Here is a 57,671-nt window from a genome sequence, read left to right as displayed (position 1 = left end):
CACGTCAGGATTGATGGAGAGATAATCCATCGAATAGTCCTGCCCACCGGACTTCTCACCATTGCCGACGACGGTCAGAGACTTCTCGTCATAGATCCAGCGCCGATCCAAACCGGTCGGCTGCTGCGGTGCGTACGGGGTCGGAAGGTATTGCTGATCGAATTTGTCAGTGACGGTGACGTCGATGCGCTCTTCGCTGTAGTTCTTCTCCCGCGGGAGTCCCTGAGGCCAGGGCAATCCCTCGTCCGCGATCGCGAATGGGTCGAGGGGGAACGGTGTCGGAGCCCATGATTGGCCGTCGAAGGAGTTGATCGAGGTCAGCCTGATCGGCTGCCCTTCGGACTCTGTGGTGGTGTAGTCGAAGAGGGGCGAATCGTCACGGTCACCGAGATCGGCACGCAGGTCGAGGAACGGGTTCGTGACAGTCAGGTCGCCCTTATCGTTTGCCGCACGGTCCGGCAGCGTCGGAACCTCAGGCAGCAGCACCGGAGCTCCGATGCCGATTGCGACCGCCACGGCACCGGCCACGGTCGCGGTCACGCCGCCGCGCCACTTCGCTGACGGGAAATATGGGCTGAGGATGAGGATGAGGAAGGCTGCCAGGATGGCGACGACGTGCCACCACTGCACCTGGACGGGAGCGAAGAAGACCGGGATCATCCACAGCACCAAGAGCAGAACACCGCTGACTTTGGGGGCTCTGAGGTCGGAGACGAGCCCGTCGATGAGGATGGTGATCAACGTGAACGCGATCGTCAGCATCGTGGTGAAGCCAGGTGTGCTGGGAGCTGGGGGAGTCGTTGCGTAGAGATCGCTGACTCCCGAGGACAGGAGGTCGATCACGGTGGTGAACGAAGCGCCGGTGGGCACGACGCCGAGCAGCAGCGTGCTCGGCGCACACAGCAAGAGAACTGCGATCACGCCCACGACGCACTGAGCGATGACAGCAGCTCCGGTGGCCCGAAGGACCGGGACGCTGCGGAAGATTGCGCCGACGACGACGATCAGGAGGATCGAAATGAGGACGGAGGGCAGCCACGCGAAGTCGGAGAAGACGGCGGAGAGTCCGATTGCGGCCAAGACCATGGCCACGAACACGGCACCGGCCTCGAGCCATGCCGGGGAGCTCCTCTCCGGGCGGTCCTGTGTATCGGGGTTCATCGCTTCACCCGCTTCGAATCGAATGCGGTCCATGATTCGGGCAGATCCTCGCTCAGTCCCACCATCGTCAAGTCAGCGATGTCGTCGAGGCTGCGGACGGTCACCGGAACGCGTCGAGAGAACTGGGCTGCCAGCTCTTTTCCGCGAGCGGCGTCGACGGCGCAGATGACGATGTGGTTGGGGTTGTCATGAGAGGGCAGTTGCATTTTGCCGGCCTCGACGAGGGCGGTGAGCAAACGCAGTCTGTCGATATCGCGCTTTCCTTTGAACCTGATCTGATGGCCGGGGGCGACGACGAAGACCTCATAGTCTGCCCGCAGGAAAGCTGTTCCAGCGGCAGCGGCAGCGGCCAGGAGGAACTCGATCTCCAACGCGTCAGGATGGCCCTCCTCTTCGCCCTTGAGGTCGACGACGATGAGTGCGTAGAGCGTCTCTTCGTCAGCTTCGTGTCGGACCATGAGTTCACCGGACTTCGCGGTGCTTGGCCAATGGACATGTCGGAGATCGTCTCCGGGGACGTATTCACGTGTATGGAAGTCCCGAGCTGTGTGGCCGGCACGTACCTTGCCGTCGTCCAACCGGGCCGGTCTGATCGCCGAGTCGGTGGGTATCCGCGCGGGAAGGATCGGAACCGAGACCGCTACAGGGTACCCGGCGATGACCTTCTTCTTCCGCGTCACCAGGCCGAAAGGACCAGAGACGGTGATCAGCACGGTTTCAACGCCGCTGAGACCACGACGGTTGGGAGTGAACGACGTCAGGACGGTCTGAGAGGCGCCGTGAGCCAGAGGAGGAACTTCTCCGACAGTGGAGTCACCGAACCCTTCGCCGGCCACGAAGCTGATGGTCGAGGACGGAATGGCTAGGCGCCCGGTGTTCGTCACCAGGGCTTCTACCTCAACCTCTTTGCCCTCATGGGCAAGCGGGTAGCGGTCTCTGGACTGAGGCAGTGCCACCGTGGGCAGTCCCGTACGCAGGGTGATCGAGACACGGCGCGTGCCCCAGGTGATCAGCAGCGCCGAGAGGATGACCAGTGCCAGAAGCAGAATCCCAGCAGGCAACAGCCCGGGGAGCGCAAACCGATAGGCGGTGATGATCAGTGCGACTCCGGCGAGGACGAAGATGATTCCTGAGGTGCTCAGACGCATGTGGTCACTGAACCGTCGAAATGGGCACTCGGGCCAGGAGCCGGCCGATCAGTTCTGCCGCCAGCTCGGAATCGTCACCATCGCGCGGGATGATCCGGTGAGCCAGGATGTAGGGAGCAAGAGCCTGAATGTCGTCCGGGGTCACGAAGGTTCGTCCCGACAGCGCGGCGCGAGCCTTAGCTGCCCGGAGGAGGTGAACGCCACCTCGCGGGGAGCAGCCGAGGAGGATGGCCTCGTCGTTGCGGCTGGCGTGGAGGATGGAGACGATGTATTCGCGCAGCTCTCGGGTTGCACTGACATGTCGGACGATTCCCCGGGCCTGATTGATCTGCTCGAGACTGGTCACCGGAGTCGCGCTGGAGAGCGGATCGTGTTCGATCTGGTTGTCGAGCAGGTCGATCTCGTCAGCAGTGGCGGGGTAGCCCAGGGAGATGCGAGTCATGAAGCGATCTCGCTGCGCCTCCGGAAGCGCGTACGTGCCTTCCATGTCGATCGGGTTCTGAGTGGCGACGACGATGAATGGCGAGGGCATCTGGTAAGTCTCACCGTCAATGGTGGCCTGACCCTCAGCCATGCACTCAAGCATCGCGGACTGAGTCTTGGGGGAGGCGCGGTTGATCTCATCGGCGATGACGATGTTGGCGAACACCGGCCCCTGCCGGAACTCGAAGTGCCTGGTCTCCTGATTGAACAGGTTCACACCGACGACGTCGGTCGGCAGCAGGTCGGGAGTGAACTGGATGCGCCTCACCGAACCATCGACGACCTTTCCCATGGCTCGTGCCAACAGAGTCTTTCCGACTCCGGGCACGTCCTCAAGGAGAACATGGCCCCCGGCGAGGAGCGCTACGAGTGACAGCCCGACTGCCTCGTCCTTGCCCTCGAGGACGGCATTCATCGCTGTGCGTGCCCGTGTGGTCAGTTGCTGAACCCATTCGATGTGCTCGGCACCGATCACGGAATTGGTCTGAGTACCTTCTTGGCTGATCGACATGCTCCCATTGTCCCCTATCCCGTCTCCTGCATCCACATAGGCATCGCCCGACCTTTTAGGCCGTTATCGATCAGCTTCCCCGCCTGCGTCCGAGCGGCCGAGTGATTCCGGCGCCCCTCCTGCAGAACCGGGCATTCAGAACCGGGTACTTAGGGGCCGAGCAGCAACGTGCCGGCCTTGCCGTGCACGCGACCCCCACATCCGACGCCACTTTGCTCCCCACCGTCTTCCACGCAGCACTCCCCACTTCACTCCCCACTTTGCTCCACCCGCGGTCTCCACTTTCCTCCCCACTTTCCTCCCCGAGTGGCCGCACACATCGGTTTTCCGCGCGAAATCAGGGACCTGGACCCCTGTTGGGTCCTGCGGTGGTCGGGCGATCAGGGCTGCGAAGCATCGGAATACGAGCCTCACAGACCATCTTCGACGCGCCGTTCGGAAATTTTCCCCACTTTCCTCCACCTATCTGACCTGGGGTTATATAGGTCAAATAGGTGTCGGACTAGTGAAGTACTAGATTGCGTGGAGGGAAGTGGAGTACTGTGGTTCCTATCGGAGCCAATTGGGTTTCGAAAGGGGTGAGACGACATGTTCTTGGGCACTCATTTGCAGAAGCTCGACGACAAAGGTCGCCTCATCCTGCCCGCAAAGTTCCGGGAGGAGCTTTCGCCCGGTCTCGTATTGACCCGTGGACAGGAGAACTGCCTCACCCTGTTCCCCACCACGGAGTTCGAAGCCGAGCACGAGCGAATCCAGAACGCGCCGAAGACGAATAAGGAAGCTCGCGATTACCAGCGTGTCTTCCTGTCGGCGGCTTTTGCGGATCAGCCGGACAAACAGGGACGCATCACGGTCCCGAACATATTGCGGCAGTACGCATCACTTGATCGGGAAGTTGCAGTGATCGGCATGGGCAACCGCGTCGAGATCTGGGATTCGCCGACATGGGATAACTACCTGGTCGGCGCTCAGCAGGCATTCGCTGAACGTGAGAACGAGGTGATCCCCGGAGTGATCTGATTCTGCTCGGGTTTGATCCTTGCCCGCCGTGTTCGAGTTTCGGGGAACTTCCCCGTTTCCGAAGCTCGGCAGTCCTGACACACTTCCCCGGTGCCAGGGCCACGGCGGACAAGGTTCTGGCTCCAGCAGTTCACCCCCCACGACGACCACCCACGAAGGACTCACCTATGAACGATCAGCATGTACCGGTGCTCCTGGAGCGCGTGGTCGAGCTCATCGGGGTCGGAGTCCAGGCCGCCAGGGACAACGGACACCCACCGATCGTCGTGGACGGAACCCTGGGAATGGGCGGGCACTCGGAAGCCATCCTCACCGCTTTCCCCGATGTCCACCTCATCGGCGTCGATCGCGACACCCAAGCCATCGACATCGCCACGAAGCGACTCGCTCCCTACTCTGACCGCATCGACATCGTCCATGCCGTCGACGACGAGATTCCAGAGATCCTTGACGACCTCGGCGTCGATCACATCAGCGCCGTCCTGCTCGACCTCGGAGTATCGTCCCTGCAGCTCGACGAGGACGAACGAGGATTCTCCTACTCCCGGCCCGCACCCTTGGACATGAGGATGGATCGAACCCAGACCCTCACCGCCGCCGAGGTGCTGGCCACCTATTCCGAAACTGAACTGCGTCGCATCCTCCGTGAGTACGGCGAAGAGAAGATGGCGGGGCGGATCGCGAAGATCATCGTCACCGACCGTGAGGAAACCCCGTGGGAGACCTCGCAGCAGCTTGCGGCGATGTTGGGGCGGGTGCTTCCTCAGACGAAGAAGAAGTCACACCCGGCGAAGCGGACTTTCCAGGCGCTGCGCATCGAGGTCAACGATGAGCTCGGTGTGCTGCGGACGGCGCTGCCAGCGGCATTGCAGGCGCTGCACATCGGGGGAGTGGCGGTCATCGAGTCGTACCAGTCCCTCGAGGACACGATCGTGAAGAAGATCTTCCGCACCGCAACCACCACCTCGGCGCCGCCGGACATGCCGGTGGTTCCTGAGGAGCTCCAACCGTGGTTGACCGAAATCATTCGCGGGGCCGAACAGGCCGACAGTGACGAAGCAGACAACAACCCTCGCGCCAAGAGCGTGCGACTGCGTGCAGTACAGAAGATCAGGGAGGCAAGATCGTGAGGAACGCTCAAGCGGCCGTCCGCCAACCCCGCGTCACCGAACGGACGCGGCGCCTCGAAGAGTCCGTCAGCAGGCCAGGTCCACCGCGGCTCAAACTGCTGAAGTTCGAGCTGCCGAAAGCCAGGGTCCCGTTCTCGATGCTGTGTGTGGCGATCCTCGTGGCCACCCTCGTCGCAGTTCTTCTGCTCAACATCTTCATCTCCCACACCTCGTATCAGATCGACCAGCTGAACTCCGAGAAGGAACAGCTGGCCGAGCAGAAGGATCGACTGGTCGAAGACAATTCGTACCGCGAATCTCCGCAGAACATCTCGATCGCGGCCGAGGAACTCGGACTGGTCCGAGACTCCTCGCCCGAGTTCCTCGATGCGAAGACCGGGAAGATCATCGATGCGCCCCCGATCGACGTCAGCGGAGAAAAGAAGCCGACAGTTGTCCCCGGCCCGCGTGCCAATACCCGCGAAGACCTCCGTCCCAATCTACGATCGGATGAGAAGCTGCCAGTAGTCGGTGGCAGCCCCAGCAAGGACATCGCGCCACCGGCTCAGGACGCTCCGAAATAAGGCGAGTCCGACAGCCGCACGCCGACCAGCAAGGACCAAGGACAGTGCAATGGGCCCACGAGCCACTCGGGTGAAGAACAAAGGCGGACGAGGCAAGCCCAACCTGCGCATGCGGATGGCACTGATCGCTGCTCTGTCCATCCTCGTTCTCCTCGTCACCTCGGGACGACTGATCTCGATCCAGGGCATGGATTCGATGAAGCTGGCCGAGAAGGCACTGTCCAACCGTCTCGTCACCAAGACCCTTCCTGCCGCACGAGGTCAGATCCTGGCCTCGGACGGCACGGTCCTCGCTGACAGCGTCTCCAGGTATCAGGTCGTCGTAGACCAGCAGAACGTGGCCCAGTACAAAGTCGACGGAAAACTCGTCGGTGCCTGGGGAGCTGCAGAAGCCCTGGCCAAACCGCTCGACACCGACCCGGGGCTGCTGTACCCGAAGCTCGTCGGTGACAAACGCTGGAACCCTGTGGCCAAGGAGCTCACCTCCGAGACCTGGCGTGCCGTGAAGAAACTGAACATCCTCGGCATCTCCGCCGAAGAATATGCCGTACGTTCCTACCCCTCAGGCGCCGTGGCCGGGAACCTGGTGGGCTTCCTCAGCTCCGACGGCCAGCCCCAGGCGGGCCTGGAGATGGCCTACGACAAGCAGCTGAGCGGACGCGACGGTCAACAGCAGTACGAACGTGGTGCCCGGGGTGAGATCATCCCTCTCGGCGAAAACAACACACGAAATGCAGTCGATGGCGAAGGTCTGCAGACGACGATCGATCCGGCGCTGCAGTACTACGCCCAGCAGGCGGCCGAAGAACAGCGGAAGAAGCACGAGGCCGAATCGGCCTCGATCGTCATCAAGGACATCAAAACCGGCAAGGTGATCACCGCCGCAGACGCACCCAGCGTGGATCCCAACTCACCGGGCAAGGTCGGCGGCACCGACCGCGGATCGCGCATCTTCACCGACGTCTTCGAGCCCGGCTCGACCGCCAAGATGGTCACAGCTGCCGCGCTGCTCGATCAGGGACTCGTCACTCCAGAACAGGAATTCACCGTTCCGGACAAATGGAAGGCACCCAACGGAGAAGAGTTCCGGGACTCGCACCCACACCCTGATGAGAAGCTCACCTTCGCGGGGATCCTGGCCCAGTCTTCGAACACCGGAACCATTCTGGCCGGAAACAAGCTCAACGAAGAGCAGCGCTACGGCTACATGAAGAAGTTCGGCTTTGGATCGACCACGGGCATCGGCTTCCCCGCCGAGACGGCCGGCATCCTCCATCCCTACAAGGAGTGGGACGGGCGCACCAAGTACACGGTGATGTTCGGTCAGGGCGTGGCCGCGAATGCCCTTCAGACCACCGACGTCATTGCGACCATCGCCAACGGCGGAGTCCACATCCCCTCGACGCTCATCGACGGAACGGTCTCACCCTCAGGCAAGACGATCCCGAGCCCGGCTGAGGAACCTCAGCGCGTCATCAGCAAGAAAGCCGCTGACCAGACCCTGTCTATGCTCGAAGGCGTCGTCGCCGAAGGCACCGGAAAGTCGGCGCAGGTCTCCGGCTACAGGGTGGCCGGAAAGACAGGCACCGCGCAGGCGCCGGCTGCGGAAGGCGGCGGCTACGACGGCTACACTGCATCGTTCGTCGGTGTCCTTCCCGCCGAGGATCCGCAGATCGCGATCTCCGTGACGTTGCAGCGGCCCCGAAACGGCTATTACGGTGGAAGCGCCGCCGCACCAGTCTTCTCCGACGTCGCCGGCTTCACCATGCGCCACCTCAAGATCCCACCGTCGACCGCAGATCCCCAGCTACCTGCTCGAGAATGGAAATAATGCGTATCTCACAGCTGCTGCCGGCAGCACCCGGAACCATCCACGGAAATCCCGACCGCGAAGTCGGGGGAGTCTCCCATGATTCGCGCACGGTAGCGCCGGAACAGCTCTATGCCGCGCTGCCTGGAGCGAACGTCCACGGCGCGAAATTCGCCCCCGACCTCATCGCACGCGGGATCACTGCGATCCTCACCGATGCGACCGGCTGGGACATGATCACCGAAAACGTCGACCCGCAGTCCCTCGCCGAGGTGACCGGGCTGATCGTGGAGCACCCGCGGTCAGTTCTGGGCTACGTTTCGGCCGCTGTGTACGGCACCTCGGGCAGCCCTCAGCTGATCGGTGTGACCGGTACCAACGGGAAGACGACGACCACCTACCTTGTGGACGGAATGCTTGAGGCTCTCGGACATCGCACAGGTGTCATCGGCACCGTGGCGACGCTGATCGCCGGCGTGACCGAGCCGAGCGTGCGCACGACTCCGGAAGCCCCTGAGCTGCATGCCCTGTTCGCGAAGATGCGCTCCGCTGATGTCGATACCTGCGCGATGGAGGTGTCCTCACATGCGCTGAGTCAGCATCGGGTCGACGGCGCCCACTTCGTTGTCTCAGGTTTCACGAACCTCTCGCAGGACCACCTCGACTTCCACAACTCGATGGACGAATACTTCGGAGTCAAGGCCGAACTGTTCACCCGAGCCTTCTCCGACACTGCTGTCATCGTCGTGGAAGACAAGTGGGGCGAGAAGATGGTGGAGGCGGCACAGGTGCCGGTGCGCACGCTGGGACGCGACGATCGCAGTGAATGGAGGATCGAGCACACTCCAGGAGAATCCGACTTCATCCTCCACCTCGGCGGAACCGGAGAAGACGGACCTGAGGATGACGGGATCGCACTGCGATCCCCGCTGCCGGGCGATTTCAACGTCACGAACACCGCACTGGCCGCAGCCATGCTGCTGGAAGCTGGAATCTCAGCCACAGATCTCAACGCCATCGGTCGGACCTTCACCGCCTCGGTCCCCGGACGCATGGAGATCATCGACGTCAGCGGCCCACGTGCCGAGGGCCAATCGCATCCCGAGCATCTGCCGCGTGCAATCGTCGACTACTCACACACTCCCGATGCGATCGAGAAGGCACTGCAGTCGCTGCACGCCGACAGTGATGAACTCGTCATCGTCTTCGGCGCCGGCGGCGATCGTGACAGGGGAAAGCGATTCGGAATGGGGCAAGCGGCCGCTCGGGGAGCCGACGTAATCGTGCTCACCGACGACAATCCGCGCACCGAGGATCCGGAATCGATCAGAGCCGCCATCAAAGAGGGCATTGAGGCGGAGATCTCAACCGGAGGCGTACGTGTGAAGAAAGTCATTGAAGTGGCCGAACGAGGCGCCGCCATCGACGAAGCCATCGCCGCTGCCGGAGCCTCCACAACCGTGCTGATCGCAGGGAAGGGACACGAAACCGGACAGTCCGCCGGTGGGACAGTAACCGACTTCGACGACCGTTCAAGGACACGCTCGGCGCTGCGAGCGCGACTTGACGGTGTACAAACAGGTAAAGTTCACAGTTGATATGAAGCGACTGAGTGCAGCCGAAATAGCAACCGCCGTCTCCGGCGAGTTGTACGGCGTAGACCCCGAGACCAAATTGTCCGCCGGAGTGGTAACCGATTCGAGAGAAGTCGGACCCGGCGATATCTACGTTGCCCGCCGAGGTGAGTCCTTCGACGGCATCGAATTCGCAGCAGCAGCCGTGGAGGCAGGCGCAGCGCTGATTATCGGCGAATCCGTTCCCACCCTCGACGATGCGACCCTGCCGACCGTCCTCGTCTCCGATGCCACCGAAGCACTTGGCCAGCTGGCCAAGTGCAACATCGAGGCACTGCGTGAGGTCGGAGAGATCACGGTCATCGCGATCACCGGTTCGGTCGGCAAAACCACTGTGAAGGACCTCGCCGCCGATCTGCTCGCCGGTGAAGCCGAGACCGTGTGGCCGCCCAACTCATACAACAATGAGGTCGGAGTGCCGTTGACGGCACTGCGGGCGGGGGAGTCCACCCGCTTCCTGGTCCTGGAGATGGGTGCCCGTTCCATCGGCAACCTCGCCTACCTCACCAGCCTCGTTCGCCCCGACATTGCTGTCGAACTCGCTGTCGGCACCGCTCACTCGGGCGTCTTCGGCTCGATCGAGAACACAGCACGTGCCAAGGCCGAGCTCGTCGAATCCCTCACCGCGGGATCCGTCGCGATCCTCAACGCCGACGATTCTCGAGTCGCAGGGATGCGCGAGGTGCTCTCGCCCGAGGTCGACACCCTGTGGTTCTCACAGCGGGAATCACTGCCTGAATGGGTCGCGGAGGAGGACTCCGTTGTTCGCGGAACCGGAGTCACGACCGACGCTTCCGGGCACGCAGCCTTCTCACTGGACTTGCCTGGCGAGGAGCCACAGGACGTCCGACTGGCTCTGATCGGCGAACACCATGTGGGCAATGCCCTCGCCTCCGCAGCCATCGCCCATGCCTGCGGGGTGGGAGTGAAGTCCATCGTGACCACACTCTCAACCTCCTCTGCTGCGAGCCGTTGGCGCATGGAGCTCATCGACTCCCCGTCCGGCGTGACCGTGCTCAACGACGCCTATAACGCGAACCCCGAATCGATGCGCGCTTCTCTGAAGACGCTGGCATCGATGGGTCGCGGCGACGAAGACAGCCGACCACGTCGGACATTCGCCGTTCTCGGCGAAATGTTGGAGCTCGGCGACGAATCGATCTCCGCCCACTCCGACATCGGCGAACTCGTCGTGCGACTGAACATCACTCGCACCATCGTCGTCGGTGAGGGAGCAAAACCCATTTTCAACGCCGCGAACCTCGAAGGTTCATGGGGTAACGAAGCGGCTTGGGTTCCGACCGCAGCCGAAGCGAAGGACCTGCTGAGTGCGGAATTGGCACCCGGGGACATCGTCTTGTTCAAGTCCTCCAGAGATGCTGGTCTGCGCTATCTCGGAGATGAAATCGCCGGTGTCTCGGGGGCCCAATGATTGCCGTACTGCTTGCCGCCTGCCTGGCACTGATCCTGTCGCTGGTCGGCACACCGCTGTTCATCCGCGTCCTGGTCAAACGAGGCTACGGCCAGTTCGTCCGTGATGATGGACCGACGTCTCACGCCACGAAGCGCGGCACACCGACCATGGGCGGCGTCGTCATCATCGGTGCTGCCATCCTCGCCTACCTGCTCGGGCACCTGTTCACCGGTTCCGTGCCCACCGCGTCCGGTCTCCTCGTTCTCTGGCTGGCCGCAGGGCTCGGCGTGGTCGGCTTCCTCGACGACTTCATCAAGATCAGGAAGCAGCGTTCCCTCGGCCTGCGACCGGTGCCCAAGCTCCTCGGTCAGGGCTTCGTCGGGATCTCCTTCGCGGTTTTGGCACTGCAGTTCCCGAACTCCTTCGGTGAGACTCCGGCGTCGACGAAGGTGTCCTTCATCCGTGACACCAACCTCGACCTGGCCTTCGGCTCCGCAGTGCTGGGTCTCATCCTGTTCGTCATCTGGGCCAACCTCATCGTCACCGCAGTCTCCAACGCGGTGAACCTGACCGACGGACTCGACGGATTGGCCGCCGGTGCTTCTGTGGTCGTCTTCGCCGCCTATGTCGTCATCGGCACATGGCAGTCGACCCAGAACTGCAACCTGATGACAGACGCGACCAACGCCTGCTATTACATGCGCGATCCCCGTGACCTCGCAATGGTCGCAGGAGCGATGGCGGCAGCCTGCTTCGGCTTCCTCTGGTTCAACACCTCACCCGCGAAGATCTTCATGGGCGACACCGGTTCCCTGGCCATCGGCGGCGCAATCGCCGGTCTCGCGATCATGTCCCGGACCGAGCTCCTGCTCGTCGTCCTCGGAGGTCTCTTCGTCATCATCACCCTGTCCGTGATCATCCAGGTGATCTCGTTCAAGACCACCGGCAAACGTGTCTTCCGGATGGCTCCGCTCCAACATCACTTCGAACTCAAGGGGTGGGCCGAAGTCACGATCGTAGTGCGCTTCTGGATCATCGCCGCGCTCTTCGTCGTCGCCGCAATCTGTCTCTTCTACGCCGAATGGGTGTCTCGCGTTGGCTGAGAATCCTGTGACTGACTATCCCAACGCCGAGGCGATCCCGGCGGCACTCGTGGGCCCGAGCTCGTCCTTGGACGGGCTGTCGATCCTGGTCACCGGTCTCGGTGTGACAGGGTTCCCCGCAGCGGTTCATCTCGGTGAGCGGGGTGCCGACGTGATCGTCGTCGACGGTGATGATCAGGCGGATGTCAGCGAGAAGGCTCAGATCCTCGAGGTCTTCGACGTCGATATCCGCCGCGGAGCGGAGCATGTTACGCACCTGCCCGAGCAGCCGCTCGATCTGGTCGTCACGTCTCCTGGTTGGCGTCCCGATCATTCGCTGCTCGTGGCTGCCGCCGAGGCTGGCGTACCCGTCATCGGCGAGGTCGAATTGGCATGGCGGATCCGTGGCACCAACGATGCCAAATGGCTGGCCATCACCGGCACCAATGGCAAGACGACGACCACGACGATGCTCGAATCTATGCTCCTGGCCGATGGGCTCAAGGCCAAGGCCTGCGGCAACATCGGTGCACCGCTCCTCGAAGCCGTGCTCGAACCAGGACTCGAAGTGCTGGCGATCGAACTCTCAAGCTTCCAGCTGCACTGGCAGTATTCACTGAGCGCCGATGCCGCCGCTGTGCTCAACATCGCCCCCGATCATCTGGATTGGCACGGCAGCGCCGACGCCTACGAGGCCGACAAGGCCAAGATCTATCACCAGGCCAAGACCGCGTGCATCTACAACGTCGCCGACGAGGTGACCCTGCACATGGTCGAAGAGGCTGACGTAGTCGAGGGCGCCAAGGCCATCGGCTTCACCACAGGCATCCCACGGCCGGGAGAGCTGGGTGTCGTCGAGGACATGCTGGTCGACCGTGCCTTCATTACGCAGCGTTACTCCTCGGCCGCCGAGCTCGCCTCGGTCGACGACGTGGCCGCGGCCACGGGAGTTGCTGGCCGTGCACCGGCGGACCACCAAGTCTCGAATGCACTCGCCGCCGCCGCTCTGGCCCGTAGCATCGGTGTTCCTGGTCAGGCGATCTCCCAAGGCCTGAAGAACCATTCGCTCGGTGCTCACCGCATGGTCACCGTAGCTGAAAGCAATGGTGTCAGCTGGGTTGATGATTCGAAGGCGACGAACACGCACGCGGCAAACGCCTCACTCGGCAGTTTCGACTCGATAGTCTGGATCGCCGGGGGACTGCCCAAGGGGGCAGACTTCACGTCGCTGTTCGCCGATCACGGCCACCGACTCCGAGCACTCGTACTCATCGGGGCAGACGACGCTGCCTTCCGCGAAGCCATTGCCGCGACAGTTCCAGATCTCGAAGTGATTCGGATAGAACCTGCACTCGCAGTGGATTCCGGCGTCCCTCGCCGTCGCGGTGAAGCAGTGGTCGCTGCCGCAGTCGAAGCCGCTGCAGGCATTGCCCAGGCCGGAGATGCCGTACTGCTGGCACCCGCAGCAGCAAGCATGGACCAGTTCCTCAATTACAACACTCGGGGTGAACTCTTCACTCAGGCTGTCCACGCTCACCTGGGGAACTGACATGGGTCGGCAGGCAAGTGCGAAATCTCAGTCACGCCGTCGTCCCAGCTCGAGCAGGTCGGCCGAGCCGGCTGTGGCCCGAGCAGGAGACACGAAGGCCGCAGCTAAGAAGGCCGCCACAAAGCCGAACCCAACAAAGCCGACCGCAGCGAAGTCGAGTGCAACAAAACCGAACACAGCGAAGCCGAGCGCAAAGTCGCCCGCCATGAAGAAGTCGCCGACCGCCAAGAAGTCGACAACCTCACACCATGTCGGGGCGAAGGCTGTTGCCGGTAAATCAGCCGGTTCGAAGACCGCCGCTGTTAAGAACCGGACCGCAGCGAAGAAGACCATCAGCGCGCACAAGACCGCCAGTGCGCAGAAGACCACCGGCACGGAAAAAGCCTCCGGCACTCATGATCAGCCGCGAGCAGGAAGCACACGGGCCGCGCTGTCCTGGGCGCGTCGTGAATTCGCTCGCGTCTCTGCCTACCCGCTTACGACCTACTATCTGATTCTGGTCTCAGTCCTCGCCCTGACGTCACTTGGTCTCGTCATGGTCCTCTCCGCGTCCTCGATCACCTCCTATGACGGGGGCGAAGGATCATCTTTCGCCTACTTCAATAAGCAGGCGGGCTTCGTCACGATGGGTATCGTCCTTATGCTCGCGGCCTCGTTCTTCCCGCTGCATTGGTGGCGCAAGTTGGCATGGCCCGCGCTGCTGCTCGGCGTTTTCATGCAGGCTGCTGTGTTCCTCCCGGGTGTCGGCAAGTCGACGAAGGGCAACGCCAACTGGATCCAATTCGGAGGGTTCCAGCTCCAGCCTTCAGAGTTTCTCAAGATTGCGCTGGCCGTTTGGCTGGGTGCCGTGCTGGCCAGCAAATACGGAAAGATGACCACCTTCGGGCACGCGATGATGCCGGTCGTCCCCGGCATCATCCTCGCAGTGGGTCTCGTCGTCGGCGGCAATGACCTCGGCACGGGCCTGGTGCTCATGGCCATGGCCCTGGTCTGTCTGTTCATCGGCTTCTTCCCGTGGAAGTACTTCCTCCTGCTCTTCGGCTCTCTGGGCGGTGTCGCGCTATTCTTCGTCTTAAGCTCGCAGAACCGGCTCGCACGCATCACCTCAGCGCTCACCGGCCATGCGGACCAGACCGCGTCCGACGTCACCGGCTCGGCTTGGCAGTCCAATCATGGCCTGTTCTCCTTGGCTTCTGGAGGCTGGCTCGGTGTGGGCCTCGGTGCCAGCCGTGAGAAGTGGTCGTGGCTGCCCGAGGCCCATAACGACTTCATCTTCGCCATCATCGGCGAGGAACTCGGGCTGCTCGGGTCCTTGGTTGTGATCCTGATGTTCGTGGCTCTTGCCTGCGGCATGGTCCGAGTGATCCTGCGCTCGAAATCCAGGTTCATCCAGATCGCCACGGCCGGACTCTTCGCCTGGCTGATCGGCCAAGCAGCCATCAATATCTGTGTCGTGACCGGACTTCTGCCGGTCATCGGCCTGCCCCTGCCTTTTGTGTCCTACGGCGGCTCCTCCATCATCGCGTCACTGCTCGCGGTCGGGGTGATCCTGTCCTTCGCACGCACCGAGGACGGAGCTCCTGCTGCGATCAAGGTGCACAGGGACCGTGTGAGATCTTCGTTCGCCGTACTGGCCAGAAAGAGAAAGAAGTGAGATGACGAGCATTCTTCTTGCCGGTGGAGGCACCACCGGCCATATTTCGCCCATGTTGGCAATCGGTCGAGAGCTGCGTGCACTCCATCCTGACTGGGACGTAATCGCCCTCGGAACCGCAGACGGGCTAGAAGCCGATATCGTTCCGAAGGCCGGCTTCGAACTCCTCACCATCGATAAGGTCCCAATGCCGCGTTCGATCAGTCCCGCCGCGCTGAAGTTCCCGGAACGATTCGCCGCCAACATCTCACACGTCAAAGCGATCATCGCCGAGCGCGACGTCAAGGCCGTCGTCGGAGTCGGCGGATATGTCTGCCCACCGGCCTTCATCGCAGCCAAACAGGCGAAGATCCCTCTGCTTGTCCACGAAGCCAACGCGAAGCCCGGAATGGCGAACCGCCTCGGCGCCGTCCTGACGAAACCGGGAATGGTCGGGGTCACCTTCCCCGATACGAAGCTGCGCAACTCCGAGTTGGTCGGCATGCCGATGCCCACGGAGATCTCCTCACTCGACCGCAGCGACGCCGCCCAGCGACAGGCATGGCGACAGGACCTCGGCCTCAGCGACGACAAACCAGTCCTTGTGGTGACCGGCGGATCGTCTGGAGCACAGCGCATCAACGACGCCTTCCTCGCCGCAGCACCGCTGTGCCAGGAGAACGGGGTGCAGGTGCTGCACATCACCGGTGCCGGCAAAGATGATGCTCTGCGTGAGGCAGCGGCCCAGCTGCCCGATTACCACGTCGTCGACTACGTCGACGGAATGCACAGGGCCTATGCGGTCGCGGACCTGCTCGTGGCTCGTTCCGGGGCCGCGACCGTGTCTGAAGCCACCGTCGTCGGTGTTCCCGCCCTCTACGTTCCGCTGGCCATCGGCAACGGTGAACAGCGGCTCAACGCGGCTGGCAGCGTCAGAGCCGGAGCCTCTATGCTCGTCGACAACGCGGACTTCAACGCGTCGACCGTGACAGACAAGATCCTGCCCCTGGTGACCGACCGCGCGCGCCTGGACGCCATGAGCGCAGCAGCCCTTGATCTGCAATATCCGACCACTGCCGCCAGCACCATGGCCACCATCGTCACTCGCGCTCTGAGAGGTTGAACATGAGCACAGCTGAAATCGTCCCGGCCACAGAACTGGGTGCCGTCCACTTCATTGGAATCGGCGGTTCGGGCATGTCCGGGATTGCACGGATCATGGTCATGAACGGTGTCACCGTTTCGGGCTCGGACGCGAAGGAATCGGCAGTCGTCGATGTGCTGCGGACCCTGGGCGCCAGAGTCGAGATCGGGCACTCGGCCGACAACCTCGGCGAGGCCGACACCCTTGTCATCTCCTCAGCGATCCGCAAGGACAATCCCGAACTAGTCGAAGCCGAACGCAAGGGCCTGCGGATTCTCCACCGTTCGGGTGCGCTGGCATCGCTGATGGCCGACAAACGGGCCGTGGCCGTGGCCGGCACCCATGGCAAGACCACCACGACGTCCATGACGACCGTGGCTCTGCAGGCCTGCGGGCTGGATCCCTCATTCGTGATCGGGGGAGTGCTGTCGACGACGGGCACCAACGCCCATCTGGGCACCGGTGACGTATTCGTCGCAGAAGCGGACGAATCGGACGGTTCGTTCCTGCTCTACGAACCCACGATCGGCATCCTCACCAACGTTGAAGCGGATCACCTGGACTACTACGGGACACCGGAGAAGGTGACGGAGGCGTTCGTCGAATTCTGCGCGGGCATCGGTGCAGACGGAGGAACCGTCATCGCCTGCGCCGATGACCCAGGTTCGCTCGCTGTCGCCGAACAGGCGCGGGAGCTGGGAACCTCTGTCATCTTCTACGGAACCTCCGAATCCGCCGAAATCCGCCTGCGCGAACTCCGTTCGGGACTGGTCTCCGAATTCATTCTCGACGTGCCGGGACAGGCAGAGCCGCTGCCGGTGACACTGCGCCAACCAGGCACCCACAATGCACTCAACGCGACGGCCGCGATCGCCGTCGCCCACAGCCTCGGCGCCGATGTCGCCAAGGCGGCAAGCGGCCTCGGGAACTACGGAGGCACTCGGCGTCGTTTCGAAGAACGCGGAATCGCTGCCGGAGTCCGTGTCATCGACGACTACGCTCACCACCCGACGGAGCTGCGAGCGGTGCTCAGTGCTGCTCGGGGAGTCGTCACCGAAGAAGGCCGGGTCTGGGCAATCTTCCAACCGCACCTGTACTCACGCACGATGGAGTTCCGAGCCGAATTCGGTGAGGCTCTCGGACTGGCCGATGAGGTCGTCGTCCTCGACGTGTTCCCGGCCCGGGAGGATCCGGTTCCCGGTGTCACCGGTGCGCTGATCGCCGATCGAGTCCCTCATGAGAACGTGACCTTCGTCGAATCCTTCAACGAAGCGGTGCCGTATGTCGCAGCCCGTGTGCGCCCCGGCGATCTTGTGCTCACCCTCGGAGCGGGGGATGTGACGATCCTCGGCCCTGAGCTGCTCACCGCACTGGAGGCCTGAACACTGTGGTGCCCCTTCCCGAACCGCGCACCGACGACAACTCGACCGCGGACCTCACCGGGGTCATCCGTGCGCGCAGACGACAGGTATGGCGCCGGCGCCTCCAGCTCATCGGCGCGGTTGCTGGGGTCCTCGTCATCGCGGCCGTGCTCTGGTTCTCACCTCTGCTGGCGCTGGACAAGGTCAACGTCAAGGGCAGCAAGCTGGTCGACCAGGACAAGATTTCGGAATCCGTGCTCGGCTCCGACGGCGGCACACCGTTGCCTCGGGTGCGTCCCGGAGCTGTGGAGAAGGCCGTCCTCGAAGAGTTCCCTCGGGCGAAGGAAGCCTCGGTGCACTATGCGGGACCTCGCAGCCTGAACATTACGATCACCGACAGGGACCCGGTTCTGGCGATCACTACGTCAGATGGGTACCAGCTCTTCGATGATGAGGCCGTCGACCTGGGCACCGTGAAGAAGGCACCCAAAGGCGTGACCGTGCTCGAAGAGTCCGCAGGTTCTCCAGACCAGAAAACTGTGTCCGCAGTGATCCGTTTCATGGCCGGACTTCGACCTTCGCTGCGCTCCGACCTGGCCTCGATTCATGCCAAGGACGAGAAGAACCTCGCCGGGGTCATTGACACCGGCGAAGCGAAGGCGAAAGTGGCCTTCGGAGACAGCACGAGCGCAAGCTTGAAGATGCGAACCGCACTGCAGCTGGCAGCCGACGGACGCACTGAAATCGACGTCTCTGTGCCCTCGGTGCCCGTGACCAACTGAAAACCCGCGAAACGAGGCGTGTTGTCTGTCATTGCCGCCGACACACCGGGGCTGAAGTTTGGCCGATGTCGGACACTCCGGCGAGAATGGTTGCAGTGGTGTTGCCCCGGACAATAGCCTCAGGGCAAAGAAGACCGTTCGAATTTGCACGCAGATGATGCGTGGATGATGCGCCGAAAGAGGAACCGACTTGGCTGAATTCCCACAATCCGGAGCGGATATCAAAGTTGCCGGTACCGGCGGCGGCGGTGTCAACGCTGTTCAGAGGATGATCGACGTCGGACTGCGCGGCGTGGAGTTCATCGCGATCAACACCGATGCGCAGGCACTTGTGCTCTCGGACGCCGATGTGAAGCTGGAGATCGGACGCGACCAGACTCGCGGACTCGGTGCCGGTGCTGATCCGGAGATCGGCCGTAAAGCCGCAGACTCCAGCGAAGAGGCGATCCGTGACGCACTCGAGGGTGCCGACATGGTCTTCGTCACCGCTGGTGAAGGCGGAGGAACAGGCACAGGCGCAGCTCCGGTCGTGGCCCGAGTAGCACGCTCGCTGGGAGCACTGACGATCGGTGTCGTCACCCGCCCGTTCACCTTCGAGGGACGTCGCCGATCCGCCCAGGCTGAAGCCGGCATCGCCGCACTGCGCGAAGAGGTCGACACCCTCATCGTCATCCCCAACGATCGACTGCTCTCCATCTCAGACCGCAGCGTCTCCGTCGTCGACGCGTTCCGCTCGGCCGATGAGGTTCTGCGCTCTGGTGTCCAGGGAATCACCGACCTCATCTCGGTCCCGGGTCTGATCAACCTTGACTTCGCCGACGTGAAGTCAGTGATGCAGGATGCCGGCACCGCGCTCATGGGCATCGGAGCAGCCACCGGTGATGACCGTGCCGTCCAGGCCGCAGAGTCGGCCATTGCTTCACCTCTGCTCGAAGCCAGCATCGATGGCGCCCACGGTGTGCTCTTCTGTATCCAGGGCGGCGCCGATCTCGGTCTGTTCGAAGTCAACGAAGCGGCCCGACTGGTGCAGGAGGCTGCGCACCCCGAAGCCAACATCATCTTCGGTGCAGTCATCGACGACAACATCGGCGACGAATGCCGTGTCACCGTGATCGCAGCAGGGTTCGACAATACGGTCGCCGGCCAGGATTCGGCCCCGGCCGAGTCTGCCCCGGCCTCGATCCCGATGGCGACCAACCCCGCCGACATCGAATCCGCACCCGCGGAAGAAGCTGAGCCTGCGGCAGCAGTCGAACCTGAACCTCGCAATGAGGAGCATCAGATTCCGACCTCACTGCCCAACGAGCGCAGCACATCGAGCCTCGACAATGACCTCGATATCCCGGATTTTCTGAAATAAGATGCTGCACTCGAGATTCGTCGTTCCCGGAAGGCAGAACGCCCATGTGGCGTTCACCGACCGGCACGGCGGCTACTCGAGGGGAGACTTGTCATCGTTCAACCTGGCACGACATGTCGGGGATGACGACGAGCTCGTCGCCGCGAACCGCGCCGCTCTGGCTCAGGTTCTCGGCCTGAGCGGAGAGCGACTGAGTTTCGTGTCCCAGGTCCACGGCACCGAAGTCCGCATCATCGAATCACCGGAGCAGCTGCGCGATGAACCCGTGAGTGCAGATGCACAGGTCACGACGTGCCGCGGGATCGGGCTGGCCATTATGGTCGCAGACTGCACGCCGATCATGCTCGCGGACCCCGAGGCAGGCGTCATCGGCGCGATTCATGCCGGACGGCCCGGAATGGCTGCGGGCATCGTGCCGGAGACAATGGCTGCGATGCGCAACCTGGGTGCCGCTGACATCCATGCGATCATCGGACCGTCGGTGTGCCCACGATGCTATGAAGTTCCCGCCGCGCTTCGGGAAGAAGTTGCTGCAGTCGAACCCGTGGCCGCCTCGGTGTCGGTCACCGGTACCCCGGCGATCGACGTCGCAGGGGCGGTGGCGGAGCAGCTGCGCCGTGCAGGCGTGAGCATCGACCATTTCTCTCGCACCTGCACACGCGAATCCGAGGATCTGTTCTCATACCGGAGACAACAGAGCACAGGCAGATTTGCCGGTGTGGTCTGGCTCCAGGAAGAAAACCACACGACACACCCATGAGACTCACCCGCCAGGCCGGTCTGTTGAGATAGTTTGGCGGCAGGCGAGGAAGTGCCGAAGGCCGAGGAGTGGAAAAATGTCAGCAATCAAGAAGACGCTGGAATACCTGGGTTTCGTCGAAGAAGAGGACGAGCAGCCCATCGAACGTCGTGACCGTGAGGTCATCGACACCTACGAAGAGCCCGTCGACGATTACGTCGAGGACGAGGAACGGCCTTCTGCCCAAGTCACGCCGATCCATCCGTCTCCGATTCGTCCAGTCGACTCTCCGGCCCCAGGAATCTCCATGAACCGCATCAAGACAATCCACCCCCGCAGCTATAACGACGCTATGGTGATCGGTGCCGCGTTCCGTGAGGGAACACCGGTGATCATGAACCTCTCGGAGATGGACGAGAACAACTCGAAGCGTCTCGTCGACTTCTCCGCTGGCCTGATCTTCGGCCTGCACGGTTCCATCGAACGCGTCACCAACAGAGTGTTTCTTCTCACCCCTGAGAACATCGAGGTCAGCGGAGAGAACGAGTCAGATCCGGACTCACAGGCGAGCTTCTTCAACCAGAGCTGAGCTGCTTCGCCCCTCGACTGAGTTTCATTCTTATCTCATCCTCAGCTCCGACGTATATCCTGAGTAACGACAGCTAAGCACCAAAGAAAGGCACGAGGAAACACGTGGCCATCATCTTCTACATCCTCGGCACTGCGCTCAGTCTTTACGTCTATGTTCTCCTGGCGCGAGTGGTCCTCGACCTCGTGCAGGTCTTTTCGCGCGAATGGAAGCCTTCCGGCTTCTTCCTCGTGCTGGCCGAGATCGTGTACACACTGACCGATCCGCCGCTGCGTCTGCTGCGCAAGGTGATTCCTCCCTTGCGATTGGGCCAGATCTCATTGGACCTGGGCTTCATCGTGTTGCTGATCGGAATTCAGATCCTCGCATCGGTGCTGTTCAACTTCTCACGGGTGACGGCCTGAACATCAGCTCCGAAAGTTGCGCGCTCGAAGCTTAGTAGTTGAACGTTAATGTTTGTTTCTGGGCGTTTGATCTGGGTCACTTTCTCCTTAAGTCCTAAAGCGGAGCGCAGCGAACTGAGCGCAGGCGACTGGCCGAATCGGCCATCGCTGGACATAGTTCCCACTCGATAATGAGCTTGTTGCAGATATCACAATGGCCTGCGGAGGTCATTCTCAGTTGGCCGAATCGTTCCAGATGTTGTTACGCTCGATTAGGAAGCTTCGTCATTGAATACGTGACACGGCATTTCTGCAGGACAAAACTGCAGGTGTTACGCTAATGTGACGTTGAAGCCGTCTTTATGGCGGCAGCGTAATGAATGTAGATCGACCAAAGGTGACCTCATGGCGCTCACGCCTGAAGACGTAGTAAACAAGCGGTTCCAGCATGTGAAGTTCCGCGACGGGTACGACCAGGATGAAGTCGACGATTTCCTCGATGAGGTTGTCGTAGAGATCCGCCGTCTCTATCAGGAGAACGACGAACTTCGTCAGAAGCTCTCCACCGCCGAACAGCGCGTCAAGGAACTCGACGCCGGCGGGGCATCTGCTGCCGCACCCGCTCAGGACATCGACGCCACTCAGGCTATGCCTGCTGCGGTGCCGGCGCCCTCGCAGAACGAGACCCAGGCGGCGAAGAATCAGGAGCAGTCTCCCTCTGTCCCCGAGACGACAGAGCAGCCATCGGCACCTGCCGTCAAGGAAGCAGCGCCAGCTGCACAGACGCCACCTGCGAACGAATCCGCTCCAGCCGTCAACAACGCTGCACCTGCTGCTGCAGGCTCCGCTGCCGGTCTGGGCCTCGGCTCGGCCTTGGGCAGTGGCGATGGCGACGCCCACGGGCTCATCGCTCTGGCGCAGCGCGTTCACGACGAGCACGTGGCAGAAGGCGAACGTCGCCGCGACGAGCTCATCCGAAGTGCAGAGACCGAAGCCAAGGACATCGTCGGCAAGGCCGAAACGAAGCGTGATGAGACACTGTCGACCCTGGAAACCCAGAAGTCGACCCTTGAACGCTCCATCGACCAGCTGTCGAACTTCGAGCGTCAGTACCGCACACGTCTGAAGAGCTACCTCAACGATCAGCTGCGTGACCTCGAGAACTCAACGAGTCTGGCGCCGGAGACCCTGGACGGTAACTCCTTCGGTTCGCCGTCGAATCACAAACTCTGATTCGCCACAGCAGACACCCAAGGTCCGGGAACTCCATGGAGTTCCCGGACCTTGTTCGTGTCCCCGTGAGGTGGATCATGGCTGCGGGTCCAGAGCCTTCGCGTGTCACGGCAGTGAGTTAGAATGAGCCAAATGAACGATGAAGCCACTGAGACGAAACCCCGGCGGCGCAGAATGCTCGGGGCGTTGTTCGGCATAGCCGCGGTCGTGCTGGCGGTGGATCAGTTCACCAAGTTTCTCGCGGTCAGGTTCCTCGAAGGACAGGCACCGACCCCAGTCATTGGTACTCTGGCTGGATTCAACTTCTATCGGAATCCCGGAGCGGCACTCGGACTCGGCTCCGGTATGACCTGGATCTTCCCACTCATAGCGGTCGCTGTGTTCGCAGGGATCATCTTGCTGTCGAAGAAGTTGGGCTCGGTGACCTGGGCAGTCGGGCTCGGACTGCTGTTGGGTGGTCTGTTCGGCAACCTCGTGGATCGACTGTTCCGACAGCCCGGATTCCTCCACGGCGCCGTCGTCGATTTCATCGACCTCACTTTTTTCATCTGCAATGTCGCCGACATTGCGATATCCGCTGCGGCGGTCACCCTCGTGGTGGCCAGCCTCAAAGGCATTGAACTGGACGGATCGGACTCGAAGCATGCGAGCACGGTCGGAGAGGACACACATGGCTGAACGCTCGATCCTGGTACCCGAAGGCCTCGAAGGCCAACGGGTGGACTCGGCACTGTCGAAGCTGCTGGGGCTCTCCCGCACGGCAGCTGCTGACATCTGTGCAGAAGGGGGCGTGCAGCTGTCAGGACAGGTCGTCGCAAAGTCGGATCGCGTCGTGGCCGGCGCGCGCCTGGACATCATGATGCCCGAGCCGGCCAAGCCCTTGGAAGTCGTGCCCGACCCCGTCCCGGGGATGAAGATCGTCCATGATGAGGATGCGTTCGTCGTCGTCGACAAGCCAGTCGGCGTCGCCGCGCACCCCGCACAGGGGTGGAAGGGGCGGACCGTCGTCGGCGGACTCGCCGCCGCGGGCTTCACAATCGCCACCTCCGGTGCTCCTGAGCGGCAGGGAATCGTGCAGCGTCTCGACGTTGGCACTTCGGGTCTGATGGTCATCGCCAAGAGCGAGCATGCCTACAGCGTCCTCAAGCACGCGTTCAAGGAACGCACCGTGGAGAAGACCTATCACGCGCTCGTCCAAGGGCTGCCTGATCCTGTGCTCGGCACCATCGACGCACCCATCGCCCGCAACCCACGACACGATGGGCTGTATGCAGTCCACAGCGGTGGAAAGAACGCGATCACGCACTATGAGGTCCTCGAAGCACACCGCCGAGCCTCCCTCGTGGAAGTTCATCTCGAAACCGGGCGGACCCACCAGATCCGCGTGCACTTCTCCGCACTCAAACGCCCCTGCGTCGGTGACCTTCCCTACGGCGCAGATCCTGGCCTCGCCAAAGATCTCCGCCTGGAACGTCAGTGGCTGCACGCAGTCAAACTCGGATTCCACCATCCCGAGTCCAACGAATGGGTCGAATTCGAGAGCGGATACCCCGAGGACCTGAAGTACGCACTCGATCGAATTCGCACACCCTGAACGCAGCGGTTCGCACGTACTGAACTCTGCTGTGCAGGCACAGAATGCAGCTGCCTGCACAACCTGAACGCCGCCGAGATGGGTGCCGCATGGGCCCGATCATGACTTCGATCACCGCCCGTTCAACACCCGCCGAGGTGGAGGCCGGGACTCCACTGGTCGAACCCCTGATGGTCTAAGCTGGGGGCGCAACAAAGGTCATATCAGAGGGAAGGCTGCCAGTGCCGAAAGACGATTTCGTCCATCTTCACGTCCACACCGAATACTCGATGTTGGACGGAGCCGCCCGACTTACGGACCTGATGGCCGCGACGAAGGCCTCGGGAATGTCGGCCATCGCGACCACAGACCACGGCTACCTGTTCGGCGCTTTCGACTTCTGGTCGCAGGCCACCGCAGCCGGCATCAAGCCCATCATCGGCGTGGAAGCTTATGTCACCCCGGGCACGGACCGGCGCGACAAGACAAGGGTGAAATGGCGCACGGACGAGTCGCAGAAACGCGATGACCTGTCCGGCGGCGGTGCCTACACCCACATGACGTTGCTTTCACGCAACAACACCGGCATGCGCAATCTGTTCAAGGCCTCGTCTTACGCCTCCCTCGACTCAGTATTCAGCAAATGGCCGCGCATCGACCAGGAGCTGTTGGAAACCTACTCCGACGGTCTGCTCGCGACTACGGGCTGCCCCTCGGGGGAGATCCAGGTACGACTGCGACTGGGACAGTACGAAGAGGCCAAAGCCGCGGCCGGCAAATACCGTGAGATGTTCGGCAAGGACAACTACTACGTCGAACTCATGGACCATGGGCTCTCCATCGAGAAGCGTGTGACCAAGGACCTGATCCGTCTGTCAAAGGAGATGGACATTCCGTTGGTCGCCACCAACGATCTTCACTACACGCATGAATCCGATGCGAAGGCGCACGAAGCGCTGCTGGCCATCCAGTCCGGATCGAAGCTCATCGAACCGACCTATGATCAGGGCGGTTCACGCTTCGCCTTCTCCGGCTCCGGTTATTACCTCAAATCGGGTGCCGAGATGCGGGCGCTGTTCTCCGAATTCCCCGAAGCCTGCGACAACACACTCGAGATCGCCGAGAAGTGCGAAGTCTCCTTCGACACCTCGGCGAACTATATGCCGAAGTTCCCCTGCCCGCCTGGAGAGGACGAAACCTCGTGGCTGGTCAAAGAGGTCCAGACCGGGCTCGAATATCGCTATCCGGGAGGAATTCCCGACGATGTGCGCAAGCAGGCGGACTACGAACTCGACGTCATCATCTCGATGGGCTTCCCCGGCTACTTCCTCGTCGTCGCCGATTTCATCAACTGGTCAAAGGACAACGGCATCCGTGTCGGTCCGGGACGTGGCTCGGGCGCCGGTTCCATGGTCGCCTACGCGATGCGCATCACCGATCTGGATCCGCTCAAGCACGGCCTGTTCTTCGAGCGTTTCCTCAACCCCGACCGTGTCTCCATGCCCGACTTCGATGTCGACTTCGATGATCGTCGCCGCGGCGAGGTCATCGACTATGTGACACGGAAATACGGTGACGAACGTGTCGCCATGATCGTCACCTACGGCACGATCAAGACGAAGATGGCGCTCAAGGACTCAGCACGAGTCCTCGGCAAGCCGTTCTCGATGGGGGAGCGCCTGACCAAGGCGCTGCCACCGGCCGAGATGGCCAAAGACATTCCGCTGGCCGATATCGAGAACCCCGAGTCGAAGCGCTACAACGAAGCGGGCGAATTCCGAGCGTTCGTCGACTCGGACACCGATGCCCGTGAGACCTTCGAAACCGCAAAGGGCATCGAAGGCCTGAAGCGGCAGTGGGGCGTGCACGCGGCCGGCGTCATCATGTCCTCGGACCCGATCATCGACGTCATACCGATCATGCGCCGGTTCCAAGACGGTCAGGTCATCACCCAGTTCGACTACCCCACCTCTGAGGGCCTCGGACTGATCAAGATGGATTTCCTGGGGCTGCGAAACCTCACGATCATCTCCGACGCCGTGGAGAACATCAAAGCCAACCGTGACTACGATCTCGACCTCGAACACCTCGACCTCGATGACCGTGGGGCCTATGATCTGCTCTCCCGCGGTGACACCCTCGGCGTGTTCCAGCTCGACGGTGGGGGACTGCGTGCCCTGCTGCGGCTGATGAAGCCGGATAACTTCGAAGACATCTCTGCAACGATTGCGCTCTACCGTCCGGGACCGATGGGTGCCGACTCCCACACGAACTTCGCGCTGCGCAAGAACGGACTGCAGGAAGTCACACCGATCCACCCCGAGCTGGCAGAGCCGCTCGAGGACATTCTGGGCACCACCTACGGACTCATCATCTACCAGGAGCAGGTGATGGCGATCGCGCAGAAGGTCGCCGGCTACTCCCTGGGTCAAGCAGATATTCTGCGTCGTGCGATGGGTAAGAAGAAGAAGTCCGAGCTGGACAAACAGCAGGTGGGCTTCTTCGGAGGGATGAAGGAACGCGGCTACTCCGAGGCGGCAGCGCAGGCACTCTGGGACATTCTGCTGCCCTTCTCCGACTACGCGTTCAACAAGGCGCACTCGGCTGCCTATGGCCTCGTGTCCTACTGGACCGCGTTCCTCAAAGCTCATTACACGGCGGAGTACATGGCAGCCCTGCTCACCTCGGTGGGCGACAACAAGGACAAACTGGCCATCTACCTCAACGAGTGCCGGCGGTTGGGCATCACCGTGCTGCCTCCGGACGTCAACGATTCGGCTCTGCACTTCACCCCAGTCGGTCAGGACATCCGCTTCGGCATGGGTGCAGTGCGCAACGTCGGTGCCAACGTCGTCGACGGCATCGTCGAGGCACGAGGAGAGAAGGGGGCATTCACCTCGTTCACGGATTTCCTCGACAAGGTGCCCAGCCACGTGTGCAACAAGCGCACGATCGAATCGCTCATCAAGGCCGGCGGCTTCGACTCACTGGGACAGACCCGGAGATCACTCGTCGAAGTCCACGAAGAGGCAGTGGACTCGGTCATCGGCGTCAAGCGGCAAGAGGCCAATGGGCAGTTCGACCTATTCGCCGGCCTCGGAGGTGACGATGACGAACCGAGCTTCTCCGTCGCGATTCCCGATCGTCCCGAATGGGAGAAGAAGGAGAAGCTGGCCTTCGAGCGCGACATGATCGGCCTTTATGTCTCCGACCATCCGCTCAACGGCCTCGAGGGTGTCCTCGCCGCCGAATCGGAGGCCTCCATCGCCGATGTGGTGGACCCGGAAACTCATCGCCACGACGGTTCCCAGGTGAAGATCTGCGGAATGATCACCCAGGTCGCGCGCAAGGTCTCGAAGAACTCCGGCAAACCGTATGCGATCGTATCCGTGGAGGACCTCGAAGCCGAGATCGAGGTCATGTTCTTCGGCGATACCTACGAACCCGTAGCGAGTCTGCTCGCCACCGACCTCGTCATCAGCCTGACCGGACGCATCCGCCTCTCCGATGATCGACCGACCTCGATGATGGCGATGTCGATGACGATCCCCGACGTCACCGATCCGAAGGACCGGCCGCTGAATCTGATGCTGCCGATGGAGAAGGCTACAGAGGAGATGGCTTCCAAGCTGCTGCGTGTGCTCGAATCACATAAGGGACAGACCGATGTGCATCTTGTCCTCTCACAGCCGGGCAGACAGACAGTGATGCGGCTCGATCGTGCGATCCGCGTCGACCCGAACCCGAGCCTCTACGGAGATCTCAAGGCGCTGTTGGGATCTCGCTGCCTGACTGCCTGAAGCAATGCCTGAGAGCGACGAAACGGAGGCAGAGGCGACCGACGAGGAGACGGGGACTAGAATGGTGCGGGTGAACATTCTGGACTTCCGCGGTGAGAACCTGAGCAAGAGATTCCTCAAGCAGCGACTGCCCCGTGCCGCTGAGACGCATGCCGATATCGAACGACGAGTAGCTGACCTGCTGAACCAGGTGCAGACAGGGGGCACTCGTGCTGTGAAGGAATTCACCGCGAGATTCGACTCGGTCGAACCCGAGTCGCTGCGTGTGCCCGTCTCCGCGCTCAAACGTGCCGAAGACGAACTGGACCCTTCCGTCAAAGCAGCCCTGATCGAATCGATCTCACGGGCTAGGAAAGTCGCCGACGACCAGCGTCCCACCGACATCACCACTGAACTGTCCTCCGGGGCGCAGGTGACCACACGGCACCTGCCGATCGAACGAGTCGGCCTGTATGTGCCCGGTGGTTTGGCCGTCTACCCATCCACCGTCGTGATGAACGTCGTGCCGGCGCAGGCAGCGGGGTCCGCCTCACTGGCCATCGCCAGTCCGCCCCAAAGCAACGGACTGCCTCACCCCACGGTGCTCGCCACAGCACACATCCTCGGCGTCGATGAGGTGTGGGCCATGGGCGGTGCCCAAGCCATCGGTGCTCTTGCCTACGGCCTGGACGATGAGGAGCAGTTGGAGCCTGTCGACCTCATCACGGGTCCGGGCAACGCCTATGTCGCCGCGGCGAAATCTCTCATGCGTTCACAGGTGGGCATCGACGCCGTCGCCGGACCCACCGAGATCATCATTCTTGCCGACGCCACAGCAGATCCGGCGTTCGTCGCCGCCGATCTCATCAGCCAGGCCGAACACGACGAACTGGCCGCCGCCGTCCTCGTCACGGACTCGACCGAGCTCTCCGAACGGGTGCAGGCCGAACTCCTGACCCAGGTTCCCGCCGCAGCTCACGACGAGCGCATCAGCATCTCCCTGGCCGGGAAGCAGTCGGCCATCGTCCTCGTCGATGATCTCGACACCGGCATCGACGTCGTCAACGGATACGCCGGCGAACATGTCGAGGTCCACACTGCCGAGGCGAATTCGGTCGCCGCCCGCATCACCAACGGGGGAGCGGTGTTCGTCGGAGACTGGTCACCGGTGTCCCTGGGTGACTACTGCGCAGGTTCGAACCACGTCCTGCCCACGATGGGAACAGCCGCCCATGGATCCGGGCTGGGCGTTCACTCGTTCATCAAGGTCAGCCAGGTCATCGACTATGACCGGTCGGCACTGGCCGAGGTGGCCGACCACATCAAGGTGCTGGCGGACAGCGAACAGCTGCCCGCTCACGGTCGGGCCGTCGGCATCCGGTTAGAGGAGTAGATATGCGTTGCCCATTCTGTCGTGAATCAGATTCTCGAGTCGTCGATTCGCGAACGAGCGAAGATGGCGCCGCTATCCGTCGAAGGCGTCAATGCCGTCATTGCGGGCGCCGCTTCACAACCATGGAAGCGACCAGCCTGTCGGTGATCAAACGTTCCGGTGTGACCGAGGAGTTCTCCCGTCAGAAGATCATGTCGGGTGTGCGCAAGGCCTGTCAGGGGCGGCCCGTCAACGACGACGATCTGGCGAAGCTGGCCCAGAAGGTCGAGGAGGACATCCGTTCCAAAGGAATTGCTGAGATTGATGCCGACGAGGTGGGTCTGAGCATCCTCGAGCCCCTGCGTGAGCTCGACCAGGTGGCCTACCTGCGCTTCGCCAGCGTGTACCAGGGTTTCGACTCCCTCGAAGACTTTGAGACCGCAATCGATTCGCTGCGTGCGGATGCGGCTCTGAAGTCGGGAGAAGCCCGGCAGGCGACTCCCGAAGATTTCCAAGCCTGAGAAAATAGCCCCAGAAATCTGTGAGCGGAGTACTCCAGCACGCTGATTGTTGTGTAATATTGAGAGTGCGCGCTTCGGCGCGCGGCCGCTTGCGGTTCGGAGGGGAAGCCGAACCGTCAAGCGGCCCTTTAATTTCTCTGCGAAGACAGAAAAGCCTGGTGACAGGCCAGCCGTGTGGACAGAGTCAGACACAGAGTCAAATGCAGAATATGACGAAGGGCGCAGCGGAGATGACTCCGCTGCGCCCTTCGTCTGTGTCGCCCCAGGTTACACCGAGGCGGGGGAGGCTTCTGCGAATCAGCCGACGATGAGCTCGTTCAGTTCGGTCGCTGTGGCCGCCAAGATCCGCAAGCGATCCGTGGTGCGCGTCAGCGACACATAGAGCGCGCCGACACCATCCTCATGACCGTCAGGGGCGATCAGTCCTGGTTCGACGATGACGACGGAATCGAACTCAAGGCCCTTCGCCTGCTGGGCAGTGATGACCGCGATCTGATGGTCGAGGCCGAGGACCGAACGGCCGATGTCAAAGCCTGCGAGCACCTCGGCGACGGAATCGATGAGATCGACGGGCGCGATCACGGCAATCTTGCCACCCTCGACCGAATCGACCTCATTTCTGACGGTGGGCACGAGAGCATTGACCACTTCCTGAGTCGAAGTGAACGATTCCATCTGCGGGTCGGGGCCACCCTGCCGGACGGACTCAACGAGTTCGAGCTGTGGGAAATGTCTGTGCAGGTAGCGGTTGGCCAGGTCCATCACCGACTGGGGCGTCCGGTAGGACACGGTGAGTACCTGCAGAGCGTAGCGATCTCCGACGAACTCAGACAGGATGGAGTCCCAGGTCCGAGTGTTGTCCACGTGCGAGGACTGTGCCAGGTCACCCACAACGGTCGCGGACTTCGACGGAACTCGCCGGAAGAGCACCCGCCACTGCATGGGTGAGAGCTCCTGAGCCTCATCGACGACGAGGTGGCCGTACGTCCATTCGCGGTCGTCGAGCGCCCGCTCCGCCAGGGTGATCGTCGGCCCCTCTTCCTCCCACCTGGCTGCCAGCGTATCGGCATCGATGAGGGCGGAGGTGTCGGTCATATCGAGGACCGCTTCGGCGTACTCACGAGCGGACTCGTCCCGAGCTGCGGTCTGCTGGGGGCTGCTGCCGAGCAGCTCCGCGAGCTCGTCGAGGAGCGGAACGTCCTCAATGGTGAGCGCGGAGTTGGCCGGGCGGACTAGCGTCTTCTGATCCTGAGGTGAGAGCAGGTGCGCGGCAGCGGCCTGCAGCTTGTGAGGTTTGGACAGCAGGGCACGCAGCGCCGCCGCAGGACTGATCGGGAACCACGCGAGATTGAGAGCACGGCGCACGTCCACACTCGAACGCAGCTCATCCATCAGCTCCGGCAGCCTCTCACCTGCACCATCGAGACCCATCTGGCGGGCCAGGTCCTCTGCGAGGATCTTCAGCAGACCGAAGACGAAGCCGGTCCGGGCAGCATTGTGAGCATCCTCGCTGCGGCGGGCACGATCACGAGCAGCGCGCACGTCACGGCGACGCAGCCAGATGGTGTGTGAGCCGACGCGCAGCTCTTCGTCCTGGTCCGGGATCCGCTCGTAGTTGGCGATGTGATTCTTCAGCACCGCAGCCATCTCGGACCGGCCCTTGATCACTGCCACATTCGTATCATCGCTCAACTCGGTCTCGAGACCTGGGTAGAGCTGGCCCGGTGTGAGCAGAAGCGCACCGGTCTCGCCGAGGCTGGGCAGGACCTTCTCGATGTACTTGAGGAACACGGCGGAGGGTCCGACGAGGAGCACGCCCGATTTGGCGATGCGCTCCCGGTGCCGATAGAGGAGGAAGGCCGCACGGTGGAGTGCCACCGCCGTCTTGCCCGTTCCCGGTCCGCCCTGGACGACGAGCACACCCTGGAGAGGTTGGCGGATGATGGCATCCTGTTCGGCCTGAATGGTGGCGACGATATCGCCCATGCGACCTGTCCGGTGATTGGTCAGGGCAGCGATCAGCGCACCCTCGCCCTGCAGGTTCGATCGCTCAGCATCGTCGAGAGCGTCGATGTCGAGCACATCGTCCTCGAGATCTGTCACCATACGGTTCTTCGTGACCAGATGCCGCCGCCGGATGACTCCCGCCGGGTTGGCGGCAGTCGACTGGTAGAAGCGCTCCGAAGCCGGTGCGCGCCAGTCGATGAGGATCTGCTGGCGGTCGGAATCGGTGAGCCCGATCCGTCCGATGTAGCTGGGTTCCACCTCCGATCGCAGATCGAGACGGCCGAAGCACAGGCCATCCTCGGCGCTGTTGAGCCGAATCAGCTGGTCCTCATACATGGTGGCGAACGCATCCCGTTCGCTCCGGTGCTGATGATTGCCGCCGACCTCGGAGATCCTCACTGTGCCCAGTCGGGCCGTAGCCTCATCTCGCAATTCGTCGAGTCGTGCATAGAGCTCGTCAAGCTTGATCTGCTCGACGTTTATTTCTGAAGTCTCGGTCATCTCACCTTCCCAATCGGCATTCCATTATGCCGAACTTTTCTCACCGGGAGTAGTCGGAAGCAATGATTTATGGCTGGTGTGTTCCGTCACAGTCCCAGTCTCGACCGCAGACCCTGTCCGGTCAGGAAGGTCGCCATTGTCGCTGCGGTGCGCAGACTCCGATCGAGCTCGGGCTCCTGCAGCGGGGAATTGGAGGCGATGACGACCACGTTGCCACGTCTGCGGCCCTTGAGGATTCCGGGTTCGGCCGCGGCCGCGACATGGGTGAAGGCAGGCGTCAGCAGCTCCAGCTCAGCTCTGAGGACGCGGTGGTCGCCAGCATCGGGAACGTTGGCGATATAGACGCCAGAGTCTTTGAGGATGCGCGCACAGGTGGAGAAGAACTCCGAAGTCTGCAGTGTTGGGGGTACGGAGTCATGGTCGAAGGCGTCACGGATGAGCACATCAAGAGTGTCGGGACGGAACTTTTCGGTCTCAACGGCTCCGTCTCCGGCACGCAGCGCCAGTCCAGGGGCCCGCGGCAGATCGAACCAGGTGCGCGAGTAGTCGAGGAGAACGGGGTCGATGTCGATGGCTGTCTGCTTCGACCTCGGACGCTGGGCATGGAGTGCCCGGGCGAGTGCACAGCCAGCCGCCCCGATGTGGACTGCTCGCAGCGGGCCGGGCGCGAACTGGATCTCGATGATTCGTGACATCCAATCCAGATATTCGAAGTCCAGACGAGTCGGTTCGCTCAGAGTGATCGACGAGGACGGCACCCCATTGACATGGAGGACATAGCTGTCGACCTCTCCGTCTACTTTTTCCAGGCGCGCGGTGCCGGTCGAGATGTCAACGACTTGTGAGCCGGGTGCTGTGTATATCCGTCGTTTTGCCACCCCTCACTTGTATGCCAGTTATGCCGCGGTGGCAATTCTGCCCAACAGCACGTGGGGATATCGGTCCTCACTCGTGTGCGTTTGAGCTGTGGACACGTTTGGTGTTTCCACATGCGCACAGGGGACTCTGGTCATTCCGCCAGGGGAGGGGCTGAAGTGATGACATGGAGACCACAGCGAAGACAGCAGAAGACATCATCGGAATCGTGCCCCATACCCTCGGCTATATTCCACGCGAGAGCCTTGTGGCCGTGATCGTGGAGGAGAATGAACACGGCGGCCAAGGATGCGCTACGACGATGCGGGTCGACTTCGACCTGGAGACGGCCGCCCATCTCGTAGCCCAAGGCGGGCGGTGGTACAGCGATCTCATCGCTGGAGCGTGCGCGGCGTCGGGAGTGCTCCTCGTCCTCTACGACTCGGAATACCCGCGCGGCATCCCAGACGAGTCGGTGACCGGATCCGGGACACCCGATGATGAGTACCCCCGTGTTCATCGGGAACTCGTCCGGGCCGCGATCGACGAGATCGCACTGTCGTTGGGGGACCGCGGTATCGCTACGCTCAGCGCTTGGTGGGTCGGCGAGGACCGTTTCGGCCGCATCGACGACGATGCTCAGAACAGCACTCTGCTCGAGGCCGCTTCGACCTCGGCCTGCGCAACAGAACTCGTCGCGGCGGGATCCTCTCCTGTCGCGTCACCGCAAGAACTAGTGGTCAAGCCCGTGTCGTCAGAAGAATACACGGTCAGTCGCAGCGGTCACCTCGAAACGTGTCCGAGCATCGCCGATGGGTTCGACGTTTTGTCCACGCTCTACCCGAGCCTGGCTCGGCTGAGAGAAGGGGAGGAGAGTATCGACCGGAGTGCTGTCGTCCAGTTGATGACGTTGCGGACGGTGATGGCAGTCGATGCGATCTTGGCCGAAAAATGGTCTCGGGACGCACTCGAAATGATCCTCAGCTTTGATCACCCGAACTTCGCGCCGGCCGAGATCGAAAGGTGTGGGCCGGGGCAGCTGTATCTGCGCGCACAGCGGTATGCGCTGTCCCCGCAGGCCGCTCAGGACATGGTGGGACTCTCCCCGCGCGCTCCTCGACCCCGCGATGTTCAGTTGGGCATCGAGTTCCTCAAAGCCTATATAGCGATGGGGCATCCCGACGTCCGGGCCACTGCATATGCTGTGGTTGCATGGTTCGAATGGTCTTTGGGAGGCTCGACCATGGCAGAGCACTACGCGCGGGCAGGGCTGGAGCTTGATGCTGAGCATGGGATGGCCACGTTGATCTTGAACGCGGTCGAACAGGGGTATCTCCCACGGTGGCTGATGTCAGCACGCCGTGGCCCCGGATGAGGCCTGCGGGCACGCGGCGGCTCTTCGCAACCACTTCGGCGAGCGATCGATGAATCACCGTCCCGGGGTCAATTCGCAAAGCCGGGAATATCGTGCGAAAATTGGGTGTTGACCCTGTCATAGCATCATGGGAGAACTATGTGTTCCCCTCGGGCCAGATACCTGGACCTCTTGACATGGGTCTTAGTAATGTCCTGGTGCATTCGAGAAGTTTCAACGCTCGCGAAAGGTGAACACGTGCCGAGAGTCGACAAGGAATCCACGACGGTGACGGAAAAGTCGGAGGGAACGGCCGCCAAGACCTCCACCGCTGGATCCAAGACCACTGCGGCGTCGAAGGGAGCCAAGAAGACGACGAAGACATCGGCTTCAGCGATCGCTGCAGAAACCGGGACCAAGCAGACCACCGCGGCCCGAGAGACGACGACCGCCAAATCAACTGCGACGAAATCGACCGCAGCTAAGGTGGCGAAGACTGCCGGGGCTAAGAAGCCTGCTGCGAAGACAACCAAGGCTGCGGGCGCTAAGAAGAAGTCCGATGACGTGCTCGAGGCCGGCGAGACAGTCGAGCCGGCAACCGACACCCTCGGCACCGAGCAGAGCCCCGCTGAGGCGACTGAGACGAAGAACTCCGAGGAGAAGGAGAAGAACGCCGCTGTCACAGAGGCTGGCGGTTTCATCGTCTCCGATGCCGACGAAGAGGATGCTCCTGCGCAGCAGGTCGTGTCTGCGGGAGCCACCGCGGACCCGGTCAAGGACTACCTCAAGCAGATCGGCAAGGTCGCCCTGCTCAACGCGGCCGAAGAGGTTGACCTGGCCAAGCGCATCGAAGCCGGCATGTACGCCGAGCACCTGCTCGACGCTGGCGGCATCACCGAACCGCGTGAGTCCATGGACTACAAGTGGATCATCCACGACGGTCGCATCGCCAAGAACCACCTGCTCGAGGCGAACCTGCGTCTCGTCGTCTCATTGGCCAAGCGCTACACCGGACGTGGAATGCTCTTCCTGGACTTGATTCAGGAAGGCAACCTGGGCCTCATCCGTGCAGTCGAGAAGTTCGACTACACGAAGGGCTTCAAGTTCTCGACCTACGCCACGTGGTGGATCCGTCAGGCCATCACCCGTGCCATGGCCGACCAGGCTCGCACCATTCGCATTCCCGTGCACATGGTCGAGGTCATCAACAAGCTCGCTCGTGTCCAGCGTCAGATGCTTCAGGATCTCGGCCGTGAGCCGAGTCCGGAAGAGCTCGCCAAGGAACTCGACATGACGCCAGAGCGTGTCGTCGAGGTTCAGAAATACGGTCGCGAGCCCATTTCACTGCACACACCTCTGGGTGAAGACGGTGACTCTGAGTTCGGTGACCTCATCGAGGACTCTGAAGCAGTCGTGCCTTCTGACTCGGTCAGCTTCACTCTGCTGCAGGAACAGCTTCACTCCGTTCTCGACACCCTGTCGGAACGCGAAGCTGGTGTTGTGTCGATGCGCTTCGGCCTCAACGATGGCCAGCCGAAGACTCTCGATGAGATCGGCAAGGTCTACGGAGTCACTCGCGAGCGTATCCGCCAGATAGAGTCGAAGACCATGGCAAAGCTGCGGCACCCTTCGCGCTCACAGGTTCTGCGGGACTACCTCGACTGACACAGATGCCTCCTGCCGCGGCTTCGGCCCAAGGGCATGAGCTCGGTGACCACGATCGCCTGCGGACGCGAACTCTCGCGACCGCAGGCGATCTGGTTATCTGCAGAGCCTCGCCCCCTGTGTCCATTCAGCACCGGTCGAGGACCAGCAGACGACGTCGATGAGGCTCAACAGGCGACGTCGATTCAGTACCAGTTAGTACCAGTCGACGATGCCCTGGAGCAGAGCGTTCGCGTATTTCTTCTGACCAGACTTCGATTCCATGGTCTTGGCCTCGTCGGCATTGCGCATCTCACCGCACTCGACGATCACAGCAGGGACAGAAGCGTTGTTGAGTCCAGCCAAGTCGGGGCGCCGACTGATCGCGTCTTTTCCGTAGGCACTGTTGGGCGTGAACGGACCGGACATGGCTTCACTCATGGAATCGGCGAGGCGGTTCGAGTCGTCTTCGACAGCATCCGAACTGCCGGGCTTGGCGACGATGACATGGAACCCCTTGGTCGAGGCAGTTTCGGTTCCGTTGGCGTGGATGCTGACCATGAGATCGGCGTCATCGGCGAACGTGCCGCGCTCGTCGACGCACGGGCCCACACCGTCGTTGTCATCGCGGCTCATGACCACCTTCGCCCCCGCATCCTTGAGTTCCTGTTTCAGCTGCTGGGCAACTGCCCAGTTGAAATCGGCCTCGGGGTAGTCGGTGCTCGTTGCGGTACCAGTCGTGTTGCAGGCTTTGGTTCCGCCGCGCCCATCCGGTACCGGGCTGGCGATCTCGCTCGGGTGAGAGGCATTGCCTCCGTTGTGGCCAGGGTCGATAGCCACGGTCCGCCCACTCAGGTCGACCGCCGGCTCCGTTGTCGGGATCTTCTGCCCATCAGCGTCCGGAGAGGCCTCAGAGCCTGTAGATGATTCTGAATCCGTCGAGGGCTCAGTGTCTGTCGAGTTTGATGTTCCTTCGGACGGCGTGGAACCGGCAGATTCGTCTGGCGGGTTCGTATCGCAACCGGTGAGGCCCGGCAAGACGAGGACCGCACATATGAGGGAGAATACTAGGCTGCGACGAGGAGACATAGGGCCATTGTTCCAGCAATGAAGCAATGGATAGGAGCTTTCGGCAGAATCGACACGAGACACGGCACGCAATGGCTGATGCAAATCGGCCTGAGGGATTAGAATTTAATCGAACGAGAGGAAACGTGTGGAAGAGGAAAGTTACGGCGCGAGGCATCTGTCCGTGTTGTCGGGTCTCGAAGCGGTTCGCAAGCGTCCAGGCATGTACATCGGGACCACTGATTCCCGAGGGCTGATGCACTGCCTGTGGGAGATCATCGACAATGCCGTCGACGAAGCTCTGGGCGGCTTCGGAAAGTCCATCCTCATCGAACTCGAACCAGATGGTTCGGTGGCTGTCTCCGACAGCGGACGAGGCATCCCCGTAGACATCGAACCCAAGACCGGGCTGACCGGCGTCGAGGTGGTCCTGACCAAACTCCACGCAGGCGGCAAATTCGGCGGCAGTTCGTATGCCGCGTCGGGTGGCCTGCACGGTGTCGGTGCCTCCGTCGTCAACGCACTCTCTGCCCGGCTCGATGTCGAAGTCACACGTGGTTCGAAGGTTCACAAGATGTCCTTCCGCCGTGGTGTACCGGGACGCTTCGACGATTCCTCCGGCCAGCCCAGCCCTGACAATCCCTTCGAGGAGTTCCACGAGCCGACCGGGCTCGACGTCGTCCGCAAGGCGAAGAAGGGCGTCACAGGCACCCGTGTCCAGTACTGGGCAGACCCGCAGATCTTCCTGGCCAAGGCCCAGTTCGACTACCAGCATCTCGTCGAGCGCGCACGCCAGACGGCGTTCCTCGTCCCTGGACTCGAGCTGCGCATCGAAGACCGCCGTGGAGTTGCCCGTGATGAGACGGGCGAGGTCATCGCTGAACGCCTTGAGGTCTTCCGCTTCGACGGCGGCATCACTGAGTTTGTCGACCATCTGTCGATCGACCCACCGATGACGGATACCTGGCGGCTGCACGACACCGGAAAGTTCAGTGAGACAGTCCCGGTTCTCGACTCAACGGGGCACCTGGTCTCGAAGGAAGTTGAACGCGAAGTCGGCGTTGACATCGCTCTGAGATGGGGGACCGGCTACGACACGAAGGTGAAGTCCTTCGTCAACGTCGTGGCCACACCCCAAGGCGGGACGCACCTGGCAGGCTTCGAGCAGGCCAGTCTCAAGGCCATGCGCAAAGCAGTTGAAGCCAATGCACGCAAATTGAAACTGGGCAAAGATAAGCTGGAGAAGGACGATGTCCTGGCCGGTCTGACCGCTGTGGTCACGGTGCAGCTGTCCGAGCCGCAGTTCGAGGGACAGACCAAGGAGGTCCTGGGCACGGCTGCGGTCAAACAGATCGTGGCAAAAACGGTCGAGAAGCAGCTGGGCGATATCCTGTCCTCGAGCAAACGCGCAGAGAAGCAGCAGGCTGCCGTGCTCATGGAGAAGGTCGTCGCGGAGCTGAAGTCGCGCATTTCGGCACGTACTCACAAAGAGAACCAGCGTCGGAAGACGGCTCTTGAGGCATCGTCGCTGCCAGCCAAACTCTACGACTGCCGCGATAACGGGGTGGAGAACACAGAGCTCTTCATCGTCGAGGGTGACTCTGCGATGGGAACGGCGAAAGCCGCGCGCAACTCCGATCACCAGGCCCTGTTTCCGATCCGCGGCAAGATCCTCAACGTGCAGAAGGCATCGCTTTCGGACATGTTGGCCAACGTCGAGTGTGCAGCACTCATCCAGGTGATCGGGGCCGGTTCCGGCCGCAGTTTCGACATTGATGCGGCCCGCTACGGGCGTGTCATCATCATGACCGACGCTGACGTGGACGGCGCTCACATCCGGACCCTGCTGCTGACCCTGTTCTTCCGCTACATGAAACCACTGGTCGAACAGGGGCGAGTCTTCGCTGCTGTTCCGCCCCTGCACCGCGTGGAGGTCGTCACTAAGCGAGGCACGCCCAACGACGTCGTATACACGTACAGCGAGGCAGAGCTCCACGCACTGCTGAAGAAGCTGGAGAAGTCGAAGAAGACGTACAAAGAACCCATCCAGCGCTATAAGGGACTCGGCGAGATGGATGCCGACCAGCTGGCCGAGACGACCATGGATCCGAGCATGCGCACACTGCGCCGGGTCACGATGGCCGACGCCGAGGCGGCAGAGAACACCTTCGAACTGCTCATGGGTTCCTCGGTCGGTCCGCGCAAGGAATTCATCGTCTCGGGAGCCGCGGTTCTCGACGCCGAACGCATCGACAGCTGAGCCATCCCTCGACAGCTGCAGCATACGCACCGATTAGCAGAGCCGAAGTGTTCGGCTAGTCGGTGCGTTCTGTCAGCTCAGATCCCGGAAGCGATCGGAGCGAAGAGCAGAAGGCTGGGGACGAGCAGCAGCCCCAATGCTACGAGGCTCGACGTCACGCGCACCGGTATCCGCGCTGGGTCCAGGGGCCGGGAGAGACGGTCGATCCGCTGGGCCGAGAGGTCGCTGCGGTGCTCCGGGCTGATGCCTGCGGCTTCACGCACCGCCTGGGCCAGAATCGCGGGGTCGACGTGTTCGCGCGCTTGGTCATCGGCCATGAGCTCAATCTGACCATTGATGGAGTTGAGGCCGATCGCGGTGGCGGCGAAGAACGGCAGAGCACGGTGCCACGCGGCAAAGGGAATCACCAGGACGTCGTGGCGGAAATCCAGGTGGGCTCTCTCATGGGCGATGACGGCTGTGCGCTCGTCCTCGCTGAGGACTTCGAGTAGGCCGGTGGAGAGAACTGCAGTGCCCTTGCGTGGACCCTGGGGCAGGCAATAGGCGACGGCCTCGTCGGTGGAGATGATGCGCGTATCTGGGTAAGTCGCGGATGGTTCGCTGAGCAGGTGCAGGATCTCATCATGGCGAATGCGAGTCTTGCGAGCTGAATAGAACGTCAGAGCAAGGCAACCCAGCAGCCGGCCGATGAGTGCTACGGCGATGATGAGGAAGATCCAGGCGAAGACTGTCAGGTGGGCGTGTGACTCTCCTCTGGCCAGCTGCCAGAGCCCCTCAGGCAGGCTGTGCGAGTTGGGAGCAACAGCGAACGCCAGCGCCGTGCCGATGAGCGAGAGGCCACCGGAGAGGCCGACGGCCTGCCACAGGATGACCTTCGAGATGGGGTCTCCGCGAAAACGGGATAGCGCGGCCGGAACCGGCCACGCTAAGAGAAATGCAAGTACAGCGAGGACGGATCCCACTATGCTCATGCTCGGGAACGACCTGCCTCAGGAATTGGTCGAGTGATTGCGTCCCAGCAGGTTGCGCAGAGCCTTCGTATCGGCCTCCGACACGGTGCCGAGGAATCGTGCAAGAACCGCCTGGCGATCCGGAGCCTGTGAGAGCACCTCGGTCATCAGCTCTGCGACATGGTCTTCTCGCGTTGATACTGCGAGGTAGCGATGTGGCCGGATGCTGCGATCGCGGGTGACGAAGCCCTTCTTCTCCAGGCGAGTGAGGACGGTGTGAACAGTGGTCAGGGCGAGGTCGCGTGCTGCCAGCACGTCGCGAAGCTCGGCCGCGCTCAACCCATCATCATGTACCCAGATGGCGTCCATGACGCTGCGTTCGAGTTCGCCCAGTGTTCCCACGGTGTCCTTGTCCTTTGAGGGGATGTTTTTTCTTGCGAGTTCAGTCTAACTCTACAAGCCGTCGAATTCTATGTGAGATCGACCGTAATCAACTTCGTGTCTGCCGCTGGACCAGATTTTGGCGGGACCAGGGCCGTGCGAGCATCCTCGCAGAGTAGGGTGAGCGCAAGCGGGCAATGATGCGCGTTCTGGGACGGCAGATCTTAGATGGCAGAATCTTGCCTTAATGCCTTCTACGCATTGTAGAATTCTACGTGTTGTAGAAATTAGATCCTCCACGAACGGAGTACCCATGGACCTGGATCCGGTTCTCATCGGGCGCTGGCAATTCGGCATCACCACCGTCTATCACTTCTGGATGGTCCCACTCACCCTCGGTCTCGGCATGCTGGTCGCGATCCTGCAGACCATGTACCACCGCACGGGCAACGAGATGTACCTGCGCAGCACCAAGTTCTTCGGGAAGCTCTTCCTCATCAACTTCATCATGGGAGTGGCGACCGGACTGGTCCAAGAGTTCCAGTTCGGAATGGCATGGAGTGAGTACTCCCGTTTCGTCGGAGACGTGTTCGGTGCGCCCCTAGCGCTGGAGGCACTGCTCGCGTTCTTCTTGGAGTCGACATTCATCGGACTCTGGATCTTCGGCTGGGGCAGGCTCCCACGCGCAATCCATCTGGGCAGTCTCTGGTGCGCCGTCATCGGGTCATGGATCTCCGCCTACTTCATCATTGTCGCGAACTCCTGGATGCAGCACCCCGTCGGTGTCGAATTGGTCGACGGCAAAGCGGTGATGACCGATGTCTGGGCGGTGATGACGAACAATACGGCGATCGCCGCCTACACTCACACGCTATGTGGGGCACTTGCCGTGGGTGGCAGCTTCCTGCTCGGAATCTCCTGGTACCACCTGTACCGTCGACGCAAGGACGGCATCGACACAATCGGTCCCGACGGGAAGGTCGTCGTCGGCTCCGCACCAGATTTGCCCGGCAGAGACGCCATCGACCACCAGGTCTGGATTCGGTCTCTGCGCATCGGTGCAATCGTCGGCCTTGTCGCTTTCGTCGGAGTGGCGATCACCGGCGACATCCAGTCCAAACTCATGTTCGAACAGCAGCCCATGAAGATGGCTTCAGCAGAGGCTGCCTGTCACGACGGCACCGAGTTCTCGGTGCTCACGATCGGAGACCCCTCCTCGAACGACTGCGATGGAGTCGAGAACGTGTTCGAGATTCCCGGACTGCTGTCCTTCCTCGCCAAGGGCGACTTCAACACCCCGGTCCACGGTGTGACGACGCTGCTTCCCGACTATCAGCAGAAGTACGGCACCCACCTGCCCGAGGATGAGCGCTATGGAGAGCACTCCGGGGAGAAGATCGACTACCAGCCCATCATGATCGTCACCTACTGGGGATTCAGGATGATGATCGGCTTCGGCATGGTCGCCGCGGGAGTCAGTGCCCTGGCACTGTGGCTGACTCGCAAGGGTACTGTTCCAGCCTCACCTTGGCTGATGCGCGGGGCGCTCCTGTCCATCACCGCGCCGTTCATAGCGAACTCAGCGGGCTGGATCTTCACCGAGATGGGACGTCAACCCTTTGTCGTCGCGCCGAATCCCGCACAGCTCGACGGCGTGTATATGTTCACTCAGGCAGCCCTGTCGCCCCAACTCACGCCGGCGATGCTGCTGTTCTCACTGATCAGCCTCAGCCTTGTCTACGGCATTCTCATGGTAGTCGAACTGCGGCTGCTCATCGTCTATATCAGGGGAGGGGTCGCCTCGGCGATGCCTGAGGTCACGAAGACCAACCACACCCCGCGGATCACGAACGACGAAGACGACGTCCTGTCGTTCGCGTACTGAGGAGAAGACACGATGGAAATTCTTGCCACGATCTGGTTCGTCCTCATCATCGTGCTGTGGACGGGATACCTGTTCCTCGACGGCTTCGACCTCGGTGTCGGAATGCTCATGCCGCTGCTGAGCCGGACCGAACGACAGAAGCGAGTGCTGCTCAACACCATCGGGCCGACCTGGGACGGCAACGAAGTGTGGCTGATCACCGCAGCTGGGGCGACATTCGCTGCCTTCCCGCACTGGTATGCCTCCCTGTTCAGCGCCCTCTACATACCGCTGACACTCTGCCTGCTGGCATTGATCTTCCGCGCCGTGTCCATCGAATACCGCGGCAAGGGGCACAGCCAGTCGTGGAAGTCCTTCTGGACCTGGGCGATGGCAGTGGGCTCGGCTGGAATCGCCTTCTTCGTCGGGGCCATGCTCGCCATCACCTCCACCGGGCTGCCGCTCAACGACAATGGTGACCTCATCGGAGGGGCCTTCGCCTGGGCGGGCTGGCCCGCAGTCTTCGGAGGCCTGGGCGGGATCGGCTTCGCCCTCGTCCACGGCCTGATCTTCCTCGGTCTGAAGACGCGAGGCGACATGCGCGAGAAGGCTCAGCGGTGGGCTCGGAGGCTGCTGCTGCCCGGCTCCATCGGCTTCCTCATCTGGTTCGGTCTCTCCATCACTCATCGCACGTGGCTGGCCGCCGTGGTTCTCGCTGCGGTCGTCGCCCTGGTGGCGGCGTACTTTGCGGTCCGATCCGGGGCGGAGAAGGCGGCCTTCGTCCTGCACGGAATCTACCTCGCAGCTGGACTCTTCGCCGTATTCGCCGGTGCCTATCCCAACGTGCTGCCCTCGACACTGGACTCGGCAAACTCCCTGACCATCGCCTCGGCGTCCTCGGAGGACTACACACTCACTGTGATGCTTGTGGTGACCGTGATCTGTCTGCCGATCATCATCGGCTACCAGATCTTCAGCTATCGCATGTTCCTAGGCCGCATCGCCGAAACGCACATCCCCGAAGCTCACCGCGTGCCGGTGGCGATCAGGTCATGAATTCTCCCCTGCGGATCCTGCTCGACCTGCCGGGCGGACAGCGCGGATTCTGTCTCTCCCTGTTCAGCGCATTGGCGCGTGCCGTGGGCATCGTGCTCATCGCCGAGGCTCTGGTGCGCTCGATCGTCGGGCCGAGCCCGATTGCGGTCTGGGCGGTGCTGGGGCTTCTGGGAGCGGCACTGCGGGGTGCGAGCCTGTGGGCGGATCACAGTCTGGGGACGTCACTGGCGGCTGTGAACAAGCGGCGGCTGCGGTTCTCGATTCTGCGGTCGCTGCTGACCAGGCGTGGGCAGCCGCGCATGAACACTGCCGTCACAGTCACACGCGGCATCGACGACCTCGACGACTACTTCACGACCGTGGTGCCCGCGCTGAGTGCCGCAGCGGTGGTCCCGGTGACGCTGCTCGTTCGTATCGTGTTCACGGATGTCCTTTCCGCCGTCATCATCGCACTGTGCCTGCCGTTGGTGCCGGTCTTCATGATCCTCATCGGCCGATTCACCGAGGCCTCGACCGCAGCCAGTTCAACTGCACTTGAGCGACTGTCCGATCACCTCGCAGAGCTGGCCGAGGGGCTGCCCGTGCTCATCGGACTCGGCCGTTCAAGAGACCACGCACGCACCCTGCGCGAACTGGGGGAGAAGTACCACAGCGCCAACCTCGCCGCACTGCGCATTGCATTCCTCTCAAGTCTTGCCCTTGAACTCATCGCCACGATCTCCGTCGCCCTGGTCGCCGTCGTCATCGGTCTGCGCCTCGTCTCCGGAAGCATGGACTTGAGCTCCGGCCTCTTCATCCTGCTCCTAGCGCCAGAGTGCTTCACCCCGCTGCGCGAGCTCGGCGCCGGCTACCACGCCAGTGAGAACGGTCGCGAGGCACAGGCTCGTGCCCTTGCACTCGTCGCAGACAGCGACAGCGTAGCCGAGGACGGGTTCGGCCATGACGATGAATCCAACGACGATGAGACCAGCGACGATTTCCTCGATGCCCAGCACCGCGTCGTCTACCCGAACGGCACGACGATCGAGTGGACCGGAACCTTCTCGACCACTCCCGGCATTACGGCGATCCGAGGTGTCTCAGGGGCAGGCAAATCGACGATTCTGGCCGCTCTGTCCGGCAATCTGCCCGCTCAGGCCAGAACAACACTGGCATCGCGTCAGGTCGCATTCGTCTCGCAGGCTCCCCGTTTTTTCGGTGCGACGATCGGAGCCGAACTCGACGTCTACGGTCTCCCGTTTGCCCAACAGGGTACCGCTCTGCGTGGCGCTCGTCTGCCCGAGGACCCGGCACTATCGACGTCTGCGCTGAGTCCCGGACAGCTCCGCCGACTCGCATTCGTCCGGGTACGCCACCTCATTGACGGCGACTCCGAGGCACTCGTCCTCGACGAACCGACCGCTCACCTCGACGATGCCAATGCTGAGATCATCATCGACATGATCGCCGAGGCGGCCAAGCGCGTGCGTGTCATCCTGGCCAGCCATGATGACCGGGTCACTGCACTCGCCCAGGACGAGATCAGCCCCCGGAAGGTCAACATGGGTGCGACCGCCGCACCAGCAGTGGCTTCGCACTCAGCGACGACTCCGAAGCCGGCGACACTGACCGACCCAACAACACTGACCGACGCTTCACAGACCGCGGCGAACGTGGGCGAGGAGCGCGGTTGGTCAAAGAGGGAACAGAGGGCGACGCTTCGTCGCCGGTGGTCGCTCCTGCGGTCGAGTATGCCGCTCTTCACCCCGAACATGATTGTTGCTCTGCTCGCATCGTGCGGCTCCAGCCTGGCAGCGATAGCGCTGACTGCGGTCTCCGCCTGGCTCATCGTCGAAGCGTCCTACCAACCTCCGATAATGATCCTCTTGGTCGCCATCGTCGGTGTGCGGTTCTTCGGGCTGAGCCGATCAGTGCTGCTCTATCTCAGCCGACTCAAGCTGCACTCGGTGATCTTCGCATCGCTGGGCAGACTGCGGTCTCGACTCTGGGAGCACTTCGAAGCAGTCGGAATGGGGGATCGGAAACTGCTGACCTCCGATGCCGCGCTGCGCACCATGGTAGCCGACGCCGATGATGTGCGGGATCTGATTCCGCGGACTCTGTTCCCACCTGTCGCTTCATCGCTGGTCTTCCTCGCGGTGCTCATCACCGCCTGGGCACTCGACCCGGCGACCCTGCCGGTGTTCCTGACACTCGGCATCCTCAACCTGGTCGTGCTGCCGACCGCCATTATCAGGAGTGAAAGCAGCCTGGCCCGGCGCGTCCGAACTATCCGCAACGGGATCCTCTCAGTCCTGACACGGGCGTTGAACGCCACAGCGGACCTGCGGACGAACCGTGCTGAAAAGAGGGTTCTGACAGCACTGGGTCGCGAAGAGCAGGAGCTCTACCGTGTTCAGCGCCGCTCCTCACACCACTTCGGCATTGCGCAGCTCTGGGTGCAGCTGAGCACGGTGGGCGCCGCTGTGCTCATTGCGATGACCTCCTCAGCGCCGACCGAGATCCGAGCCGTCGTTGTTCTCATCGCACTCGGTTCTGTCGATGTCTTCACGCAGTCGCTGCAGGCCTTCCGTGCGCTGCCGACGCTTGGTGCTGTCCTTGACCGGATCCCCGCTTTGGCGCCTACCAGGGCAGAGTCCTCGACGGACAAACATCGGGACAAAATCACCAGGGCAGACGGGTTCACCGTGCTTGAGCTCGACGATATGAGTGTCGGATGGGATGCCGGTCCGGTCGTCGACCATGTGGACCTGCGAGCAGCGAGGGGCCGATGGACTGTCCTGCACGGTGACAGTGGTACCGGAAAGTCGACGACGCTGAGTGTGCTCCTGCGCTTCCTGGACCCGTGGTCAGGTTCATATAGCGCCGAGGACGACGCGGGTCGGGAGACGGATGTCCTCGGATTGTCACCGGCAGACCTCGCAGGCGCAATCGCCTGGTGCCCGCAGGAGGCACATATCTTCCGGTCAACAGTGAGGGGCAATCTGGCGATCGCGCGCAGAGACGCACCCAGCACCGAGGAGATGTGCGCGGCACTGACCAGCGCGGGATTGGCCGAATGGGCCGACCCAGCTGGCCTCGAACTCTGGGTCGGCGATCACGGGGCAGAGATCTCAGGAGGACAACGTCAGCGTCTGGCCGTGGCCAGGACACTCCTGAGCGGGGCGAAAGTCCTCGTCCTCGACGAACCGACTGCACACCTTGACGATATGATGGCACACCGACTGGTGAATGACCTGCGAAAGAACCTGGACTCACACACCGTTGTGATGGTCACTCATGACGCCAGCCTGATCACAGACGACGACCGCCTGGTCGAGCTGGGTGGCGAACTCAGTCGCGCTTCGAGCCGAACATGATCTCGTCCCAGCTGGGGATCGATGCACGACTGTTCTTCTTCGACTTCGCTTTGGACTCAGCAGTGTCTTTGAACTGATTCGACTCCTCGCTGACACCAGGCTCATTGAGCAGAGACAGCTGATTGTCGTCATCGAACCTGCCGACCTCCTGAGTCGGCTCCTGAGGCTCATCCGGATCGACGGATGTGGGATCTTCGAACGCGAAGACCTCGTCATCGGAGGCGTCTTCCGGACGTCCCGGCGCGGTGTGCGCGCCCTGCGGGTGAGTCTCAGGGTCCTCAGTGACAGCGCGAAGCTTGCCACGTGGCTCTTCCTCGTCCTCATAGCGGCGACGCTTGCGCAGATTCTCCAAGATCCGTCCGGTCTCCGCCTGATGATCACGAGCGGCAGGCGATGTCTCAGCAGGAGCTGGAGGAGCGGAGGGCGTGTCGATCTCCTCGGTGATCTTCTGACGTTCGGCACCGGTCCCGTAATTCGGAATGGGTCCTGTATCTGTCGGTCCCGAATCGGCTAACCATTTCGCTTCATCGTCGATGGGAGTCAGCGACCGGCGGTAATAGTTCCATCCAGCCGTGCGAGTGCGATCCGCGGCGGTGAAGCTGAGCTGAATGTACCAGTTGCCATCCTGCTGCTTCCACGCATCCCAATCCATGGTCTCGATGTCGACGTCGCGCATCGCCAGACGGGTCTGGCACAGTTCCACCAGGGGAGTCGGGTCGCCATTGGGGTCATGGTCGGAATAGATCGGGTGCTGGCTGGCCGTGTACGCCGTGTGAGCGCGTTCGGCCAGAGCCGGGCGTTCATAGGTGCGGACCTGCTCGGCATCGGCGCCGGTGGAGGCGATGACCTCCTCGGCGCTCATCCCGCCACGGATCATGGCTTGGATATCACGGGGGCGCACGGGGGTCTCGGGCTTGACGCTGGTGCGGTCCTTGCGGACAGCGGCGTACAGGGCCTCGTCGAGAGCCAATCGGTACTGCAGTCCGTTCTCGTCGTTCAGCAGCAGATGAGTGCCGTCGGCGTCGACTCCGTTCAAGATCAGTTCACGCATGCCTTAAGCTCCTTTATCGCGTCTCCCTGCATCGTGTCACGTCCGGGCACACGAGCAGGGCAGATTTGCGCGCGAGTCGCGAAATCACGGCTCTCATCGGCGCTTGGCTGGCCGGTTCGGTCGGTGAACACTCTGCTCGAGAGCTTGAGCCGGTCTGCTTGAGGTCCTGAATCGGTCTGCTTGAGGGACTGGGCAGGTCTGATCCGTGAGTGGAACTGACTCACAGGGCGGACAACAGGCACGGACCCTCTACAGGCTGTAAAATCTGTAACTGTGAATAACACTGAACCCATTGACTCTCTCGTCCTCATGTCATTCGGGGGACCGGAGGCTCCAGAAGAAGTCGTCCCTTTCCTCAAGAACGTCACCGCCGGTCGCGGAATACCGGAGGAGCGACTCGAAGAAGTAGGTGAGCACTATTACGGATTCGGCGGAAAGTCGCCCATCAATGATCAGAACAAGGCGCTTCTGCAGGCTCTGCGAGAAGAGCTTGATCGTCGCGGCATCGACACCCCGCTCATCTGGGGCAACCGCAACTGGGCACCGTATCTGACCGACGAGGTGCGTGCCGAGTCGCAGGCCGGTCGAACTCGATTCCTGTCCATCGACACCTCGGCGTACTCGTCGTATTCTTCGTGCCGTCAGTACCGCGAAGACTTTGCCAAGACCATCGAGGAGCTGTCTGCCGAGGGCACGACCGTCACGATCGATAAGATCCGGCAGTTCTACAACCACCCCGGATATGCCGACGCGTGTGCGCTCCTGCTCAAAGAGGGGCTCGACGACTTCTCGAAGCAGGTCGGTGCTCTTGACGCGAAGCAGCATCGGATCCTCTTCGTCACACATTCGATCCCAAATGTCATGCAGGACGCCTCCGCGGTGGAGACCAGCGGCTATCGCGCACAGCACGAAGAGCTCATGGCCCACCTCATGGATGGGCTGCCAGCGTCCCAAGTGCTTCCCGCCGAGTTGGTGTACTGCTCTCGTTCGGGGGCGCCGGAGGTGCCGTGGCTCGAGCCGGACGTCAACGATCGGATGACGGAACTCGCCGCCGACGGTGTCACCGGGGTGGTCCTCGTTCCGATCGGGTTCATCTCCGATCACATGGAGGTCGTCTTCGATCTCGATACCGAGGCGAAGGAGACGGCTGCCGAACTCGGCTTCGCCTTCACCCGTGTTGCCACCGTCGGAACGCATCCGCTGTTCGTATCGGGACTCGTTGACCTGGTCGAGGAGAGAATCGCACAGCTTCGCAACGAACAGCCTCCGGCTCCGACCATTCCCGGCTCTGCTGCGCTAGTGCCGGGCAGCGGCGCGTGCAGCATCGAGTGTTGTCGCGGACGCATCGAACGGGCGACCGAGCCGAACTGGACAGTCTGAACCAAACGCCCTCCGAGGGTTCCTGGAGATACGAAAATCCCTCCCCTGCCAGTTGTGCAGGGAAGGGATTTTCGGTGTCAGTCTGCCCGGTGAGTCAGGACTCTTCCGGTGCGGGAATGACGGGAATCGCTCCGGTCTCTGCTGTGATGACCGCGGCGATCGGACCAGTGTCCACATCGTTGCGATCGGCAAGTTCCAAGAGATTCTGCAGGTCGTCGATCAGGGTCTCGACGAGGTAGTCGTCCCCATTGGACCGAGCTTCATGAATGCGATGACGGACATCGTCGATCCTGGTATCGAGTTGATTTGCGAATTCACTCATCGTGTATTCGTCCTTCCTCGGGCCGTCTCCCACGCATGGGGCGATCCCAGTTTCATTCACCGACTACATGCTATCGGCGCTATTCGACTTATGCATTCTCGCAGAGCTTTTCGAGAGTCGTATGTGCAGCCCGTCGCATACCGACTCGCCGGTGACGAGAATCACAATGAACATGGACGATCTGATCTTGCCAACAGCACCCATACAGTGCACAATGCTGGGGACACGTTTGGCGAGAGGGGCTGAAAAACCTCTTGAGCACACCCGACAGAGAGCGATGGGCCATATGGCAACGGATTACGACGCACCTCGTAAGCAAGACGATGAAATCAAAAGCGATTCGATTGAACAGCTGAAGGCTTCACGCTCGCAGGCGCAGGCAAGCAAGATTGACGAAGACGAGACTGCAGTTGCGGAAGGGTTCGAACTCCCCGGTGCGGACCTGTCGAACGAAGAGCTCTCCGTTCGAGTGCTGCCCAAGCAGAATGACGAGTTCACCTGTATGGAATGCTTCTTGGTTCGCCATCGCTCACAGCTGGCGAGCGAAGAAGGCGGAGTCCCCATCTGCACGGACTGTGCTGGCTGAATCGGCTGTCGGAAGATACAAGAACGCGCCCTTGTCGGGGCGCGTTTCTGTGTCTCGGATGGGTTCTGGTTCGGGTGCTTCAGCGTGAGTTCCGGTGCGTCAGCGTGATCGAAGCAAGTGCTGTGAGGTGGTGAGGCTCAGGGCTTGTGAGGCTCAGGGCTTGAGCGCTGCGGCGAGCTCCATCGGCCGTTTGCTCGAAACCAGCCAGTAGGGCGTCGGGTCGGTCTCATCGTGAATGTCGATCCGCACCGCAGACTTGGCCCAAGGGCGCAGCATGAGGAAGGCTCGAGCGTCGAGGCCCGTACCTCGCGCGGTCCGTGCACCTTCGGCGTCGTAGCCGGTGGCATCAACTACAAAACGGCGATCGATATGTGCGTCACCGACGAAGAGCTGCTGTTCGGTGACGATGATCGAGATCCCGAGTGAACGCAGCCACCACGCCAAGAGGACGAAGCTGATCACCGGAAGGATGATGGTGCCAGCCTTCCACACCGGCAGGACCATGAGCGCGGTCGAAGCCGCAGCGATCACAATGAGAATCCACATGCCGATGGATGGGCCGAGTTTTTCCGTGTAGACCACGCGTGTTTCGGGTTGAGTCGTTGCCATATGGCCATTCTCCCATAACGGACTTTTTGGAAGCGCTCAGGCTTCGGCATTAGAGTGCTTCTTTGTGGCAGGAATCCTGAAGATTGACCTCAAGCTGCTCGATGCAGGCATGACACCTCCCTCGTACGCGCACGCGTCCGATGCAGGTGCCGATCTGTGCTCAGCCATCGACTGCGTCCTCGAACCATTCGAACGGAAGGTCGTGCCCACCGGCATCGCGATCGCCCTTCCTGACCGTTGCGCCGGATTCGTCCATCCGCGCTCGGGTCTCTCGAGCAAACACGGGGTCACCGTGATCAATGCTCCAGGCACGATCGACGCCGGTTACCGTGGTGAGATCAAGGTGCCGCTGATCAACCTGGATGCGCGGGTCCCTGTGCGCATCTCGCGTGGAGACCGTATTGCTCAGCTCATCATCCAAGAAATCAAACAAGCAGACTTCACCCTGGTCGATTCGCTGGACGACAGCGATCGCGGCGCAGGGGGCTTCGGCTCCACAGGTGGAGTACAAGCAGGTCTGACCGAGAGAGAGGTGTGAACGACCATGGGACTGTTCTCCCGATTCTCCAAAAAATCCTCCGCTGAGAAGATCGACGACACCGTCGACGAGGAGCACGGCGTCGACGATGCTGTGACAAATGACACAGACGCCGGCGACTCCGCCGACACTGACTCGGATGAGACCGCCACGAGCGCAACCGCTGACGCGAAGATCGACGAAGACTCCGAGGACATGACGAGCGACGACGAGCTCGACGAGGAGGCCCTGCTCGAGAAGTCAGCTCCCTACGATCGTGCAGAGAAGGGCCCGTTCGACGCTGCAGAAGACTTCCCTGAGCTCAACCGACTCGACTTGGGCGCTCTCAAGGTGCCCGTTGTCGACGGCATGCAGGTGCGCCTGGACACCGACGACGACTCTCAGCGCGTGCTGGCAGTGACACTCATTCATGAAGGCGGCGGGATCCAGCTGCAGGCCTTCGCAACACCACGCTCAGAGGGCCTGTGGAACACCGTGCGCAAACAGTTGGCGGACGGAGTCACCTCCCAGGGTGGTGAAGCCTCGGAGCTGCACACCTCACTGGGCCGAGAACTCGCAGTCGAAGTTCCCGCCAAAACCGAGGACGGCCGACCTGGAAAGCGTTCCATGCGCTTCGCCGGAGTCGACGGACCACGCTGGTTCGTCCGTGCGGTGTTCTCCGGCAAGGCCGTCACGAACGAAGAGATCCGGTCCGAACTCAGTGCACTCTTCCGCGGCGTCATCGTCGACAGAGGACAGGAGGCGATGGCTCCACGCGAGCTCATCGTGCTCACCGCGCCCGAGGTCGACGGAGATCCTGAGGACGAGGCTGGGGACGAGAACAAGGACGAACTCAATCCGTTTGAACGCGGCCCGGAAATCACCGAGGTTCGCTGAGTCCCATGCTGGACGTCATCACACGCTTCATGCGTGACTTCGGCTCCAGAGATGCTGAGGCCCGGGCCGACCTGAGACTGGTGTCCCAGATTCCTGGCGTCATCAGCGTCCAGGACCTCAACCCACGGCAGATGTCGAGGGTCGCCGGTGTCGTCAGCGCTGTGACGCAGTCATGCAGCGGATACAATCCTAGTCTGCACATCACGGTTGCCGATGGGACCGGGGAGGTCCACGCACAGTTCTTGGGCCGCCGTGAGATCAGTGGAATCAGACCCGGTGCCCTGATCGTCCTAGAGGGGCGCTTCTGCGCTCACGACGGAGCGTTGAAGGCCCACAACCCGGTCTATGAACTGATCCATACCCGCGACGACCACGAGTGAGCTCATTCGGCGGGAGCCTGCAGCAGTTCGAGCAGTGCGCCTTCCTGATCCGGTGAGGAGAGGAAGAACAGCTCGTCTCCTGCTTCGATCACGTCATCGGAGCTGGGCGCGAATGCCCGCGAGTTGCGGATGACGGCGACGAGCACAGTGTCGAGTGGGAAGGCGATGTCGCCGATCCGTGAGGCGACGAGCGCGGAGGATTCGTGGACGGTGAACTCCATCAGTCCCGCCTGGCCACGTTCGAAGCTCATCAGATGCACAAGGCCGCCGACCTCGACAGCCTCCTCGACCAGGGCAGTCATCAGTCGCGGAGTCGACACCGCCACGTCGACGCCCCAGTTCTCGTCGAAGAGCCACTCGTTCTTCGGATTATTCACCCGCGAAACGGTGCGCGGAACACCGAACTCCGTCTTGGCCAACAGCGACAGAACGAGATTTGTCTTGTCATCACCGGTCGCGGCGACGACGACATCGGCCTCTTCGAGTTTGGCCTCGCCCAATCCAGCCAGCTCGCAGGCATCCGAGAGCAGCCATTCGGCACCCGGTATGCGCTCATGACCCAGAGCTTCCTTGCTCTGATCGATGAGCATGACCGAGTGCTTCTTGTCGAGGAGCTCCCGGGCCACTGACCGACCGACTGACCCTGCCCCTGCGATGACGACTCTCATTCTTCCTCCATTGCTCGCACCGGCTGGTCCAGAATCTTCTCGATCTCGCCGAGGCGGTCCACCGGACACATCAGATGAACCAGGTCCCCGTCCTGGAGGAGCAGATCCTCATGAGCGAGGATGCCCTCGGAGAGTCGAGTGACGTAGGCGACGCGGGCCTTGGTCCTCGTCTCAATCTCCCTGATGGGCCTGGCCACCCAGCCGGGATCGAGATGGACTTCGGCGAGAACGAGCCTGCCGGAGGGCTCGCGGAATTCGGTGATCGATCCCTGCGGAACGAGTTTGCGCATCACTTGATCGGCTGTCCACCGCACCGTGGGAACGGTCGGAATGCCCAGTCGCTCAAAGACCTGGGCACGGTTGGGATCGTAGATTCTGGCAGCGACGTTGGCCACGCCGAAGGTCTCCCGGGCGACACGCGCGGCGAGGATATTGGAATTGTCGCCGCTGGACACGGCGGCGAAGGCATAGGCGTCCGAGGTCTTCGCCTGAGACAGAGTCTCACGGTCGAACCCGATGCCTGTGATGGTGGAACCGCTGAAATCTCGACCGAGCTTGAGGAATGCATCGGGGTCGCGGTCGACCACTGCCACCGAGTGCCCGTTAGCATCGAGGGCTTTGGCCAAGGACGCTCCGACTCGCCCGCAGCCCATAATCACGAAGTGCATGGGTAATCCTCTCCGCATTGATCTACCATTAGTGCCCGTGGCCAGCAGTTTTTCTGATGCCGTCAAAAGACTACTCGTTGGACGGCCCTTCCGCAGTGAGGACAGGCGTACGCCGGCGCTGAAGAAGCGCATCGCGATGCCCGTCTTCGCCTCCGACATGCTCTCGTCCGTGGCCTATGCCCCCGACGAGATCCTGTTGGCGCTGTCCCTGACCTCCCTCGTCGCCCTCACCGTGGCGCCCTGGATCGGTGTGGCCGTCGGCGCTGTGATCCTCGTGATCGTCGCCTGCTACCGCATCAACGTCAAGGCCTACCCCTCCGGCGGCGGTGACTACGAGGTCGCATCGAAGAACCTCGGACCCCGTGCCGGTCTGGTTGTCGCCGCGGCTCTGCTGGTGGACTACGTGCTGACCCTGGCCGTGTCGATGACGGTCTTCGCGGCCTACATCACGACGGCCTTCCCGCTCCTGGCCCCCTACCGCGTCCCCGTGGCGATCATCGGGATCCTGCTCATCACCCTGGCCGGGCTGCGCGGTTCACGTGCCACGCCGGTGCTGCTGGCAGTCCCGACTTACCTGTTTCTGGGCGCAGTCTTCCTCACCATGTGTGTGGGACTGCTGCGGGTCGGCGCCGGAGACCTCCCACAGGCGGAGACAGCCGGCTACACCATCGCTCACAGCGGAATCAACGACGAAGCCACGCTGGGGCTGGCAACGGTTCTCATCGTCCTACGTGCCTTCTCCTCGGGATCGGTGGCATTGGCCGGTGTTCAGACGGTGGCCACAGCGGTGCCCGCCTTCAAGAAGCCACGCGGCAAAAATGCCGGCAACACCCTGCTGCTCTCGGGCCTGTTGGCGGCCATGATGCTCACCGGTCTGACGTATCTGGCTTCGGTGACCGGGGTCAAATACGTCGACGATCCTCATCTCTTCCTCGTGCGACCCGATGGCAGCGCGGTCAGTGCCGAATACGAACAGGAACCCGTCCTCGCACAGCTGGCACACGCCATCTTCGACAACGCGCCCGTGATGTTCTACGTTGTGGTGCTCGTCGCGGCCCTTGTGCTGCTCGTCGCCGCCAACACCGCCGTCGAAGGATTCCCCGGTCTGGCCTCACGTCTGGCGCGTGATGGATTCCTGCCCAGACAGCTGGCGACGAAGGGCGACCGGCTGACGTTCTCCAACGGCATCCTGCTCTTGGCCTTCGCCGCAATCCTGCTCGTCATCGCATCCCGGGCCTCAGCGACGACGCTGATTCAGCTCTACCTCGTCGGTGTCTTCGCCAGCTTCGTCGTCGGACAAGCGGGCATGGTCCTGCACTGGAACAAGCGCCTGCGGCTGGTCATCGACTCGAAAGCGCGGGTGCGGATGCACCTCAATCGACTCGTCAACGGGGCCGGCTGCATCATCGCCTCTGGCGTGCTGCTCGTCGTCATCGTCTCCAAATTCCTCGCCGGTGCCTGGCTCGCGGTCGCGGCGATGGCCGGACTGTTCCTGATCATGGGCGCGATCCACCGCCACTACTCGCGCGTTGCCCGGGAACTGGCCCCGGAGGCTGACGGCGGCTCGCGGACAATCCCGTCGAATACCCACGCGATCGTCGTCGTCAATGAGATCAACAAGCCGACGCTGCGAGCTCTCTCCTACGCCCGAGTGACCCGTTCCAGCCAACTCGAGGCCATCACCGTCGCCATCGATGAGGATTCGGCCGGGGCACTGCAACGGCAGTGGAACGAAATGGCTCTGCCTGTGCCGCTGACGGTTCTCGATTCGCCCTACCGAGAGCTGGTCCGGCCGCTGTTGGCACACGTGCTCGCGATCCGCCGCAGGTCCCCGCGTGACCTCGTCATCGTCTACATTCCCCAATACATCGTGGGACGCTGGTGGGAACACATTCTGCACAACCAAGTAGCTTTGAAGCTGCGCACTCGTCTGCTGTTGGTCCCCAACGTCGTCGTGGTCTCTGTACCCTGGCGGTTGCGTTCCTTCTCCCGGCAGTACGGCGGCGACGGACCCGAAAACGACAATCCTCTGTACAGACAGGCTTGAACACTGATGAGCGCACCCTCAGCCGAAGAGATCCCGCCGATGGATCTGACCCTGCACATCGAGAGCCCCGCCGCTGGCGGCAGCAGCATTGCTCGCCACGAGGGACAGGTCGTCTTCGTCACCGGAGCCATTCCTGGGGAGACTGTGCGTGCTCGCACCGAGGCAGGACCGGCAGCGAAGTTCCTGCGCGCCGACGTCACCGAGGTGCTCGAAGCCTCGGAATTCCGCGTTGCTGACCGGCGCTCACATTTCCTCGCCGGCGAGGCCAGCCAAGGGCCGCTCTTCGGCGGAATGGAGTACGCCCATGTCGATCTCGCCCACAGTCGTGATCTCAAAGCCGAGATCCTGCACGATCAGCTCTCCCGCATCGGACATATCGATCGCAGCGTCGACGTTGCAGCCGCGCCGGGGGAGAGCAGCGGACTGAACTGGCGGACCCGAGTTCAGCTCGCTGTCGACGCCGACGGCCGGCTGGGGATGCTGGCACCGCGTTCCCATGATGTCGTGCCCCTGTCCATGGCCCCGTTGGCGACTTCTGCCATCGCCGAGGTTGCCCTGTCCTCGCTGTGTCTGCCGGGTGCCGATCGGCTCGAGTTCGTCTGGTCAGGTGAGCGCGGAGCAGCGATTGTGCGCGGAGACTGTGAGCGCTCGGCTCTCACCGACCTCGCCGAGGCTTTGCCTGCGCACTGGTCGGTGCTCGCCGATGCGCGCAACGGCATCGGACGCAAGGGCGCAGGCACCAAGGGTGGTCATTCGAAGCTGGGCATGGTCAGAGGAGATGACCACCTGATCGAAACGGTCTCCGGGCGTGACTACCGAGTCGCGGCTGATGGTTTCTGGCAGGTCCACGAGCAGGCGCCTGAGCTGCTGAGCGCTCAGGTCAACTCTGCGCTCGATGAGCAGACTCGGATGATCACGGATCTCTACTGCGGTGTCGGGCTGTTGGGAATCAGCGCCGCCAACGCCACCGGTGCCCGCCTCTACGGAGTTGAGGGTGCGAAGTCGGCCATCGAGAACGCGAAGGTGAACGCGAAGGGCCTCAAGGCGGCCTTCGACGCCGCCCGGGCAGACCGCGTGAGCATTCCGAACTCGGACGTCATCATCCTCGATCCACCGCGTTCCGGCGCTGGCAAAGCCGTCACCAGGGCACTTCTCGAATCGAGTGCGAAGACGATCATCTATGTCTCCTGCGACGCCGCCACTCTGGCACGCGACCTCGCGGTCCTGGTCAATGGTGGATTCACCATCGAGGGCCTCCGCGGCTTCGACCTGT

Annotated in this window: 49 protein-coding genes (2 of these 49 cut by a window edge); 35 read left to right on the top strand and 14 right to left on the bottom strand. The window is 62.0% G+C overall.

All coding sequences use genetic code 11. The features are described from left to right. The 3 genes in view from BSP239C_RS04685 to BSP239C_RS04675 are tightly spaced (at most 4 nt apart) and all read right to left on the bottom strand, a layout consistent with a single transcriptional unit that may run on beyond the window. Positions 1–1,194 carry the 5' portion of a DUF3488 and transglutaminase-like domain-containing protein gene (locus tag BSP239C_RS04685; protein ID WP_101570455.1) on the bottom strand. It extends 1,179 nt beyond the left edge of the window, so only the first 1,194 of its 2,373 coding nucleotides appear in the window; it begins with the start codon at positions 1,192–1,194; its stop codon lies off the left edge, out of view. Beyond that, the gene (locus BSP239C_RS04680) at positions 1,158–2,309 is read right to left on the bottom strand and encodes a DUF58 domain-containing protein (RefSeq protein WP_101570454.1); all 1,152 of its coding nucleotides are present in this window, start codon (positions 2,307–2,309) and stop codon (positions 1,158–1,160) included. Before BSP239C_RS04680 ends, BSP239C_RS04685 begins: the two co-directional genes overlap by 37 nt. Before the next feature lie 4 nt (positions 2,310–2,313). Then, positions 2,314–3,303, bottom strand: a complete 990-nt coding sequence (locus BSP239C_RS04675; protein ID WP_101570453.1) for a MoxR family ATPase — start codon at positions 3,301–3,303, stop codon at positions 2,314–2,316. A gap of 588 nt (positions 3,304–3,891) precedes the next feature. Between BSP239C_RS04675 and mraZ the strand changes: the two genes are divergently transcribed. The 8 genes from mraZ (at position 3,892) to murD (ending at position 13,505) form a co-directional block, all read left to right on the top strand. Then, complete coding sequence (gene mraZ / locus BSP239C_RS04670) at positions 3,892–4,323, top strand: division/cell wall cluster transcriptional repressor MraZ (protein ID WP_009883133.1); 432 nt, start codon at positions 3,892–3,894, stop codon at positions 4,321–4,323. A gap of 167 nt (positions 4,324–4,490) precedes the next feature. Then, complete coding sequence (gene rsmH / locus BSP239C_RS04665) at positions 4,491–5,453, top strand: 16S rRNA (cytosine(1402)-N(4))-methyltransferase RsmH (RefSeq protein WP_101570452.1); 963 nt, start codon at positions 4,491–4,493, stop codon at positions 5,451–5,453. After that, on the top strand, positions 5,450–6,016 hold the full coding sequence (locus BSP239C_RS04660; RefSeq protein ID WP_101570451.1) for a hypothetical protein: 567 nt from the start codon (positions 5,450–5,452) through the stop codon (positions 6,014–6,016). The genes rsmH and BSP239C_RS04660 overlap by 4 nt, the downstream gene beginning before the upstream one ends. A gap of 49 nt (positions 6,017–6,065) precedes the next feature. Then, positions 6,066–7,847: a penicillin-binding protein 2 gene (locus tag BSP239C_RS04655; RefSeq protein ID WP_101570450.1), complete on the top strand. Its 1,782-nt coding sequence runs from the start codon at positions 6,066–6,068 to the stop codon at positions 7,845–7,847. Further along, positions 7,847–9,424, top strand: coding sequence for a UDP-N-acetylmuramoyl-L-alanyl-D-glutamate--2,6-diaminopimelate ligase (locus BSP239C_RS04650; RefSeq protein ID WP_101570449.1), 1,578 nt, complete (start codon positions 7,847–7,849; stop codon positions 9,422–9,424). Before BSP239C_RS04655 ends, BSP239C_RS04650 begins: the two co-directional genes overlap by 1 nt. Before the next feature lies 1 nt (position 9,425). Continuing rightward, entirely contained in the window at positions 9,426–10,892 is a 1,467-nt protein-coding gene (gene murF / locus BSP239C_RS04645) for a UDP-N-acetylmuramoyl-tripeptide--D-alanyl-D-alanine ligase (protein ID WP_101570448.1), read from the top strand. After that, on the top strand, positions 10,889–11,977 hold the full coding sequence (gene mraY / locus BSP239C_RS04640) for a phospho-N-acetylmuramoyl-pentapeptide-transferase (protein ID WP_101570447.1): 1,089 nt from the start codon (positions 10,889–10,891) through the stop codon (positions 11,975–11,977). Before murF ends, mraY begins: the two co-directional genes overlap by 4 nt. A gap of 7 nt (positions 11,978–11,984) precedes the next feature. Further along, on the top strand, positions 11,985–13,505 hold the full coding sequence (murD, locus tag BSP239C_RS04635) for a UDP-N-acetylmuramoyl-L-alanine--D-glutamate ligase (RefSeq protein ID WP_257930075.1): 1,521 nt from the start codon (positions 11,985–11,987) through the stop codon (positions 13,503–13,505). Positions 13,506–13,532: 27 nt separating this feature from the next. Here the strand turns inward: murD and BSP239C_RS21035 are convergent, their stop codons facing one another. Next, positions 13,533–13,733, bottom strand: coding sequence for a hypothetical protein (locus BSP239C_RS21035; protein ID WP_226841559.1), 201 nt, complete (start codon positions 13,731–13,733; stop codon positions 13,533–13,535). Here BSP239C_RS21035 and ftsW point away from each other — a divergent pair. The 14 genes from ftsW (at position 13,711) to nrdR (ending at position 29,974) form a co-directional block, all read left to right on the top strand. Continuing rightward, positions 13,711–15,159, top strand: coding sequence for a putative lipid II flippase FtsW (ftsW, locus tag BSP239C_RS04630; RefSeq protein ID WP_257930078.1), 1,449 nt, complete (start codon positions 13,711–13,713; stop codon positions 15,157–15,159). The two genes, BSP239C_RS21035 and ftsW, sit on opposite strands and share 23 nt — an antisense overlap. Position 15,160: 1 nt before the next feature. Further along, a complete protein-coding gene (locus BSP239C_RS04625) occupies positions 15,161–16,261 on the top strand; it encodes a glycosyltransferase (protein ID WP_101570444.1) in 1,101 nt (366 codons plus the stop codon). Positions 16,262–16,263: 2 nt separating this feature from the next. Then, the gene (murC, locus tag BSP239C_RS04620) at positions 16,264–17,664 is read left to right on the top strand and encodes a UDP-N-acetylmuramate--L-alanine ligase (protein WP_101570443.1); all 1,401 of its coding nucleotides are present in this window, start codon (positions 16,264–16,266) and stop codon (positions 17,662–17,664) included. An 8-nt stretch (positions 17,665–17,672) separates the two neighbouring features. Then, a complete protein-coding gene (locus BSP239C_RS04615; RefSeq protein WP_257930073.1) occupies positions 17,673–18,425 on the top strand; it encodes a cell division protein FtsQ/DivIB in 753 nt (250 codons plus the stop codon). 190 nt (positions 18,426–18,615) lie between these two features. Continuing rightward, complete coding sequence (ftsZ, locus tag BSP239C_RS04610) at positions 18,616–19,785, top strand: cell division protein FtsZ (protein ID WP_101570441.1); 1,170 nt, start codon at positions 18,616–18,618, stop codon at positions 19,783–19,785. Between the two features lies 1 nt (position 19,786). Further along, positions 19,787–20,545, top strand: coding sequence for a peptidoglycan editing factor PgeF (gene pgeF / locus BSP239C_RS04605; protein ID WP_101570440.1), 759 nt, complete (start codon positions 19,787–19,789; stop codon positions 20,543–20,545). A gap of 76 nt (positions 20,546–20,621) precedes the next feature. Beyond that, on the top strand, positions 20,622–21,113 hold the full coding sequence (locus BSP239C_RS04600; RefSeq protein ID WP_101570439.1) for a cell division protein SepF: 492 nt from the start codon (positions 20,622–20,624) through the stop codon (positions 21,111–21,113). 104 nt (positions 21,114–21,217) lie between these two features. Continuing rightward, entirely contained in the window at positions 21,218–21,517 is a 300-nt protein-coding gene (locus tag BSP239C_RS04595; protein WP_101570438.1) for a YggT family protein, read from the top strand. A 384-nt stretch (positions 21,518–21,901) separates the two neighbouring features. Beyond that, positions 21,902–22,729 carry a DivIVA domain-containing protein gene (locus BSP239C_RS04590; RefSeq protein ID WP_101570437.1) on the top strand — a complete coding sequence of 276 codons (828 nt, stop codon included), beginning with the start codon at positions 21,902–21,904 and terminating at the stop codon, positions 22,727–22,729. 132 nt (positions 22,730–22,861) lie between these two features. Further along, entirely contained in the window at positions 22,862–23,407 is a 546-nt protein-coding gene (locus tag BSP239C_RS04585) for a signal peptidase II (protein WP_101570436.1), read from the top strand. Next, on the top strand, positions 23,400–24,323 hold the full coding sequence (locus tag BSP239C_RS04580) for an RluA family pseudouridine synthase (RefSeq protein WP_101570435.1): 924 nt from the start codon (positions 23,400–23,402) through the stop codon (positions 24,321–24,323). Before BSP239C_RS04585 ends, BSP239C_RS04580 begins: the two co-directional genes overlap by 8 nt. A gap of 269 nt (positions 24,324–24,592) precedes the next feature. Next, a complete protein-coding gene (dnaE, locus tag BSP239C_RS04575; RefSeq protein ID WP_374701018.1) occupies positions 24,593–28,102 on the top strand; it encodes a DNA polymerase III subunit alpha in 3,510 nt (1,169 codons plus the stop codon). A gap of 61 nt (positions 28,103–28,163) precedes the next feature. Then, the gene (gene hisD / locus BSP239C_RS04570; RefSeq protein WP_101570433.1) at positions 28,164–29,474 is read left to right on the top strand and encodes a histidinol dehydrogenase; all 1,311 of its coding nucleotides are present in this window, start codon (positions 28,164–28,166) and stop codon (positions 29,472–29,474) included. Between the two features lie 2 nt (positions 29,475–29,476). After that, positions 29,477–29,974: a transcriptional regulator NrdR gene (gene nrdR, locus BSP239C_RS04565; protein ID WP_101570432.1), complete on the top strand. Its 498-nt coding sequence runs from the start codon at positions 29,477–29,479 to the stop codon at positions 29,972–29,974. Positions 29,975–30,271: 297 nt separating this feature from the next. Here the strand turns inward: nrdR and BSP239C_RS04560 are convergent, their stop codons facing one another. Both BSP239C_RS04560 and BSP239C_RS04555 read right to left on the bottom strand, forming a co-directional pair. Next, positions 30,272–32,482: a UvrD-helicase domain-containing protein gene (locus tag BSP239C_RS04560; RefSeq protein ID WP_101570431.1), complete on the bottom strand. Its 2,211-nt coding sequence runs from the start codon at positions 32,480–32,482 to the stop codon at positions 30,272–30,274. Between the two features lie 86 nt (positions 32,483–32,568). Next, a complete protein-coding gene (locus BSP239C_RS04555; protein WP_101570430.1) occupies positions 32,569–33,360 on the bottom strand; it encodes a spermidine synthase in 792 nt (263 codons plus the stop codon). 164 nt (positions 33,361–33,524) lie between these two features. Between BSP239C_RS04555 and BSP239C_RS04550 the strand changes: the two genes are divergently transcribed. After that, positions 33,525–34,712 carry a DUF4192 family protein gene (locus BSP239C_RS04550; protein WP_101570429.1) on the top strand — a complete coding sequence of 396 codons (1,188 nt, stop codon included), beginning with the start codon at positions 33,525–33,527 and terminating at the stop codon, positions 34,710–34,712. Positions 34,713–34,901: 189 nt separating this feature from the next. Then, entirely contained in the window at positions 34,902–36,356 is a 1,455-nt protein-coding gene (locus BSP239C_RS04545) for an RNA polymerase sigma factor (protein WP_374701016.1), read from the top strand. A gap of 195 nt (positions 36,357–36,551) precedes the next feature. Here the strand turns inward: BSP239C_RS04545 and BSP239C_RS04540 are convergent, their stop codons facing one another. Then, positions 36,552–37,175, bottom strand: coding sequence for an N-acetylmuramoyl-L-alanine amidase (locus BSP239C_RS04540; protein WP_257930072.1), 624 nt, complete (start codon positions 37,173–37,175; stop codon positions 36,552–36,554). 376 nt (positions 37,176–37,551) lie between these two features. Between BSP239C_RS04540 and BSP239C_RS04535 the strand changes: the two genes are divergently transcribed. Continuing rightward, positions 37,552–39,663: a type IIA DNA topoisomerase subunit B gene (locus tag BSP239C_RS04535; protein ID WP_101570426.1), complete on the top strand. Its 2,112-nt coding sequence runs from the start codon at positions 37,552–37,554 to the stop codon at positions 39,661–39,663. Positions 39,664–39,740: 77 nt separating this feature from the next. Here BSP239C_RS04535 and BSP239C_RS04530 read toward each other — a convergent pair whose 3' ends face one another. After that, positions 39,741–40,634 carry a M56 family metallopeptidase gene (locus BSP239C_RS04530; RefSeq protein WP_101570425.1) on the bottom strand — a complete coding sequence of 298 codons (894 nt, stop codon included), beginning with the start codon at positions 40,632–40,634 and terminating at the stop codon, positions 39,741–39,743. Positions 40,635–40,652: 18 nt separating this feature from the next. Continuing rightward, positions 40,653–41,015, bottom strand: coding sequence for a BlaI/MecI/CopY family transcriptional regulator (locus BSP239C_RS04525; protein ID WP_009884389.1), 363 nt, complete (start codon positions 41,013–41,015; stop codon positions 40,653–40,655). 292 nt (positions 41,016–41,307) lie between these two features. On the opposite strand from BSP239C_RS04525, the gene BSP239C_RS04520 reads away from it, so the two are divergent. The 3 genes from BSP239C_RS04520 to cydC are packed head-to-tail and all read left to right on the top strand — an operon-like array spanning position 41,308 to position 47,273. Further along, the gene (locus BSP239C_RS04520) at positions 41,308–42,879 is read left to right on the top strand and encodes a cytochrome ubiquinol oxidase subunit I (RefSeq protein WP_101570424.1); all 1,572 of its coding nucleotides are present in this window, start codon (positions 41,308–41,310) and stop codon (positions 42,877–42,879) included. A 12-nt stretch (positions 42,880–42,891) separates the two neighbouring features. Continuing rightward, entirely contained in the window at positions 42,892–43,914 is a 1,023-nt protein-coding gene (gene cydB, locus BSP239C_RS04515) for a cytochrome d ubiquinol oxidase subunit II (RefSeq protein WP_101570423.1), read from the top strand. After that, complete coding sequence (gene cydC, locus BSP239C_RS04510; protein ID WP_101570422.1) at positions 43,911–47,273, top strand: thiol reductant ABC exporter subunit CydC; 3,363 nt, start codon at positions 43,911–43,913, stop codon at positions 47,271–47,273. The genes cydB and cydC overlap by 4 nt, the downstream gene beginning before the upstream one ends. Here cydC and sepH read toward each other — a convergent pair. Further along, positions 47,248–48,324: a septation protein SepH gene (sepH, locus tag BSP239C_RS04505; RefSeq protein WP_101570421.1), complete on the bottom strand. Its 1,077-nt coding sequence runs from the start codon at positions 48,322–48,324 to the stop codon at positions 47,248–47,250. The two genes, cydC and sepH, sit on opposite strands and share 26 nt — an antisense overlap. 273 nt (positions 48,325–48,597) lie before the next feature. On the opposite strand from sepH, the gene BSP239C_RS04500 reads away from it, so the two are divergent. Further along, a complete protein-coding gene (locus BSP239C_RS04500) occupies positions 48,598–49,704 on the top strand; it encodes a ferrochelatase (RefSeq protein ID WP_101570420.1) in 1,107 nt (368 codons plus the stop codon). A 94-nt stretch (positions 49,705–49,798) separates the two neighbouring features. Here the strand turns inward: BSP239C_RS04500 and BSP239C_RS04495 are convergent, their stop codons facing one another. Further along, complete coding sequence (locus tag BSP239C_RS04495) at positions 49,799–50,026, bottom strand: hypothetical protein (protein WP_101570481.1); 228 nt, start codon at positions 50,024–50,026, stop codon at positions 49,799–49,801. 286 nt (positions 50,027–50,312) lie between these two features. Here BSP239C_RS04495 and BSP239C_RS04490 point away from each other — a divergent pair, with 286 nt between their 5' ends. Then, on the top strand, positions 50,313–50,612 hold the full coding sequence (locus tag BSP239C_RS04490) for a DUF4193 domain-containing protein (protein WP_092107696.1): 300 nt from the start codon (positions 50,313–50,315) through the stop codon (positions 50,610–50,612). Positions 50,613–50,765: 153 nt separating this feature from the next. On the opposite strand, the gene BSP239C_RS04485 is transcribed toward BSP239C_RS04490, so the two are convergent. Next, on the bottom strand, positions 50,766–51,221 hold the full coding sequence (locus BSP239C_RS04485) for a DUF3093 domain-containing protein (RefSeq protein WP_101570419.1): 456 nt from the start codon (positions 51,219–51,221) through the stop codon (positions 50,766–50,768). Positions 51,222–51,285: 64 nt separating this feature from the next. Between BSP239C_RS04485 and dut the strand changes: the two genes are divergently transcribed. From dut to BSP239C_RS04470, 3 genes are read left to right on the top strand one after another with little or no spacing between them, the layout of a single operon-like run. Beyond that, on the top strand, positions 51,286–51,759 hold the full coding sequence (dut, locus tag BSP239C_RS04480) for a dUTP diphosphatase (protein ID WP_180958921.1): 474 nt from the start codon (positions 51,286–51,288) through the stop codon (positions 51,757–51,759). Between the two features lie 6 nt (positions 51,760–51,765). Beyond that, a complete protein-coding gene (locus tag BSP239C_RS04475; RefSeq protein WP_101570418.1) occupies positions 51,766–52,635 on the top strand; it encodes a DUF3710 domain-containing protein in 870 nt (289 codons plus the stop codon). A 5-nt stretch (positions 52,636–52,640) separates the two neighbouring features. Further along, a complete protein-coding gene (locus BSP239C_RS04470; RefSeq protein ID WP_101570417.1) occupies positions 52,641–53,015 on the top strand; it encodes an OB-fold nucleic acid binding domain-containing protein in 375 nt (124 codons plus the stop codon). 2 nt (positions 53,016–53,017) lie between these two features. Here BSP239C_RS04470 and BSP239C_RS04465 read toward each other — a convergent pair whose 3' ends face one another. Continuing rightward, positions 53,018–53,683 (bottom strand): TrkA family potassium uptake protein, encoded by a 666-nt coding sequence (locus tag BSP239C_RS04465; RefSeq protein WP_101570416.1) that lies wholly within the window; start codon positions 53,681–53,683, stop codon positions 53,018–53,020. Continuing rightward, positions 53,680–54,351: a TrkA family potassium uptake protein gene (locus tag BSP239C_RS04460; protein WP_101570415.1), complete on the bottom strand. Its 672-nt coding sequence runs from the start codon at positions 54,349–54,351 to the stop codon at positions 53,680–53,682. Before BSP239C_RS04460 ends, BSP239C_RS04465 begins: the two co-directional genes overlap by 4 nt. A 136-nt stretch (positions 54,352–54,487) precedes the next feature. Here BSP239C_RS04460 and BSP239C_RS04455 point away from each other — a divergent pair, with 136 nt between their 5' ends. After that, positions 54,488–56,398, top strand: coding sequence for an APC family permease (locus tag BSP239C_RS04455; protein WP_101570414.1), 1,911 nt, complete (start codon positions 54,488–54,490; stop codon positions 56,396–56,398). Positions 56,399–56,404: 6 nt separating this feature from the next. Continuing rightward, positions 56,405–57,671 carry the 5' portion of a class I SAM-dependent RNA methyltransferase gene (locus BSP239C_RS04450; protein WP_226841493.1) on the top strand. 47 nt of this gene lie beyond the right edge of the window, so only the first 1,267 of its 1,314 coding nucleotides appear in the window; its start codon is at positions 56,405–56,407; the stop codon falls past the right edge of the window.

The organism is Brevibacterium sp. 239c (genome assembly GCF_900169365.1).
In the GTDB taxonomy this organism is placed as follows: domain Bacteria; phylum Actinomycetota; class Actinomycetes; order Actinomycetales; family Brevibacteriaceae; genus Brevibacterium.
The sequence above is the reverse complement of the archived record's forward strand: the minus strand, read 5'-3'. Positions and strand labels throughout refer to the sequence as shown.

Coding starts and splice junctions, on each gene's coding strand:
- murC (WP_101570443.1), top strand. CDS start 16,264: ATGAGCACAGCTGAAATCGTCCCGGCCACAGAACTGGGTGCCGTCCAC.
- ftsW (WP_257930078.1), top strand. CDS start 13,711: ATGAAGAAGTCGCCGACCGCCAAGAAGTCGACAACCTCACACCATGTC.
- pgeF (WP_101570440.1), top strand. CDS start 19,787: ATGCTGCACTCGAGATTCGTCGTTCCCGGAAGGCAGAACGCCCATGTG.
- nrdR (WP_101570432.1), top strand. CDS start 29,477: ATGCGTTGCCCATTCTGTCGTGAATCAGATTCTCGAGTCGTCGATTCG.
- sepH (WP_101570421.1), bottom strand. CDS start 48,324: ATGCGTGAACTGATCTTGAACGGAGTCGACGCCGACGGCACTCATCTG.
- BSP239C_RS04460 (WP_101570415.1), bottom strand. CDS start 54,351: ATGCACTTCGTGATTATGGGCTGCGGGCGAGTCGGAGCGTCCTTGGCC.
- BSP239C_RS04625 (WP_101570444.1), top strand. CDS start 15,161: ATGACGAGCATTCTTCTTGCCGGTGGAGGCACCACCGGCCATATTTCG.
- cydC (WP_101570422.1), top strand. CDS start 43,911: ATGAATTCTCCCCTGCGGATCCTGCTCGACCTGCCGGGCGGACAGCGC.
- dnaE (WP_374701018.1), top strand. CDS start 24,593: ATGTTGGACGGAGCCGCCCGACTTACGGACCTGATGGCCGCGACGAAG.
- BSP239C_RS04520 (WP_101570424.1), top strand. CDS start 41,308: ATGGACCTGGATCCGGTTCTCATCGGGCGCTGGCAATTCGGCATCACC.
- BSP239C_RS04455 (WP_101570414.1), top strand. CDS start 54,488: ATGCCCGTCTTCGCCTCCGACATGCTCTCGTCCGTGGCCTATGCCCCC.
- BSP239C_RS04545 (WP_374701016.1), top strand. CDS start 34,902: ATGTCCTGGTGCATTCGAGAAGTTTCAACGCTCGCGAAAGGTGAACAC.
- BSP239C_RS04490 (WP_092107696.1), top strand. CDS start 50,313: ATGGCAACGGATTACGACGCACCTCGTAAGCAAGACGATGAAATCAAA.
- BSP239C_RS04650 (WP_101570449.1), top strand. CDS start 7,847: ATGCGTATCTCACAGCTGCTGCCGGCAGCACCCGGAACCATCCACGGA.
- BSP239C_RS04465 (WP_101570416.1), bottom strand. CDS start 53,683: ATGAGAGTCGTCATCGCAGGGGCAGGGTCAGTCGGTCGGTCAGTGGCC.
- BSP239C_RS04550 (WP_101570429.1), top strand. CDS start 33,525: ATGGAGACCACAGCGAAGACAGCAGAAGACATCATCGGAATCGTGCCC.
- BSP239C_RS04475 (WP_101570418.1), top strand. CDS start 51,766: ATGGGACTGTTCTCCCGATTCTCCAAAAAATCCTCCGCTGAGAAGATC.
- BSP239C_RS04470 (WP_101570417.1), top strand. CDS start 52,641: ATGCTGGACGTCATCACACGCTTCATGCGTGACTTCGGCTCCAGAGAT.
- BSP239C_RS04590 (WP_101570437.1), top strand. CDS start 21,902: ATGGCGCTCACGCCTGAAGACGTAGTAAACAAGCGGTTCCAGCATGTG.
- mraY (WP_101570447.1), top strand. CDS start 10,889: ATGATTGCCGTACTGCTTGCCGCCTGCCTGGCACTGATCCTGTCGCTG.
- mraZ (WP_009883133.1), top strand. CDS start 3,892: ATGTTCTTGGGCACTCATTTGCAGAAGCTCGACGACAAAGGTCGCCTC.
- BSP239C_RS04585 (WP_101570436.1), top strand. CDS start 22,862: ATGAACGATGAAGCCACTGAGACGAAACCCCGGCGGCGCAGAATGCTC.
- BSP239C_RS04680 (WP_101570454.1), bottom strand. CDS start 2,309: ATGCGTCTGAGCACCTCAGGAATCATCTTCGTCCTCGCCGGAGTCGCA.
- BSP239C_RS04655 (WP_101570450.1), top strand. CDS start 6,066: ATGGGCCCACGAGCCACTCGGGTGAAGAACAAAGGCGGACGAGGCAAG.
- hisD (WP_101570433.1), top strand. CDS start 28,164: ATGGTGCGGGTGAACATTCTGGACTTCCGCGGTGAGAACCTGAGCAAG.
- BSP239C_RS04485 (WP_101570419.1), bottom strand. CDS start 51,221: ATGGCAACGACTCAACCCGAAACACGCGTGGTCTACACGGAAAAACTC.
- BSP239C_RS04495 (WP_101570481.1), bottom strand. CDS start 50,026: ATGAGTGAATTCGCAAATCAACTCGATACCAGGATCGACGATGTCCGT.
- BSP239C_RS04560 (WP_101570431.1), bottom strand. CDS start 32,482: ATGACCGAGACTTCAGAAATAAACGTCGAGCAGATCAAGCTTGACGAG.
- BSP239C_RS04675 (WP_101570453.1), bottom strand. CDS start 3,303: ATGTCGATCAGCCAAGAAGGTACTCAGACCAATTCCGTGATCGGTGCC.
- rsmH (WP_101570452.1), top strand. CDS start 4,491: ATGAACGATCAGCATGTACCGGTGCTCCTGGAGCGCGTGGTCGAGCTC.
- murF (WP_101570448.1), top strand. CDS start 9,426: ATGAAGCGACTGAGTGCAGCCGAAATAGCAACCGCCGTCTCCGGCGAG.
- BSP239C_RS04580 (WP_101570435.1), top strand. CDS start 23,400: ATGGCTGAACGCTCGATCCTGGTACCCGAAGGCCTCGAAGGCCAACGG.
- cydB (WP_101570423.1), top strand. CDS start 42,892: ATGGAAATTCTTGCCACGATCTGGTTCGTCCTCATCATCGTGCTGTGG.
- BSP239C_RS04530 (WP_101570425.1), bottom strand. CDS start 40,634: ATGAGCATAGTGGGATCCGTCCTCGCTGTACTTGCATTTCTCTTAGCG.
- BSP239C_RS04600 (WP_101570439.1), top strand. CDS start 20,622: ATGTCAGCAATCAAGAAGACGCTGGAATACCTGGGTTTCGTCGAAGAA.